We start from the raw sequence: 54,847 nt of genomic DNA, 5'->3' as shown, positions 1-54,847 counted from the left end.
TCGAGACAGGCTCCGGGACAGTGCTGCCGGCGCTTTGGAAGAAGGTCTCGATCAAGCCAAGCAGGTCGTAGCCGACGCCTATGACACGGTAAAGGATGAAGCAGACCTGCAACGTTCGAATGAAAATACGTTGGTCGGTCAGGTTGGCGAACTGGTTAGAGCGACCACTGACGAGACCGAGCGGGCCATTCGCGACCGGCTTTCCGACTCGGAGCCGTCTAAGGACGTGCCTGACCACGGTTGAAGCCGCGTCTTTCATATCCAGTCGTGCCCACGCCGCGATGCTGTAACGTCTCTAGCCGCAAGAGAAGGATTGGCTAGAGCGTCGGCCTGATCGCGGTCAGGTTCTGCGCCATCTAATGCTCAACAGGTTCTCTGGGAGATTGTACCGATGAAAGCACGGCCCCGATAATAGCGGTTCCGCGCGTCGCGACCGGCAACGCGAGGCCGGCGGTCTCATGACACCAGCTCCAGACAAATGGCAAATCGATTGAGAAAGGCGCTACGGTGGCGATTTGGGCTGCGACCCCAAGTGGCGGGGAAGAACGAATGGTGCTTGGCCACGACCCGCGGAGCGTATTGACAAGACAGTCGCGGAAGGCATCAACGAGTTAGACCTAAACGATGCTTAGGGTGACGCCGAGCTGTCGTGCTTTGGCCACACCGGCCGCCAATTCTCTTTGTCCCGCGACTTCGACGTTTCGTCCACGGCAACACGCTGGTAGCATTTGCAATGTGAGGGGTAACAGCCGGGTAGGGCGTCCAGAAAAAGCCGACCGAGTGATGTCGGCGTCGCGCTGCCGATCAAAAAAGGGGGAGAGAACAGGTATGGTCAAGATGAGTCGCAAAGAATTGCATATGCTGGTCTGGTTGAAGCCGATGACCAACATCGCTCGCGAAATCGGCGTTCGCGACCAGCATATTGCGCAGGCGTGCGATGCTTATGACATCGCGCGACCGCGCCCGGGTCATTGGCAACGCGTCCAGTATGGCAAGGTGGCAAACGGGACGTTACTCAGCAGTAAGAAATATCCTTTTGAGGAGATGGTCCTCATAGGTCCGGTGAACAGCAGGGATCACCGGACAAAAACTTTGCAAGCAAGTTCAATGTCGCTGCGGCAGGCCTAGCAGAGCCCGCGCTTCCCGAGACAGCTCTGCCGGCCTGGCCCGCAGAGCCATATATCGCCTGCAACGATGAAATGCTTCCATGCCGGCCTTTGGAAAGTGAATTGATCCGTCCGCTCCGAGGCGTCGAAGCAATTGCAAGGATGCGAGCGTCAAGATCTTCTAGTTGATGCGGTCGATATGTCAGGTGGAACCTCGCGCCGATTGACTGCGACCAGCATAGGCGCTCCAATTGCTCAAATGTCGCATCTGTATATAGCCGCTACATCCACTGTGGCGGCGATATGGAAATGTCGCACGCTCTGCAAAGTAGAAATGTCGCATTCGCGGTTCCAAGGGGGGCAGCAAGTTAGAAATGCGACAGTGGTGCCTGCCGGCGCCGACATAAGCGCCCGATCCGGCGTAAGCTGGCCGGGTTTGCGCAGCCCGGTCCTGCCCGTTCCAGCTTGGCTCTCTGGCTTTAGCTTTGAAAGCCGTCTCACTCGGCAGCGGCCAATCTCGCTGCGATGACAGCAGGGTCGTTGATGAAATCCGTTCTGCGGCCTGGCTTCGACCTCCCTCGCTCGCCGACGAGCAGGGCGCATTCCTACTTTGCGGAATCAAAACATTTCTATTTTGCGGTGTGAGTTCCAGCTGAAGTGCGACAAGCAGCGAGTCAGGTTAGCGCGTTCACCGATTGGCCAACAGTATCTTCTGACGGATGACTTCGGCCGGTGTTCTGAAGCCGAGGCATTTGCGGGGCGTCGAATTGAGATGGGCGCACACCTGGTGCAGGTCTCGATGCTCTATCGACAAGGGATCGATGTCTCGCGGAAGCCATTTGCGAGTGCGGCGGTTGGTGTTTTCCACCGTGCCTGTCTGCCAAGGCGCCTGCGGGTCGCAGAACCATGTCTGACCGCCGAGACCGGCCGGAAGGTAGGGCCAGTCTTTGAACTCGGTGCCGCGGTCGAAGCTGATCGATCGGCGGGCCGAATGGGGAAGTGGACCAAGCACGTCGATCAAGCCATCCATGATCGCGCGCGACTGTCGGTCGTTGTTGCGCAGGAAGACCGTGAAGCGGCTCACCCGTTCCACCAGCGAAGTGACGTTCGCTTTGCCGAATTTCTTGCGAACTGGATCAGATCGCGTGTCCGAGCTGCTTTCTGTCGCGGACGATGTTCGGACGATGCAAAATGCTCAATTCCGGGCTAAATCGACGGCCATGACGCCGCCTTACGTGCCTCGGCCGGCGTCGGGCGCGGCTCTCCGGAACTTATTCCGCGCGATCTGCGGAAAATCGTCGAACGGTGGCGGCCGAGTTTCTCAGCAATCGCATCGACACTGACGCCAGCATGGCGCCAGCGCTCGATCTTGCGGCGTTCATCCAAATCGATCGGGGAGTAGGTGCGTTTTGCGGCAATATCCACAAGTCGCAGAATCTATCTTATGGAACTGGTGGAAATCTCTTTAAAAGCAGAGGCTTAGTTGAGATGCTGGAGCTGATACGTCTCTCTGAGAAAACTGCGATTAGGAACGTTCCTGTTCAAATTCCAGCCAAGGTGTCATGACGCAAGCTGATTAATTATCTGGGGTCCTGACGCAGTAACTGATTGTGAATGTCGCTAGCGGCGACCGCGGCATGGCCGAAGCCGACCGCAATCTGATTCAGCGCCTTCACCACATCTCCAATGGCGGAGACACCTTCCGCGCTTGTGCGCTGATGCGCGTCAACTCGAACATAGCCGTCTTCTGAGCAGTCGGCCCCCAGGTATGTAGCTAGTTCGGATCGTACGACACAGCCCATCGCGATATAGATCACTTCGAAGAGTTGTTTGCGGCCGTTCTCCAGAAGTACCTCGTATCCACTGTCCATTGGAAGGAGGCTATTTGCATTGTCCAAAATTCCTGCCTTGAAAGCAGCCGCTCGCCTCCGCGCATTGGCAGATAGACCTTCGGGACGGCTAGCCAGGACCGTGACGTTGGGCGTGTATTGCTTCAGGAATAACGCCTCCCTCATCGCGCTCTCCTCGGGGCCCATCACGGCAACGGCCTTGTCTATCACCTCATAACCGTCGCACACCGGGCACAGGCGAATGGTGCCCTTGGCGATTCCTTCGCGTATATGTGGTACATCGGGCGTGATGTCGGTAACTCCTGTCGCAAGTATTACCTGGCGTGTCGGGTACGCTTCATTCGCAGCATAAACGACGAACCCGGCTTCGACTGGGTTAATCGCCACTACCCGCTCCCGCCTCAGAACAGCGCCGTACATAGCAGCTTGCGCGGTGAGGCGCCGCAGGAGATCCTCGCCTCCAATTCCGTCGGGAAAACCCGGACAGTTGTGAGTTTTCACAATCAATTTCGCGCGGCCGTCATCCGCGTCGAATACTACGACGCTGCGGCGAAACCTTCCCAGGTAAACAGCCGCCGCCAACCCAGCCGGACCACCGCCGACGATCGCGACGTCAAAAGGCTCGTTCGACTTTAAAGCGGACATTCGCCCCCAACGACGCAACTGGTTCAATGTTCCCCGACAAAAGCCGGCTCGATCTACCTTGTGCGCGGAGGCGCCCTGATATTTCGTCAGAGCGGAAGGAATATTCTTGTTGGCGGTCCGTCGGTCTCCAATGGAGACAGCAAGGAATGTTTTATACTGACCAGAGATTGCATTCCCTGTGCGCGCCGAAACAAAGGGCCCGATCCTCCACGTGCCCTGCCGTCGCACGCGGCGTTGGGATTCTGCCTGCACCGGCGGCAATAAATAGCAACCCGCATCTGGGAACGTGTCGGTATCTCCACCGTTGATCGAAAATCAATTGAGACGCCGCCATGTACCTCTTCCAGATCTTGCTGCCCCGCGCGGACAATTCCGGAGAGCCGTTTCCCAAACAGGATTTTGACCGCATAAAGGAAGATCTGGCTTGCCGATTTGACGGCGTGACGGCCTACCTGCAGGCGCCTGCCGAGGGGCTGTGGCGGCAGGGCGAACATTCCAGGGACGACGACATCGTAGTATTCGAGGTGATGACCGGAAAAATCGATCTACAAGAATGGCGCAACTGCCGAGCCGAACTCGAGCGGCGCTTCCGCCAGCATCAAGTTGTCATTCGATATATGTTGATGGAGCTCGTCTAGGTCTCGTCATGCCATCCTTCTCGATACACAATCGTCTACGACCCGGCCGCAGAACCCTTCAGTCCGGTTCGTGTCCAGCGGGAGACGCTACGAATTCGAGGACGTGCCAACCGAGGCGTTTGCCGCATTCCGGACTGCCTTCGCCAAGGCTCGCTTCTCCCGGCATGCAACTCAGGCGCCGCGTCACCGGCTTATTGCGAACCCTGGAAACGGGATCCTTCACGTCATCTCTCCCTCGCCGAGATAGAGCAGGATCAACAGGGCTTATCGTTCCTCATCGCGGAGAGAAGTTCGCGACCACGATTAGTTGGCAACGGAAAGGACGGGGGTGCTTGGAAACCGCCCTGGAACCCCGCGGCTGCGGATTAGTGCGGATAGCCTTGTTCAGAAAAGGCGTTTTCTGAAGTACGTCAAGTTGTAGCCGCCCACGAGCAGCCTTGCCCTCCAGGCTTGTCGACGCCGCAGGCTGGCTGCGCCTCTTCGCCGACTTACGACCGGGGCTGGTCGCCCCAAGATCGGTGCCGTTTGTCTATCCGCGCCGCTTTGCAAATGAGCGCTCGGGTGTTGCTCGGCCCACGCCCGTCGAACGGAGAGGCTTGCAGCGACCGCGTGACGCGGCAAGCCTCTGGCCTTCGATTCTAGCTCTGGCGGTTGTACCAGTCGTCAACGTCCTGGCGAACGCGATCTCTTTCGATGCCGTAGCGCTCTTGTATGACGCCTTCCAGCTGATCGCGTTTTCCTGCGATTCGATCAAGGTCGTCATAGGTGAGTTTGCCCCATTGATCCTTCACCTTGCCCTTGAATTGCTTCCAGTTTCCTTCGACGCGATTCCAGTCCATGGTGACTGTCCTGTCGTGGTTGGCGAGCATCAAGAACGACAAGAGGGTACGAAGGCTCCTGCCCTGAATTATGAAGAAACGCGCTCGGTCGGTTACTTCATGACCGCCCATTCGGCAAAAGCGGGCGTGCCGCGCCGGCGCGATGCTTGGGCCATCATTGGTACCGCCGACGGCGACCAAGCACGCGTAAGAGCGTTGCTATCGGGGCTCCTTGCGAAGATTGAGGTAAGTGTCATCGAACTCGGCGGCTCGAGCCAAGCGGTCCCAGTTCGTGATAGTCACTACCTTGCGTTCCCAGGTGATGAGGTCCGCGCGGCGCAATTCCATCAGCGTTCGATTGAGATGGACGATAGAGAGGCCGATAGTATCGGCCAGCATGCTCTGAGTGACCGGAAATTCGAACGACCAGCCGCGGGTCATTCCGACAACCTCCATGCGCAGGAACATCTCACAAATGAGATGCGCCAGATGGGCCCCCGCGGACCGGCGCCCGAGGCAGGCGATCCACACCCTCTGAATGGCGGCGTCCACCGCCAATACGGTCGACAGCACGCGGAACAGGTGCTGATGGCTGTCGGTGATCCGACGAAGCGTATCATGTCCGATGAACGCCATGCGTGCCGGCGCAAGTGCAACTACATTGTGGTCCATCACGTGCAACAGGAATGCGTGCAGATCCACGAAGTCGCCAGGAATATGGAGAGCCGTTATCTGGCGGCGGCCGTCGGCAAAGGTGACGGTTCGTCCGGTGATCCCCGCGACAATAACGCAACTCTCCTTGGGCTCGGAGTGCTCCGCGACGATCTCGTCGCCGACCTCGTAGTCACGTGTCCGCCAGGGACCGTCCTCAAGTATTGCTCGATCTCCGGGTGTGATATCGTCTCGCCGCTCCAGCACTTTGAACAAGGCGGAAATGTCGGTAACTGATCTGGTCGGCAGTGTCGTCTTACCGGGCAAGCAAAACCTCCTCAATGGCGAGAGCCGCTCAGAAAAGATCAGGTCTGGCCGAACCGGGTGCAACTACCTCGTATTCAGGGATTGATCACTTCCGACATCCGTAGAGCGTCGGGCCTCATAAATCTCGTTCCTGGTGAGCTTTGTGGTAAACCCACGACCAAGCGGTATGTTCCGCGACTGTCTCGATTGGCGGCAATTCATATGCAAACCACTCGCCATAGCTCATATGCAAGGCGTTGGCGGCGTGCTGGCTAACAATCCGGAGAACATGATCCGCTGGATACGGTCAGCAAGGGACATCAATCCGCACACCGCCATGCCCTCCACCGGCATCACCGAGCAGCAAGCGCGTGACATCGCCGCCTATTTATATCCACTGCGATGATCTAGCCCTCGCCGCGCCGTGACCACAGGCCGCGCCCCCGGATCTTATCCATGACGGCCGCCAGGAAGAAGAACACGGCCAGGCAGAAGCGAACGATCAGGACGCAAATTGGTCGAACCGCAGAGAGAGCGCCGGCGATGCTCGCGATCAGACCCGTGATCCTTCATTGTCGATCGACCGATTGTAGGACTCGTCCAAGCTTAGCTCGGTGGTATGCAGCCACTCGACGCTCGGCGGTTTCTCGATGCGCGGCCGGAACCCGATCTTACGCTCGCCCCCGCGCCTTCTTCCCTTCCCGCTTTGCTCTTCGTGCCGAACTGGGCGTCCTTGCCAGGACCGATGGTGGCTATCGGCAATGCCGCCTCTGGCCCCAAAACCCATCGATCAGTTGCGGGACTTCGTCCGGTGAGTGCGACCAGAGTTGGCTCTGATGCTCAATCCCCACGTCGCCCAGATGCACCCGTGCGGTGCTAACCGGTGTGACGATGGGAAAAAATGCCGTTGAATGCCATCGCCGGACATCTGGATCCGCATCCAATCCAGGGTCGAGGACCCGTCCTTGAGTGGCAGGAAGTTTGTTGGAGTATCATGCTACGTCTCCTGAAAGGCTCGCGAGCGCCGTGCTTGCGAGCGGTCAGGGACGTTCCTTCCGAACGCGCAATCTGGATGGCTTGGACTGCCTCCGGTCTAGAGGCGAAGCGGGCGATTCGATCGACATCACTCGTCGGGGCAAGCCGGTCGCGCGGCTCATCGCCGTCGCCAAGCCGCGCAAGCCGATCGATGCCGCGCTGCTTCAATCGCTGACGGCAGCGATGCCGCCCCAGCCTCAGAGTGCCCGATCTCGTGCGGTCGATGCGGGATGGCGATCGCTATTGATTCTCTATCTCGACACGTCGCTGCTCGTCGCGGCGCTCTCCAACGAAGCGATGACGCTGCGGGTTCAGGCCTGGCTTGCGGAGCAGGACCCGCGCAGCTTCTGATCAGCGACTGGACGGTCACGGTGATGTCGTCGGCCATAGCGATCAAGCTGCGGACCGGACAGATCAGCCTGGAGCCACGCGCGGCGGCGCTCGCCATGTTCAACAAGCTCGTCGCCGAGAGCTGTGGATCGGCTCACCCCCGACGCACAGCAACGCGCCGCCGCCCAAAGAACTTGAGCAGATGACCGCCATCGCCCGGAAGTACGAAGTGGCTGAGCGTGATGCCCGCAATCGGGCTCTGGGCCGTGCTGGCCAGGAGCGCGTCGTAGCGCATGAGCGTGCCCGTCTGCTTGCCGCCGGCCGAACCGTTCTCGCCGAGCGCACCCGCTGGGTGGTGTCGCACCTGGATGATGACGGTGCCGGTTATGACATTCTGAGCTTCGCCACCAACGGCAGCAATCGGCTGATTGAGGTGAAGACGACTAATGGATGGGAGCGGACGCTGTTTCACATCACGCGCAATGAGCTGGCCGTTGCGGAGGAGCGGCGCAGTGATTGGCCGCTAGTGCGGTGGTGGAATTTTGCGCGGGAGCCGAAGGCGTTCGAATTACTGCCGCCGCTGGAGGCAAATGTGTCGCTGATGGCGACCAGCTATCAGGCGAACTTCATACAGTGGGCCGTGAGCCGTCTGTCGGCTTTCGGGGCGAAGACGTGGTAGCTGCTGTAACCACACAGGCGGGCGCGGAGGCGGTGTGAGCGGGTTGCACTGTTGGGTTGGATGACCGGTTGCGCACGCAGGCCGGCAGGGGAAAGGATCCCCTGCGGGGAGACCCCGCAACGTCCCCTTCGGCTTGGCCAGACGACGCAGACGTTCCTGTCTCGTGGCGGGGCCGACAGTGACAGCGCCAAACGATGATGATCGTACGGAATATTTGCAGATGGCCGAGAAGAAAGGCCATCTCCGCCGCCAGACCGGACGCTTTCAGGGCCGGTCAACCACCTGTTCCCCGTGCGCTTGCTGCCGTGGGATAGTTCTGCCGCGCAAGGACGGAGGAACCTGCCCGATGGCAGGATAGGCTCGCATACTTCGACGGGCTCTATGTGGAACAAAGCTGGCCAGCTGCGGTTTCGTACAGAAGCCGGCGCAGTGCAAGTTAACGCGCCGTGCTGCTGGGTCGCAGGGCCCAGCCAAGAGCCCGCTCCTCCTTCCTCCCTCAGGGGCGGGCTCTTTTCCTCAAGGCAACCGCCCGATCCTCAGTACGCGGAGGGCCACATGAAACAACTTCTCTCAGATCTGAGCGCAATGGCCGAACCCGGTTTCTGGATAGCCTTGTGTCTTTTGGTACTGCCTTACGCCGTTGGAGTATTCTTCCTGATTAAGACATGCCATTGCCTTTGATCGCCCGGCCCTGGCCACCCCCAAGCTGATCTGAATAACAACTTGATAATTCCTCGGGGGCCCACCGCCACTGGGCGGCTTGGGTCCAGCCAAGGCGTTGCGCTCACGCAAAAAAGACGGAGGCTAAATTGCATCGGCCGATGAACTTGCGCGCGAATATTTGGCCGGGCGTTTGGCTTTACACGGCTGCTCCCATTTCCGGGGAACCATAGCATGTTAGCCATTCGATAGCCGCGGCAGGCCCCGACTAGGCGGCGCTCGCCCTCAGCACCTTCCACAAAGCACTAAAGTTGCGAGTGCAGCCTGCTGGCCAGCCAGTCCGTTACCTTTTCTGCGAGGGGACGCGCTTCCCATTCGCTCAAACTGATCTGCCTTGATCGCGCAAGATCCTGGTTGAACAGGTCGATTTGCGTTTTGGCAAAATCCTGGCCGTAGACGTTTAGCGTGGCTTCATCGTTCAGGCGCAAAGAGCGCTCGTCCAGGTTGGCAGAACCAAAGCTCGTCCAGACGTCGTCAACGATCAGGAGTTTGGGATGATACATCGTTGGCTGAAACTCGAAGATCCGAACCCCGGCTTTGAGTAGGTCGCCCCAGAAGTATCGTGAGCCTTTTCGAACCAGTGGCACGTCCGTGAGGCGATTGGGCACGATCACATCGACTGCCACCCCACGCTTCCTGGCGTCCAAGATCTGCTGCAGGGCAATATCGTCAGGCACGAAATAGGCCATTCCTATGCGAAGATGATCCTTGGCGGCAGCCATCGCCGCCAACATCATCAGTTCCATGTTCTCCGAGCCGTTTGGCTGCGAAGAAAGGATCAGCTGAGCACCAAGCGCTCCTGCTGGCTCGGGTGGCGGGTAGAACTTTTCACCCTGCAATGTCTCACCGGCCGTCTCCAACCAGTTTTCCGCAAATGCCGCCTGGAAGGCAGACACTGCGGGTCCTTTGACTTGGTAGTGCGTGTCGCGCCACTCATCTGGGTTGCGGGCGTCTCCAAGCCAGTTATCGGCAATACCGACGCCGCCGGTAAACGCGACCAGTCCGTCAACGATGAGCAGCTTGCGATGGGTCCGATTGTTTATACGATCCAACGTATACCAATGGATAGGTCTATAGCGCTGAAACCGCACGCCGGCGCTTGTCATGATCTCGATCAGGTCTTCATCGAACGGCAGGCTGCCGACCCAGTCAACGAGCACACGGACCTCGACACCGTCTCGGGCTTTGGCTGCCAAGGCGGTCGCGAAATCATAACCGACGACGCCCGACCAATAGATATAGGTCTCGAAATCGATTGTAGAGCGAGCCGCATGGATCGCCTGCAGCATTGAAGGAAAGATCTCATCTCCGTTGACAAGGGTTTGTACCGAGTTTGAATCGAACAGCTGTCCTTGCGAATAACTGCTCATGCTCCTTACAAATTCGGGATCCGACGCGTCGAAACGGTGCGGGACAAGCGTTCGCAAGATGCGTGGCTCAGGCGCTAAGTTTATGGCCAGCACGGTGATCAGACTGGCGATAAGCGCGGCGGCTGCGTATCTGAGGTACGGCAATAGACGGTCCAGCTTTTGGCCAAACCTTACCGGCTTGGCGCCAGCCAGGAACGCCACGAAATCGGAAAGGCTCACCTCAATCGCCTTGCTGTTTATGGTTGCGATGGTTTTCGATTTCCTCAGGTTCTTCCTTGTCAATTCGCGTGATGTTCGACGCCGAGCTATTTGCTCGCAACATCTCATCCAGTTTGGCATGGATCGCTTGAGTGTCGCGGTGCTCTGCTCTTTGAATGAACAGCGTCATAGCCAAGTGAAGAGGGTAGCCGCCCCGTGCCAATTCAAACTTTCCCGATCGAAAACCAGCCAAAGGGCCGCGTAAGCTAGCAGCACCAGGAATGCCGCGGGGCGAGAGGGTCAGCGTGCCGATTGAGGTGAGCACACTCGTGATCGGGTGATTTGCCATCACGCAAGAACTTTCGAGCCTGACGCCGGTTCCCCCTCTGGCAAGCACTGCAACGCATGCGGGCGAGCCCAGCGCGGGCCCTCGCCCCCGCAGTGGCCGCACCGGATGTTCCATCGACGCGGCGTCGTATCATCATTTAACACTGCCTGGGCGCCTTCCCATCTTACCGTGTCGGAAGCAACAAACGACCGCTTTTCAAATCGACCAAGCAAGCCGGTCGGGCGATGGCCTGAACCAGCCGCGTTTCGACAAAGCGTTGCATCCTTCGTGCGAAATCCGCGTTGAGAGATGGATCATTGAAGGTGGTGCTCCCATGGACTCCAAACCGGCCGTTCCTCACGCCGAAACGGCTACAGCGCAAGACGCTGAAATCCTCGTGAACAAAACGGCACATTTCGTCGAGGAATGGATCGAGGAGCACAAGGTCGAAGTGCCCGCCGCAGTGCCAACCGAAATAGCTGCCGAGAGGATGGCGGATCAATGTATCTCCGATGCCGAAGGCGAAGGGATACTGGCCGACGAGATCAACGACGAAGTCGGCGACCTTAAGGAGTACATCGCCGAGACCGTGCTCGGGGAAGATGGCTCAGACAAAGATAGTCGTGAGGAACCGGCTGTCACGACGTCCTCCGAATCAGACCGTGGAGATACGAATGCCGAAATTCCGCTTTGAATTCATAGAGATCATGGCGCAACCCGCAATTCAGGCGAGATGGAAAACCTTGCTGCCGCCCAGGCGGAGGCGAAAAGAGCGGCGCAGGAAGCGATGCTCGACGGGATTGCCGCAGGTATGGATCCGATATGCTGGGTGACCAAGATCTATGATGAAGCCGGCTATCTGGTTTCTGACGATCGGGTTTCAGGATCTGGTGTCCACGCCAGCAGCCGATGGTCAGCCGGTCGACGACGAACCTGGTGTAATGCGGTCAGGCTGAGAGAGCCTCAGCCGCCGTAGCGCCCACCGAGTTTCGCTGTTGCCGTCAATGCAGCTCGGCCCAGTTGGTGCGTAATCACTCGGCTTTTTCTAAGCCGGACTGCGAGATCAACACCGGCACCGCGGAGGTTGTTGGAGAGTGAGGGGTGACAACAAGGTGATCCATCCGCAGGCGTGAGCTGCGATTGTAGCCGCCCCTAAAGGAAAAGTTCCAATAGGCATAAACGCCTTTCTCTGGATGGATCCGTCGCACAGAGTCAATCCAGCCATTCACAAGCATCTCGGCATAGGCCTGTCGACTTCTGGAAAGTAGATTGCGTATCCCAGCCAACGCGCCGGAACCACGGCATCGATCGGGCTCGAGCCGACATTGTAGTCGCTGCACAGACGGCATTCGGCTCCGTCTTGGAGCAGTGAATGACTATGGCCGATCAGCCGTTCGAACCAGCGGATCTTGCGTGCCAATTTCGAGCCGCGCAGATAAAAATGGCGGGCTGGGTCGAAGCGCAGGCCGCCTATAGAACCGGCTTTTATCGCTAGTGTAAGATGTCGACGATCTGATGGGTATCTGGATCGACAAGCACGGTCTGATCATTAATCACCGCTACCCGGTATTTGACGTTAGGAACTTCGCGCAGTTCAACTTTGTCCGGCACTGATGAGCCCAGCTTAAGCTCCACGCCCAGCAGGTTGATCGAGGCCAAGGGCTGCTTTTTCACATATTCGCGGACAACTGTCTCCTGCTCTGGCTGGACAACGACAACGTCCTGCGCAGCGGCAACGCCGATTCCAGCAACCAGCAACAACGCGGCAGTGGCGCCAGTGACATGTATTCTCATGATTTATTTCCTCTTTGTGGGCTGAGCGCAGGATGCCTCGACCCTAAGCTGAACGTGAGGAAATCAGAAACGTTCCTCTGACAGGACTTCAGTCTGACACCGGCTGAGAAAGAGCCGCGGCCGATCGGCGTCGAAGCTGAGAGGCACGAGGCCCATCGTCGATCTGAGGAACGGCGCCGGAGTGGAAAGCAGCCCGAACGGCGGGCCGACGTCGCCGGAACTGGAGCCGTCAGCGTTCGCGCGCAATCGCAGCGCAATCGTTGGCGGTTCTGCTGCGTCTGCTGGTAAGAAACCGCACGCGAGAGTCGACGCGCTGCTCTGACAGGAAAGGCTTTGCAGCGCTGCCGCTTGGGATAGATCATTTCTGCGCGACTGGGTCAGAATCCGGCGGCCAACAGTTCGATGCATCCGCTTAATACATTCCCAAGATCCGTCGGATACCGGTACTCTGATCACCAGGCGCCAAAGTGTGTGCGTTTCGGGAACTATTCCGGCTCGCAGGCTACTTCCTCTTGCGAACTACGGCTTCTGCCTGTGCCGGCGCCTTCTGAATGTTGGCGGCGCCGCCCATGTCCCCATTCTTCGTGCGCCCGGCCCCAGGGCCTGCCCCAATATCGGCACCGGTGGTTGGATCGGAAGAGGGATCCGAGAGTGTCCGCTCCGCCATCTTGGCAGCGACTTTCTTGTCTTTGGCATTGAGCTTGACCGTTGCACTCCCGTCTCCGCCATCAATGGGCATGACCTCCTCGAGATCGTCGACGCGGTCCCATTCGTCTCCCGAATTCCAGGGCCCGGTGGCGTCGCCCTCTCCTTGCGAGGTGTTGACGTAAATGCTGGCAAACTTCTCGATGCCCGGGAGCTTGCCCGACGGAAAGTTGTTTTCTATCGCATAGAGCGCTTTCTCAAACGACTTTTGGTGGGCGACCTCACGCGTCATCAGAAAACCGAGGGCTTCCTTGATGCCAGGATCATCCGTGATGTTGATCAGTCGCTCATACACGATCTTGGCGCGCGCCTCAGCCGCTATGTTGGAGCGCAAATCCACCGTGGGTTCGCCGCGGGAATCGATATACGCAGCGGTCCAGGGCACCCCGGCTGAGTCGCATAATGCGGGTGCGCCGCCGAACAAGATCGACTCTTTGGCCGTCGTGCCACTGGCACCCACCATCAAATACAACTCGGCTTCCTTCATCTGGCCCTCGGCAAGCTGTGCCTTCAGGCCTTTGTTGAGCATCGTGACGATCGACCCGACCACTTCGAGATGGCTGAGTTCCTCGGTCGCGATGTCGAGTAACATGTCTTTCCGGCCGACATCGTCCTCACCCAACCCTTGTGTGAAATAGCGCATCGCGGCGGCAAGCTCGCCATCGGCTCCGCCGAACTGCTCCATTATCATGCAAGCGAGTCGCGGGTTCGGCTCTGAAACACGTACGGTATATTGCAGTCGCTTATTGTGCATGAACATGGGGGCCCTCCAGGGTTGGCATCACCCAACCCCCGGCCACCAGGAATGTTCCCTCGTACACGGTGAACGCGATAGACCGCCAACGATTAATCGCGGGGCGCACCTTCACTGCAAGGACGCTGCGGGGAATGGCACCGACAACTACACGGCTAGCGGTGCTGCTACCTCGCCCTCGCAGAATTGCAGCAAGTAGTCCGGCAGGGGAATTGAGCTCAGGCCTAGCACTGTCCGGGCCTGAAGCTTCTCCAGATCCTGCAGCGGAGCGTGTCTAGCTTAATTCACTTCGACCGCGGTTTGGCAGTATGTCCTACGGCTCCGCCAGGTGACTATAGTTTGGATTGGACCTCGATTAGGAGGCGCCTCATCGAGGCTCAGCGTCAGCATCTGCCGACAACTGATTTTTCAAACCTACATCCTGACCGGATCCATGCTGGCCTGACACGACAAGCCGGTCGAAATTCCCGTTGCTCTGTTGATCGTACTCGTTCTCCGCAATTTCGAAGGCAGCAAGCTGAACCATCATCTGCCTCGCACGGGCAATGAGCGCGGCATCGCCCATCCCAGGATCGGAGATGGCCATGGTAACCGCGATCTTTTCGCCGCCTTCACCAAGAAACTCGACCAGGACGCCTTCTGGTCTTGCATGTACCGCCGTTTCGAGAAGCCGCATCTTCGCCTCCTGATTTTGATTAACGAAGGTAAAAGCTGTCCAAGGTGGAAGGTTCCGCCCGAACATGCAGATTCGCTTGCCATACTCGCTGGTGAGCGGCTGCTGTGCGCCCAATGAATTTCCCCGCGATTCCCTTGAGAACGATCCCTTGCCTGCATTAGGTTCAGTGAATTACCAGCCAGCCCGAGGCGACGATGAATCGTGAAGCGAGCAAAACTCTTTCATGCCGCGCCAAGAGCTGGGCGACCACACTCACCGAACACAAAAGCGTCACCGGGAGCGGGGGCGAAGCAGCGTTCGGGCCGTGGCTGGCTGCGGAACTGCGCCGGGACCGTGCCTATCGGCACGCGCAGATTTGGACGATCGAGGTTGGGCCCGGAGACGGCCGCCACTGCGTGGCAATGCTGCTGCGCGGCGCTGGTCGTTCGACGGTCTTGCTGACCGGTCACTATGATACTGTGGCAACAAGCGACTATGGCGAGTTGGAGGATCTGGCCACCCGGCCCGAGCCCTTGACATGCGTGTTGCGCGATAGCCTAGCCGAGAGCATTATCCCCGCTGAAAAGCGTGCGCACGATGACCTGGCGAGTGGCGAGTTCCTCGCTGGACGCGGACTGCTCGATATGAAGCCGGCCTGGCCGCCGGCTTGGCGGTGTGCGCAGAGTTCGCTGAAAGCGTCTATCCAGCGGGAAACCTGCTGTTCATTGCCGTGCCTGACGAGGAGAACAACTCTGCCGGCGCTCGCAGCGCAGCACAGATGCTGCCAGAGATTGCCGCCCAGCACGAGCTTGATCTCGTCGCAGGAATTAACCTCGATGCGATCGCGGATGATGGCGACGGCAGCAAGGGCCGTATCATCGCGCTTGGAACGGTCGGCAAACTGCTTCCAACCGCTTATGTCGTCGGCATGCCCGCGCATAGCGGGTTTCCGATGAATGGCCTCAACGCCGCGGCAATCGCCGCAGCCATCGCCTCGCGCCTGGAATGGGCAGTTGAACTTACGGACGACTGCGGCGCATCGCCGGGCACGCCACCGAGCCTGCTTGGCATCCGGGACGGAAAACTAGGATATGACGTCACCACGCCGGCAGCCGCCTACGTCATCGTGAACGTGCTGACTTATCGCCGCACGCCGGAGGAGGTCCTCAACCGGTTCGACAGACTATGCGCGGGGGCAGCCTCCGTGCTCCTGGCCGAACTCAAGCGTCGCGTCGTTCAACAGCATGGCGCAAGCCACACGGAATTGGACAAGGGCATTCCGCTCTTGCGGTTCGAGGCTTTGGTCGAGCGCCTCGGTCCGCTGGGCAGGGCGCGGCTGGACGCGCTGCAACCTGCGGTCGCCGCGGGTGATCTGCCCTTGCCCGAGCAATGCCGGCTGATCACCCAGAAGGCTTGGGGTCTCAGCCAATTGTCCGGACCTGCAATCGTCACCGGCTTTGGCTCCATGCCCTATTTGCCGACAAATCTATCCGAGAGTGCGGCAGCGGTCCGGCTTCGAGCCGTGGCAATGGAAGTAGCCGAAGGGGCCCCGGCACGCTACGGCACGGCGATCGGCTGCGCGGAACATTTCGCGGGGATTTCGGATATGAGTTTTTTCGGCGAGGCAGCCGAATCCTGTCTCGACGTCGTCGCCCGCAACACACCCGCATGGAAGCACACCATACGCTGGCCGTCGCAACGGGGGTTGGCCAATCTCCCGACCGTCAATATCGGCCCATGGGGCCGCGACTACCATACGCCGCTGGAGAGGCTGCACACCGGCTATGCGTTCGATATCCTGCCTCAACTCATCAGCGACGTCTGCGCCAGGTTGCTCCAGCCCCTTCCCTGACCAGCACCTCTTCAGCAGGAGGATCAACTCGGGTGTCGAGGCGCACGGCAGACACTTCGATCCCCCGCCGTGGTCGGCCGCAAGCAGAACCTTTCTGAGGCAGTTCGACCTCTTCCTCGACTTGCCTTCGCAACGGGTGGCGAAAGGGCCTTGCTTCGTCGGTTGCGCAGCTAACCGATCTTTTCGAGCGAGCTCGCGATCCAAGCTCTCGCTCTCCCCTGCCCTTGCCGACGCGATGCCGGCCCGGATTGGATTGGTAATGCGGCATGGACGTTTCGTTCGTGGACATGGCTTTCTCCTGCCTGCCTCCCTTTTTGCCGTCCCGCCCGTCCTGGCCATTGCACCGGGCGACGATCGCGCCATTTTTTCTTCCTTGACCTTGGCGATGCTGGATCTGGTCGCCGGAAGCTTGGTCGCCCTAGGTTTGTTGCCGGGTGTCTTGGCAACCGGCGGTGGGTTGAATTAGGAACACCATCAGGAAGGTGATGATAGTCGTTCCGGTGTTGATGATCAGTTGCCATGTTTCCGAGAAGCCAAAAGTCGGCCCCGAGGTAGCCCATGCAACTAAGGACTTCGCGCAAAGCGCAAAAGCCCAAGGGCGTCCGATTGCACGCGCGACGGCATTGGCCATCGCGTCGAATGTCTTTCCCATTACGTGGCCCTAAAATAATAGCCCCGGCAGTCTGCCGGAGCTATCGAATATAAGTTCGCTCAGGCAGCCTCAGCCATAGCCCGTTCGTTGACTCCGCCCTCGCCAAGTGCGTTCAGCGCCTCGTTGGTGGCAGTCTCTTCTTTCAGCGTTGCCTGAAGAAGCTTTACAGCGTCTGCCATGCCAAGCTGTTCCGCCCAAGCGACAAGGGTCCCATATCGGGCAATCTCGTAGTGCTCAACAGCTTGTGCAGCAGCCACCAGCCCGGCGTCGATCGCCGGCGCACCTTTATATTCTTCCAGGATTTCGGAGCCCTCTTCGAGAATGCCATCGATGGCCGGACACGTCTTCCCGCGCGCTGGCTTATCGAGAAGTTCGAACACTTGCTCAAGTCGCTTCACTTGACCTTCGGTTTCCATGCGGTGCTTCTCGAAAGCAGCCGAGACTTCTTCGGATTCTGCCCCCTTCGCCATTTTCGGCAATGCTTTGAGGATTTTCTTTTCAGCGTAATAAATGTCCTTCAGACCGTCGAGGAATAGATCTTCGAGGCCGTTCGCGGATACCTTCGCACTCCTATTGGTCGTCGCCATTGCTGTCTCCGTTAGATTGAGGTGCCTCATGCAGGAGGCGTGCCGATAACAAAACAGATGGCTTGAGGTTCCGATTAAGCTTCGATGTCAATTCGTCAAGCTGGCAACACAGGCAGTTCTGCTGAGGATCCATCGGGCGTGGTTCAGCTTGTCTTTGCGGCTACCCGAGCACTAGCCGCAATGACTGCGTTCATCATGCACGAAAAGGCCTTCGCTTTGACTAACTGGGAGCGGTCGTTCCCGCCGACGACCTAAGCGGCGGCATCTTACAAATTCAGTTCTTCCAATCGCGGAATTTGGTATCGGTGTTTCAAGTCCACACGGATTGGCCAATGGCCGGTCGTGGGCCAGCGAGGGTCTCTCTTTCACGAAAACCAGGCAACATCCTGTTGCCGCGTGTCAACAATTGCGGCCCGCCGCCATGTCTCTATCATGGTCTCAGAATCTATGCGGCGGTTCAGTGAGTTTTTCCGGTCGGCGCATCGGTCCACTTTCCCAGCATACGGATGGCCTTTTCCCCTGTCGAAGTATGACGTACTAAGGACCGGGACCAGCGATGGACGATCGTCAGGCTTCTCCAGTGATCGCCCAGATGTCAGTTCTTGAATTTCATCATCCCGCCGGGCAATTCGGCTTTCCAGATTGGCAATGCGCTCAGCGAGGAAATAGCGCCCGACCACAAAACCTCCGCTTCCAAATAGAACTGCGAAGCTGGCGAATGCTGTGGGGTTGCTGATGACCAGAGCTCCATTGGTCTGGAAGAAATCGATCAGGCCATCCATTTGGCAATGCTCCTAGTTGCGAGGTAATTAGTGTATTTCGAGTCGTACGGGCCACCCGTGTCGCATCTCGTGCAGAAAACCGCTCTCTCGACCGAACTGGACAAGCCACCTTTACCGTAGTGTCGGATAAATCGGCCGCCCTTCACTCGGCATGATGTGAGCAGTCTTGCACCAGGCCCGTAACATGTGCATTCGCCGAGAGCACCAAGCGAAACGTCAAGTCGTCTCAAGTGCGGTTTCTCATCCCAGTCCCAGACCTCGATCCGGAAGCTGCCGTCGCCAGTGTCCATTACCGCCCTTCCTCGCCAAGCGTGAGAAGCCATTCGACACTGCCATCCGGGATGGTGCCAATTAGCGTTCTGGCGCATGTTTGCGCTTTCCATAACCGTTCCTGCTCAGATCTCCTAAAATAGGGAATATATTCCTATCAAGTCAAGAGCTGATTGACACCCGGGCTCTCATTTTGTCCCAACACCAGCTAGCAGCGAACAGCACGAGACCGCCATGAAGAATGGACGCGACTGCGGCCGGTCATAGTTCGCAATAGCTGCTTGTCGCCCCAGGTTCCAGCGTCTCCTGTCGTGCGACCAAGCCCCTGCCGTTCATACAAACGATGTGCATTTTGGACAGTAAGCCGAACAGCAAACGGCCTCGACGGGCGTAAACCCGGTCCGGATGCCGTCGTGGTCGTTTCGCTCCTTACGTTCCACCCCGACACCGTATGTCGGTGAACGGTCACCTACGTTGCGGTTGCGGAAGTTGGAATGGCGGCAATTGCCGGCCGATCATGGAAGCGGACATTACGATGTTAGTGGTAGGACAATTTTGCCGTATCCCTAGATCGTCGAACGCAGTTCAAGCTGGTCATCGACTGCGCCGCCGCGCCTTTCGAGCCGTGCAATTCTGATTGGCGCTCCGCCACGCCCGGCTTCTCGTCAACAGCCGCTGGATAGTGTCCCTCAAAAGGATTGTACTAAAAACGAGCTCCGATCGAGCCAGCCCGAAGAAGCCTCGAAGGCCTGTGGAGGCTATGTCAGCCGATCTAGATTGCATATCCGCATGCTAACGCTTGCGCAACAAAGCCGGCACAACGTGGTGGAAGGCGATTCCCTGATTGCGGTGTTCACCCCCGGTAGTCGCTGCAAACCATGCGGCTGCAGCGCCAAGTGCGGAGCCCGCGGCCGTCGCGAAGCTGAATATGGCCCTTATGTTGGCTGAAAGGCGCACGGTCGTTTCGTTGAGTTGCGCGTCAGCGGGATTGACCACTGCATCCGCGCCTTTTCCGGCAATCATCGCAAAGAAAAACGCCGCTCCGAGTGTCGCTAGAGCCCAGACCGCGATGCCATGTATGCCATCGCGGAATTCGCTCTCATTTGCGTCGCTGTCCTCCCAGCGCGTGCGCATGCGTCCCGCTACATAACCGCCGGCTGCGGAACTTGCTACGGCCACGACGACTACCCATAGCCCGGCCGCCAGCACGTTCCAAGAAGCGCCGCCGTTGGGAAGAGTAGGAGAACCCAGCGCCAAGCCGGCACTTGATCCGAATTGCAAAAGAACCACTGAGATGGCGCAAGCGATGATCCCGCCGCCAAATATGCCCCCCCAACCAAGATAGGACGGTGCAGCCACCACCCTTGGGCTAACTGCAGGGCTTTCGGGGACTGTCTCGGCCATGATCTTACCGTAGTCCAAGGAATGACAGAACGAACAGAACGATCACGACGAGGCCTACGAGATATATTATTCCGTTCACGACGTTCTCCCCTGATTGCGAATAGACGAACAACGTGTCCAAGATGTTTTGGTTGCAAGAGAGCTGTCCCGGAAATCTGAAGGTCTGTGACAAGTGCAAAGTGTGCTGAGATCGGCACCCCCGACCACCTCTACAACCCTCGGCGTTCGACGCTGGGCTATCTGAGCCCCGTCGAATTCGAGGAGAAAGCAATGCTAGCTTAACGGCGTGGCCGAAAAACCCGCAGCAGGCCAAATAGCATGTGCTGGAAGCCCTGTCCGCTCCTACAAATCTGGTCGGCACAAACGGGACGGTTGATGAAGGGAAGGAACCGACTTCGACGCAGGCAACGAGATCTGTCTCGTTTCACGATGTTGAGCTGTGGCGGATCAGGAAATGCTATCGACCGATCGATCCACTCTGATGCGACCTGACGTCCGCTTCAATCTCATTGACTGGTCTAAGTTTGACGAAGCCACGCCCGTTGCTGAAAAGCCAGCATGCACGGGCGAGAATTCTCCTGCTGCGCAGGCGCAGCAGATCGGCATCATAAAAGATATCCAGCACCTCCTGCTTGATCTTCCGCTCCTTTTCAGGATTGCGATAGCAGCATCAAGTGGCTCACCGCCGATCGCATCGTGTAAATCCCTGTAGTCCAGCGGGAGCTGAGTGGTGGCATATTTGATCTCGCTCTCATCGCTGACGATATTGAACCACAGCGTCGGATCGAGTTCGTTGACGACGAACGACGATTCGAAGTCGCGCGATAAGTTCAGGATCTCGAACGCCTGAACGTCAACGTCGCGTTCAACCAAAAGAATCTCGGCGACCTGCTTGGCGAGCTCCGGTCCGTGCGCGCCGACGGCATTGTTCTTTCCCCCGAGTTTCGGATCGATGTGGGCCCGCCGTCATCGAGCAGCGTGTCGAATTCACCAAGGGTGGGCAAGGATCACTTCCAGGTGACCTCGCGCGTAGGCACTCGCAGCCCCCTCAACTGGACCGCCTCCGGCCGCATGCTGGTCGGCCACTTGCCGGAAGAGGAACGCCGCGCCATTTTTGCGCGCTCGGCAACGGCGTCCCCGACCGGCCGGGCCGAAACGGATGAGGAGGTGCTGGCGAGCGCGGCGGCTGCGGCGCTCGAACAACGCCTCTCGATTCAGGCCGGTGAATCCGACTTCTCGGTGGCCTGCATCGCCGCTCCCATATGCGACGGCGAGGGGGCTTGCAGGGCGACGATTTCTATCGTGGTTCCCGATATCAAGCTGAAGCAGAAGAATCCGGATCTGGTCGACCTGGTCAAAGCCAGCGCCAGGCGCATCAAATCCCGGTTGGGCTGGCGCAGCGCAAGGTGACCAACAACGGCGCCCGATCGGCATCCCACCGGCGTCCATAGTTGCTGGCAGCCGCGCCTCGACCTGGACTATACGGCAAGAAAGCGCTGCAGCAGGTCCGACTGAGCCCTGAGCTCGGCAGCGGCGGCCTCGTGGACGACATGGCAGTTGCTTAGAATATAGACGCGGCTCGCGAGCGCGAGAGTCAGCAAGGTTCTGCTCGACCAGCACGGTGGTCTGCCCTGCCAGCGCCAGTTCGCGGCAGGCGCGCACCATGAAAGGCCGGCGCGCCCTTTGCTCGAGATCCATGCACGCCTTTTAGAGGACATGCACAAGAGGCAAGCTTCGCAGGGAAATCATGGCCGACGTCCTCGAATTGAGCGTGCCACATCTTATCGCGTCTTGCAGAAGCTGCGGCGCCCAGCAGCTCATCACCAGCAATGCGCACCTCATCGAATTGACGGATCTGGCGGGCCTGCGAAGGTTAGCGCAGGACCGGCCGCTGGTGCTCGCCCCGATCCCTTTGCCGCGGCGCTAGGATTGATCCGGGCGGAGCAACCCGGATAACCGGGTTCGACGAATTAAGCTCGGTCACCGAAAATAACAGTTGCTGCCAAGTGCGAAGCGGTTGCCGATCAGCGTTCCGCAGCGTGCGCCAGCGCCGGCGAGCGGGCTCATGCCAAGCGTCGCTTGGTCGCCAGGGTCGAGTGCGGCGCCGTTGGCAGCGATCACCGCCGCCAGTCCGCCCGGACCCTCCACCGCGACTTCCATCGCTGCCACGGACCAACAGGCGAGCTGGCCCGTGCGCCCAGGGCGCAACGGCTCATTCAGCTTGCTCTTCTGAGAAGGTTGGTCACGGCAATTCGGCTAAGCGAGGCACAAAATATTCAGCGGCCGGTTTTCTGTCCTCAGGCATGCGCTTCTGAACAAGCGGCAATGGCTTGCTCCTGGACCAGCTGCCGTGATACACCCCGAGCGCTGCGGTGCCGTGCACTACGGGTTTCGCAGCGCTCCCATGAGGTAGGATTGTCGATGAAAAAGTCCGCGATTGTCGTCGCTGCAAACGACAACCGTACCGCACAGCCATCCGCTTCCCGGCGCAAATTCGTCGAAGCGGATGCAGCGCCGGCGGATTTACAGGCAGGAAGCGAAGAGCCGACAGAAGCCCGCACCCTGACAGCGTTGCAAATGTTTTGCCGCGTGGCGGGCGTCTAGATCGTCTCTGAGCCGGCTGCTTCATCCAGCCGGCATGGAACAGGCTCTAAATTGCCGACCCGCTGTATCTGGCCGCTTCCTTCCACAATGCGAGCGCAAGGGCAGGAGTCCGTCCTTTCACCGTATATTCGCGATCCCGGTAGCTTCCCGCCGCGATCCATACAGTTTTCGAACGTTGGTAGATCGTAATGCCCCGTGCGTTCGCCCGCGCGAACAGATCTGCGTCATTTCGATACATTGGTTCCAACCCCCGTGACCCCTCAAGGGGTAAGGTGCAACGAACATGCCAAAGTTTACGCGTAGCTAATATTACACATCACCGAGCTGCCAGATGCGCCATGGAAGTGCACTGCCAGCCTCAGCGCTAAGGTGTCCCGTGGGTGTTTCCGCTGTATTGCACGTGGACTGGCGCCAGGTAACAGAATAGCGCGATCCGGAAACATTTGCTTAAAATTGTATTTCTTGGCCATCGGTGCCGGCGAACCCTCATGGCGGTTCGTCGCGCCAGATCACCCGACGCTCCCAACGGATCTCGACCAGCCTGCGAAAGCGGATCGTCTGCAATTCCTGGCCGACAGGGTGGAACAGCTCGGCGTTCATTGAACGCTTCTCGCCGCATGTCTGGCAACGGACCTTGGCGCGCACCTCGTCTATGGTGATGTTCCCAACGACCTCGCGCAATTCAGCCGGCTTGTAGAAGCGCTTGATATTGCAGTGGCCACAGCGGAGGCGCACCACCTGCCCTGCGTTATGGGCATTCAATAGTTTCCAAGGCACGCCGCGCGGCCATCGTTCGGGTTGTTCCGGCATAGCCTGAAATGAGGAACATATTCCTCCAAGGTCAAGGGGCGCTTTGACATTTTCGTTCCTATTTTGTTCACCCCTTGCAGGATAACCACAGCACGGCGCAGACGGCGATCGGTATCTGAGGGTCCGACCATGTATTGCCTGGCCAGAAAAAGCCGAAGCTGATCTTTGTCGTTGTGTTTGACCGTGACGACGAAGGCGATCTCTGTAGCGCATACGGGCCGACGGATCAGCAAAGCGAGGAACGGGCAGTTCGTACGTTCAAGGCGCTGGCTTCCAAACATATCGGCGTCATTGCATGGAGCCGCGATGCCGACCCGGCGCTTGGCGACTACGGGCCGCCCACAACGCTATTTGTCAGCGGCGACGTACCCGACATGGAATAGCCGCAAGGTTCGATGCGCCCTACGAGCTTTCGGGGCGCACCGTCTCCACAGCGAGCGATCCGGTCGGAAGCGGTCGCAGAAGCTCGGCCTCGGGCTTCGTCAGGTTAATCCAGGCTCCCCAATTCTCCGGTTGGAGGACTACGACCTGCCGATTGTGATACGGCGCGACATCCGGCCCAGGCTCGGTCGTCAACATGGTGAAGGTCGGCGGCTTGTTGCCGACAGCGTCACGCCAGAGTCCCGCGATGGCCATGAACGGAGAGCCGTTGAGCGTAAAGCGATGTTTTGCCTTTGGATATTTTGTGCCGGTGAATTCGAAGAAGGCGGAAGCCGGGATGAGGCAGCGTTTACTGCCGCCGAACTGACGCCCTTCCGAGCGGAAGTTGAACACAGGCCCGCCCTTCGGACCGGATGGTGGAAATCCGAATGTCATCGAAGCGAGCTCGATGGCGTCGTCAGCGGCGGCGCGCATTATCGGTGCCGGGTCGTTAATATGAATATCATCCGCCTGCGGCAGATCGAGCTCGGTTTGGTGGGTCGGGATTTCAAGCGCGAGCGATGCCATCATCCGGCAATATTCGGCCCAGAGTACATGCTGCTCGTAGTCGTTGCACATGAAAGAGGCTCCTTGCTCATCCGAAAGTAATTCCGGTGAGGATTTTTTAGCGCCCACAAAGGCCTACCTTGTCCACACCTATTAACAAAGGTTAATTCCAATGGTTCCGGCGCGTTTTGCTTGTATATTTCTTTGGCGGAGCTCGCGGCATGGGGTTATCCAGCGTTCAGCCGCAGGCATCCAGCCTCCGGCAACGGACCCACGCACGTCATTTGTGCTCATCGATGTTGACAGTGCCCGCAACCAGCCGCGTGTCGGGCCCGACAATACCGCGCGGAGGCGCGCAACGAAGAGGCCTATCCGCATCCATCCCGGCGCTTGCCGGCGGCGGTCGCGCCCTCGCCGACATCAGCCGAAATCAAAAATCCCCATAGCCATCGACTGTGGCCCGCGGGTTCCTTCCTCGGGGACTTTCGTACGCCTGCCGGCGCCCGAAACTCTTCACGAGAGTGGACCGGCAGCTTCGGGCCGCGAATATTAAAGAGCGGACATTCAGGTTGGTGTGAGCGTCGTCGTGACCTGACCTTTCGAGACCTTTCGGAGTCGAATTGATTCTTGGAAGCCGACATTGGCCGGCATTCCTGACCCTAAGGTGACCTTCGCTAGCGGTTCCGCGGCACGACTCTGCCTAGCCCGACAGTACAGCAGTACCGAGGACAGCTTGTCCGGTGCCTTTGAGTAGACCAACAAGCCAGGCTAGGCCCGCATCCATCATAGCGACCTTTGGCACGATGCTGTTCATCTTGAAGTTGCCGAGCGCGATCGGCGCATCGATACCCACCACGCCGAAACGGCTGGCGTGCATGGCGACGAAGCGGCGCGGGTAGGCTGAGATCAGATCCGATTCGGCGAGCACCGCCAATCCGAACATGAAGTTCGGAACGGCAGCGCGACCCGCCGCGACAGCGCTCGCTCCGACAGCACCTTGTCGACAAAACCCTTTGGATCGCCCGCGCTCGACACGACCAGGTGCTGCATGGCGCAATAATTTTCGAGGCTCGGATCGCTGGCGAAAGAGTGGCCCGCACGCATAGCGATGACGAAATCTTCCTCATAGATCGTGTCAACCACAAAACGCATCGGGAAGTCGTCGAACGGAACGACGGCAAGATCCATTGTGCGTGATTCAAGCTCGACGATGGCGTCGCGCCAGGCCAGAACCGGCGATGGCTCACCGTGCCGGGGCAGCAATTGCCGGATGCTGATGTCGATGCCAGGCGCTTCCCGGCCCACTTGGGCGAGTAGCGGCGGCAGGAACACGGACGAGGCCCCGTCCGGCGCGCCGATGACGAAGCGGCGCGTGGAGCGGGAGGCGTCGAATGGCTCGGCGCTCGAAATCACCGACCGTACCCGCGCCAGAATCTCGGCCACGGGTGCCGCCAGTTCCGTGGCCCGGTCGGTGGGAACAACGCCGCGCGGCGTCTTCAGGAACAGGGGATCGCCCAGCAAGGAGCGCAGCCGTCCAAGCCCGTGGCTGACGGCCGATGGCGACAGGCTCAGCCGCTCCGCCGAGCGACCGACATGGCGCTCTTCCATGACGGTCTCGAACAAGACCAGCAGATTTAGATCGGCGCGGGCTAGATCAATTTGGTTCAGCATATTCCTGAAATCATATCACTGGATTCAACAGAGTAAAGTTGCGAATTGGCTGGTCGCAGCGGAGGCGGTCCTGCCGGGCTCCGCAAGATACCATCCACCGAGGAGCAAACTCATGCCTGACTTCCCCCGTTCAATTCTGGTCACCTGCGCCGGCGGCGCCCAGGGATCAGCCATCGTGCAAGCCTGCCGGGCCGCAGGCGCCACCGTGCGCGTCCTTCTACGCAAAGGCTCGCCCGACCCGTTTGGCGACGGCGTCAACATTGTGCGCGGCGACCTCGCTGACGCCCGCCGCCTCGGCCTCGCCTGCCTTGGCGCCGATGCCGTGGCGCTGACGCTGCCGCTCAATGCCGGCCCCGAGGAAATTCTCAGCTACGGCCGCAACATGGTCGACGCGGCACTGGAGGCGGACGTCAAGCTGATGGTATTCAACACCAGTGGCCATGTCTCCAGGCACTCCAGCACGGCGCTGATGGACGCCAAGATGGCACTCATCGACACCATCAAGGCTTCCGGCCTGCCGTCGATCATCCTCAAGCCGACGCTCTATATGAGCAATGTCGCCGCACCATGGAGCGCGCCTGCGATCATGCACCACGGCATATTCGCCTATCCGCTTCTGGCGGACTTCCAGACATCGTGGATCTCCTGGGGAGACATGGCGGCTTATGTCGTCGAGGCGATGCGGCGGCCAGAGCTCGCGGGCGCAAGCTTCGACATCGGAGGACCCGAGGCTCTGACCGGGCCACAGATGGCCGATATCCTGTCAGACATTCTCGGCCGCGACATCGAGTACTATCCGGTTCCACTGGGGGACTTTGCCACCGGCCTGACGGCGATGCTCGGCAAAAAATCGGCCGATCAGGTCGTCGCCCACTATGCCTGGCTTCACCGGCAGCGCTCGACGCTTCTGGCTGTCGATCTGCGTGAGACGATCAGCGTGCTGCCCATCAAGCCGACGCCGTTCGCAGACTGGGCCAAGGCTCAGGACTGGCCGGCACTGGCCAGCACCGTGAAGGCGGCATGATCATGCAGGCGATCAAGAACCAGAACCGGAAGAATTCGTCCGGGTTCGACAATGTGCCCCACGATGCCGCCGAAGTCATCGACTTCTGGTGGCTGGTGGGCCCCACAATGTGGTTCGCCAAGGACGCGGCTTTCGATCGCGTCTTTCGCGAGCGCTTCCTGCCGCTGCACGAAGCTGCGGCGCGCGGCGACTGCGACGACTGGGCGGCGACGCCATATGGCGCATTGGCGCTGCTGGTGCTGCTGGATCAGTTCCCGCGCAATGCGTTTCGTGGCACGCCGCGCATGTATGCGACGGACAAGAAGGCTCGCCGTATCGCGGCGGAGGCCGTCGATGCCGGATTCCAGCACGAGGTGCACCCATCGTGGCGGCTGTTCTTCGCGCTGCCCTTCGCGCATTCCGAAAACCTGGCCGACCAGGACCGTTCCGTGGCACTGTCACGCGAGATCGGACCCGCCGACACGATACGCGCCGAACACCACCGCGATATCGTACGCGGGTTTGGACGGTTCCCGCACCGCAACGCGATCCTCGGGCGCCAAATGCGGCCGGAGGAGCAGCGCTTTCTCGATGACGGCGGGTTCGCCGGCTGACCAAGGCTGGCCGGCTTCACTCAACCGAGGAGACATGATCATGATCTGGACCGAGGCGATCGGCTTCCTCGGAAGCTTCTTCACCATTCTCACCTATTCGATGAAAGCCATGCTGTGGCTACGCATCCCGGCGGTGCTGAGCTGTCCGTGCTTTGTCATCTACGGCACCCCCATCGGCAGCCTGCCACTTATCCTGATGGAACTGGCTCTGCTGTCGATCAATGCTGACGCCTGGTCGAACTTTTCCGTCAAACTCAGACGGGCCGGACTCACAAGAGGCTCTGAAAAATGCCAACACCTCCTCTCTGGCGGCCGCTCCGGTCGGCGCTTTCGAGAAGCCCCCGGCCCGAGTCATCTGGGACGACTGTGGAGTCTCACCTGCGGCGGGATCAAAAGCCCGCCATTCTAGTGGGGAGCAGCGCGAATGGCGCTTTCGATGATAGGGGCAGGTCAGGTATTCCCACGCTAATGGCGGCATCGACCGCCTCTTATGCACCGATGCTCCCCTCACACGCTTCCGTTCCAACGGCGATCGCGTTCGCGGCCTTCACCGAACCGCAGGCCGGCGACCTCATCAACATGGTGGGAACTGACCGGTCGTCGTTGCTGCGGGAGGCCCGGACCCTGAAAGCGAAACATTGAGCCGCCACCTAAGCTGCTGCTCAAACACACCCGACAAGGATGGCCGGACTTTCCAGGAACAAGCCCCGGAGTCACAGGTTGTAGCCGGATGCTACCATGGGCGACGACAAGGACGACCGTAAGCGTGTGGCCATGAATGAACCCCTGGCACGGTCCACTGTCCGGGAAACAGGCATTACCGAGGACCAGGCGCGCGAGCTTATCCGCCTGATCGGCACCGATCGCAATTCCCTGCACGGTGAGGCGCGGCTGCTGCTCCGGCAACGCTTGCGCTAAGCTTATCCGGTCATCTTCTGTTGTCGCCCGGCGGTCATCCCCTTGAAGCTGAGGCACTTCTGCCGGCTCGGTTGGCTTCAACAGCGTAACTCCACGAGAAAAGGCTTCGTGCATGTCGTCGGCGCCCAAGCCGGTATAGACCACGAATGGTACGCCGTGGTCCCAGCGGTTTCGCTGCCTCATGGCACTCGCCATCCGGGAGCCTGACGTCCACGACTGCGGCGGAGGGCGTGTGGCCCTTGAGAAACCGATTTGCCTCGGAACAAGAAGTCGCCAGTGCGACCGTGAAGCCTGCCTTGGCAAGGGCACACGTTCGCGGCCGGGCACCAGGTGGATGTCAGGTAACGGCGTCTGCTGCGAAATAGAGTTCGGACAGGCAACGAACGCTCGCCGACCGACCCCTCAATGCCGCGGCCTGCGGGATGTCACGCAAACCCGTAGTGCAGGCGCACGCACCCCTGGCCAATGTCCTTGGCGGAGATCAGGGTGGGCGAGGCCTTGAAGCCCGTCGGCGGGAAAAGCGTGACGCCTCCGCCGATGATCTCGGGAATGATGTAGATCTCGATCTCGTCGAGGGCGCCACGCTCCATGAAGGTCATCTGCAGTCTGCCGCCGCCTAGCATCCAGACGTCGCCGTCGTCGAGCGCACGCAGTTCCTTGATGAGCGCGTTTACGTCGCTCCGCGTTTCGAGCAGACCCTTGGGATTTTTGATCTGGCGCGAAGTCACCACGATCACCCGCTGGTTACCATAGGTCCACTCGCTCGGATCCCTGGCGATCCAGTCATAGGTGGCGCGCCCCATCACCACCGTGCGGATGCGCTTGGTGAAGAAGCGGTAGTGGTGCTCGCCACCGAACTCGGGGTCGTCATATTTGAACAGCCAGTCTAGACTGCCTTCCTCCGTAGCGATGAAACCGTCGAGGCTTACGGCGATGTATCCGACAATTCTGGCCATGAAGAGTCTCCGCGTGTAGGATGGGCTTGATACATAAATGAATGTTCGTTTACAATGGGGGGAGGCCATCGATTGTCACGGCATAAAACGGTCACTGACGAGGCCATCCTTGACGCGGCCCTAGCGGTGATGACGCGCGGGGGGCCGGGTGCGGTGACGTTCGCGTCAGTGGGCAACGAGGTAGGGCTTTCAGCCGCGACCCTGGTTCAGCGCTATCCGACCAAGGCCGAGTTTCTGCGTGCCTCTCTACTGCGGGCATGGGACAAGCTTGATGCGCAGACTGGCGAGCTCGACGCAACGGCCGAAGTCAACCCCGATGGAGCGGTGGCAATGCTTCTCGCCATGTTTCCGGCAGGCGAGGACGCAGCTACCTATGGAGAGAGTCTGCTGATCCTGCGCGAAGACATGCGCGATCCGCTCCTGCGGGCGCGGGGTTTGCACTGGGGCAAGGTGCTGGCCCTGGCATTGGGCCGCCGGTTGACGGACGATCCTGCATGCCAACAGGTCCTCGGGCGGCTGATGGCGAGCCAGTGGCAGGGAGCGCAGCTCTGGTGGGCTTTTTCGCGAGAGGGAGATCCCGCAAGCGTCATCGGACGCGAACTGCGCGAATGGTGCGAGGTGATGCTTACACGCGAGACGCAGGTCTAGAACGTCGCGCCGGAATCCGCAGCGCTGTTTCGTAGCAAGCGATCTCTGTTGTTTCGGCCCACCTGTAGTCCGAAGGGATGCGCCAAGGACGTCAGCTTTTGGCAATTTGCATCGCCGATCTCAACGTCTGAAGTGCGGCGCATAGCAGCCATATCGGCAAGGGACCGAATGCGGACAGGCGGGTTCTGGCGTAAAATGTCGATGTCCGGTGGTTCAGACCGCAAGGCTTATAGCTGAAACCGGTCCAACGTCGGGCATGCGTAAGGACCAACCGTGCAGTGGTTGAATGTTGGCCGGCGCTTCTTGTCGACCATGTAGGAACAACGAACTATCCGAGGGTTTGACTTGCTAAGGCATAGGTCCTTGGCTTAGCCGAGCCGCCGGAGGGAAGCCAGCCGTACGAGCCACTTCCTCACTGGTCGTTTGGAGCGTAGCCGCGATCTTTCGAGGAGCGAAAAGTCCGTGTCGGAATATTGCCTGAGTCCCATTGCCATCTCCTGAAGCAATATCTCGCCGCCTCTATTCGAGCTCCCATGGGCCTTGCTCATGCGTTCTCCTCCTCACCAACATCGGGGTCGTCAGGGACGACTTCATCAAAGATGAGCGACCAATCGCGTTCCCTCTTGTCGTCGCCGTTCTCGACAGCTTTGGTCGTCAATCCCTTCAGTCTTTGCGCCGCAGCGGCGAAACGAGCCTCTATCGCCGGCTTGGAGGCGAGTAGTATCTCACTTGGCTTTGCAGCCTTGGACGAGGCTGTCGTCTGCGGTGCGCCGAAACCTGCGGTGACGTGAACCTCCGACATCTCGACCTTCGAATCGATGCCCTGGGTCGCCGGGACACCCATTCGGGGGAGGAACTCGACCGCCGGTACATAGGGGAGGTTGGATCTGGAGAACCTTTCCATCTTTGCGAACGGTGCAGTTGCAAAGAACCGCAGCTTATCGGCCAGAATTGGCCTCTGCCCTTCCACCAGCACAATCATCTTGCCGGCAGGCATTTGCCTTACCTCCTGTGGCATCATCAGGTCACGTTCTCGCACTTGCTCGACCTTGGTCCGGCGATGAAGGCCCATGAGCTCGATGCTGTGCGATTCGGTCCTGTAGCGAACCGTTCTTCTGCCAAGCGCCTTTGAAACATATTCGGCAGTGACCTGATCGTTGGCGCCAAGGACAAGCTGATAGCCGCAGTTTCCCATTAAGGAGTGACGCGAGGTCTCGCCGTAGATTTCGTCGAGGTTCTTGATGTCCTGGATGATGAACGCCATTTTTATGTTATAGCCGGCCACGTAGGGCAGTTTGCTCGTGATCTCGGTAACCTTTCTCAGCTGCCGAAACTCGTCCAACAGGAAATAGATCGGCAAGGATTTCGGATCCTGCGCCAGCAGAAGCGTGTCGAGGGTCTGCTGAACGAAGAGTGACAGCAGCGGCTTCAGCATGGCGACGTCGGTGATGTTGGGGGCAAGATAGATCGAGATCGGGCGGTGCTTCAGAGCGCGAAGGTCCATGTCGGTGACCGTGGTGGCGGCGACAACGCGCTCGTTGCGGAAGGGCCGCAGCGCCTTCTGGATGTCCAGCAGGGCGGACGCGGCAGCGCGCTCCGAGAGCGCGATATAGGCATTGAAGCTTTCGACCGTGAACCGCGACAGATTGCCTTCCTTTTCCTTGATGAAGACCATCAAGGCCTGGAGATTGACGCCGCTGTTGAAGAAGGATGTCACCTCGCCAAGGTTGCGCCGGTCGCGGTAGACGTCGCTCTCTGTCACGTAACTGATCGCGCCCGCCAGCACCAATTGGGCGGTGGCCTGCCAGATCGCGTTCTCCGATTCCACGCTCTCGGGAACAAGAATGCTGGCGATGTTGAGGATGTCGGTCGTCCGGTCGCCGCGGTCGGGCCTGATGAAGTCGAGCGGATTGTAGCGATGTGTTCTGTCGCTGCCTGGCGCAAACAGGAACACTTGGTTCCCCTTTGCCTTTCGGTAGCCGGCCGTGGAGCGGAAGATCTCGCCTTTCAGGTCGGTGACGATCATCGACCCTTGGTGGGCGAGTGCATTTGGAATGACGTAGCATGTTCCCTTGCCCGAGCGGGTCGGTCCGATGACCAGATGATGACGCTCATCTTGGACGCGAAGGATATAGCGACCGTAGCGTCCAAGAATGTATCCGCTACCTCGGAACCACTTGCGGCGCCGAAGCGAGAAGGTGTGTTGGAAGCCAGCATCGCCAAGCGGTTCAGAGACAGATCGCAACCCCAGAGCGGCAATCGATCCGGCGGCGATGAGCGAAACAAGGCCTGCTCCCAGGCCAATACGCCGCAACACCAGATTCTCGGGATAGCGGGACAGTTGCTGGAGCGCGGCCAGCGGATTGGATGTCACCGTTGCTTTGAGGATGCGGCCGTCGCCATATTGGATCTGGAGTGCCAAACCGTAGGCCAGCAGCCAGATGACACAGCCAATCGCGAGGCAGAAGATGACGTAGGCGATGCGCAAGGAGCCCGTCATGATCGGCTCATTCTGGAAAAATATAGTTCCGATACACCGCGTCGACCGCCATCGCGTCGAAGCTGGATGACGATTGGAATAACGCTACGGATGTAGGAGATCAGATCAGCCTTCGGGTAGGCCGCGGACAGGCCTGATTGCATCACCATCATGGCAAGCTGTTCATAGGCACCGCGGGGCGTGTCGGCATGGACGGTCGACATCGAGCCTGGATGGCCCGTGTTGATCGCGCGCAGGAACGAAAACGCCTCCGCTCCCCTCACCTCTCCGACAAAAAGGCGGTCCGGCCGCATGCGCAGTGAGGCCTCGAGCAGGTTCTGGATGGTCACGGCGGCTGTGCCCTGGTCGCCTTTGGATGAAAGCAGATGAACCGTGTTTGGCTGAGGCGGAGACAGCTCGCGCGTATCTTCCAGCGTGATCAAGCGCTCGCGCCGGTCCACGGCTTTCAGGCAGGCATTCAAAAATGTGGTCTTGCCGCTTGACGTTCCGCCACTGATCAGAATGGAGACACGGCTCGCGATTGCCGCACGGATAAAGCCATAAATGTCGTCCCTGCACAGAAGCTCGATCATGGCGCGATCGGCGCTGCTCCTGCCAGCGATCGCCACCGAAACCTGACCGAACGCGCCCTCGTCGCGGTAGTCCTCGAGCGTGAAGTCGCCTACGACCTGCTTGCGGATTGAAACCGCGCCGCCATCGGGAGCCGCTGGCGGCAACACGAACTGGATGCGTTCTCCCGACGGAAGCGCGGCGCCCAAAATCGGGTTGGCGGAGCTGATGAATTGGTTCGTCGCAGCCGCGACCCGTTCGCCCATATTGACGATGTCACCGGTGGTGAGGCTTGGAATGTCGTGGAATTCCATGTGGCGGGCACCTAGCCGCTCGACATAGACATGGCCGGGCTTGTTGATCGAGATCTCAACCACGCTCGGGTCGGCCAGCAGGTGCTTCAACGGTTCGAGAGACCGGTAGAGAAAGTAGTGTTGGTCATTGTTGGCAGGCTCAGTTGAAGCCACGCTCATGACGAATTTCCTTCAACGCTTCTGAGACCGGGTCGTCGTAGAGGGCTGAAAAATCGAGGTCCTGGCGCACGAACACGAATATGCGCTCGCCTTGCGGCACGCTGATCGTCGGTGGAATTTTCAGGCTCTCGCCAAGCGTCTGATTGGCCATGTCGGAGAACGTCTGGGCAATAGTGGCGCGGGCAAGATCTTCGGCGCGGGGCCCATCGTCGCTTCCGCTCGTAGCTGCCTGGCTGCCATAGCCGGCCAGATAGCTTGCGCCCCCGCCTACGATCGACAGCAGAATGGCTGCGCCAAAGCGTTCACGAAATTTGGTGTCGACGCGGCCGGTAAGGCCCGAGCGGCCAACACTGTCGGCGCCCATCGAGTTCAACCGAATACTGACACCGTCATCGCGAAGCAATCGCGTCCAGATGACGAAAATGCGCTTTTGACCGCGGATGACTTCCGACTGATATTCGCCGATGAGGCGCGTGCCAAGGGGAATGAGGATACGCCTGCCATCGAACGAATAGACATTGTCGGCGACGATGGCGCGGATTTGACCTGGCAGATCGCTGACGATCGCCGTTTCCAGAATACCTGGGATGAGGGAGCCTTCCGCCACCAGCGCGTCGATGCGGGGAATTTTCCTGGCCCTTGCCGACCGATCACCGATGCTGGCGGCGGCCGCCAGGAACTTGCTGTTGCGGTCCTCACCGGCGACCACGGGTCTCTGCCCCATCTCGGCTGTTGAACTTTCTTGATCGCGGCCTGAGCCTTCGTCGTCAAAGACGACCATGTTGGATCGAAAGCGTTTCGGAAACTCATCTTGAGGCGCGGCGGCCTCGGCTGGGGAGACCGCAGGCGATGGCGGCGGAACAGTGAACTGCATTGTCGAGGACTCTGGCTCTGTCGGCGGCGGGGGTGGCGGGGGTGGCGGCAACTGAATCACTTCGGGCGCGGCCGGCTTGGCTGGCTGGTCATGCTCGCGCATGAAAGAAGGAGGCCGAAAGCCCATTGTGGAGAATTGCTCGTCGTCGGCGACCACGCTGCGCTGAGCAGGCCCGCGGCCGGCCAGGACAAAGTAGGCCGCAAACAGACCAAAGAGCATCAAGACGAGACCGCCGGCAAGCTGCTTGCGCCGCACCGAGGCGTCGCCAACAGCGGGATCGTCTGCGCCGGCCAAAGCCTCCAGTTCGGGACTGCGCTGGATCAATTGCCGCTCCCCCTGCGGATCGTGGCCTCACCATCCTGCGCGGGGCCGAGGACATCCGGATCGGCGGCGCCGAAATCGGGCTTTCCCAGGTTGAAGATGCAGATCCACTGATTGCCGTCGCGCAGCGTGAATTGGGTGGCCACGCCGTCGACCACGATATACTCGCCCTCCTTGCGGAAATTCCTCAGCGTCTCGGAGAAATCGGAGTTGACCGCGAAGATCGCCGGAGCACGCCCGCCAAAACGGAAGAAGGTCTTTTTCCCGTCATCGAAGACCAACGATGGTTTCAGCCGCGCATCGCCTGAAAATGAGTAGTCGATATTGACGTTGGCCTTGTCGATGGCCGCGATGCTGGGCCAGGCGGCGCGCTGCTCGGCTTCCTGCCTCAGCGCCGCGTTCAGCTTCTTGTCCGGATAAGTGAAACGGATGGCGAAGACCTGCCTGCCCTTGTCTGGAGCGCTGTCATGCAGTTCCAGAAAGTAGATGCGTTTGCTGGTGACGACGTTCATGTTCGTCGTCACGTTCCGGGCGATCGGCTTCAGGAAGAGGATGTTGCCCTTCTCGGCCGGCACCACCTGCCAGCTTTCGGTATCGCCGAGCGATATGGTCTCGAATTTCTCGTCCTCGTCGAACACGATCATGGTCGATATGCCGTAGGTGGCAAACACCTGGACGACGTTGTTTTCCTGATAGGTGACGCTGGTGACACGCGCGTCCAGCCGGCCGCCCTTCGGCGTCTGCGCCCCCAGCGCGGGAGCGGTCAGCCCGGCCAGGATCAGCGATGCGAAGGCGACAACATTGCTCGCCATCATTCGACGCCCGATGTCACCGTTTCCTGGTCTCGACGGTAGCTGTAGACCTGGAAGCCTAGCGGGTTTTCAAAGCGCCATTCGTTCTTCAGCGGCGTCTCGGTATAGCGAAACCTCACCACTGAGATCCAATGCCTGTCGATGGATTCCGTCTCGCTCTTTTGGGTCGTCGAGAAGCGCACGATGGCCGTGCTGGCATTGGGGAAGCTGACGGATTTGATGTCGACCATAACCCGCTGCAACCGGCCATAGAGCTTTGCCGGATTTTGCGGGTTGGCGGCGCTGAACTGCGTTTGCAGGTCGTGGGCCGCTTCGCCCGTCGACAAGAGGGCTGCGATCCCGAAATATTCGTCAATGGCAAAGGGATCATAACCCTCGCGGTTGCGGATGTAGCGCACCACATTGGCCTGCGTGACCGCCTCCTGATCGGTGAGATTCGAGACCCGCGTCAGTCCCGACTTCACTTCGATGTAGCCGGTGTTCTTGTCCACCTCCACCAGATACGGTTCGAAGCTCTTCAGCGGCAGCATCAGCACCAGCGCCAGCAGGGCAAGGGCTGTGATGGCGGCAAACATCAGCGCGATGGTCCACGCGATGCAGCTGGAGCGTTTGGCGCGCTTGACGATCTCGTGCTCCCAGATAGCCCCATCCTGGAAGTAGGATCGCAACTTTTCGTCGGTGGTTCGGGCCATGGTTTCTGTCGCAACCTTGGTGAGATGTCTGTCGCCGCGTCGGTCGCTATCGCGTCTGCGCGTTAGCGGTGATGGCGCGTTGCATGGCCTCGCGGGGCAGCGTTTGAGTGCTGTGCAGCCTTGCCTGCACGCGATGATTGGCGGCCTGCATTTGCCGGGCCGAACTGGCGATCGCCACGCGTCCCGCCAGCACCCCGCTGGCGGTCAGCGCGCGTGAGCGTTGACCGATGGGCATCGCAAGTCCGCCGACAATGCCTTGCGCCAGCGATTGTATCTGGAAAAGGACAAAGCTGCCGGCCAGGCACAACATCACAAAGGCTCCAAGGTCGCTCAGTGTCAGTTCGCGAGTGCCGGAGGACTGATTGATCTTTGTGAGTTCCGGCGCCATGGCCGCGATCAGGAAGGCGGCGATCACATAGACGAACAACGGGATGAGCGCATAAAGCAGCGACTGGTTCAGCCACCCGATCGCGTAATGGCGCGTCACATCGAAGAACATGCAGGCGATGAACACCGGTGCCGTCCCAAGCAGGACCCAAAGGATCACTTTTGCCAGCACCAGGATTCCCAGGGCGACGGAGACGAACAGCCCTGCGAAGGCCATGATGATCATCCCGATCAACGCAGGCAGCACCGAGAAATAGCCGGCCTGTTCGGAAAATGTCGAAGCGGCCACATTGGCGGTCTGCCAGATTTCCGATAGCCCATTGCTCGGTTCCGTCACCCCCGTGCCGGACGCGGCCAGAATGGCGCGTCCCGCTGCCTCCGGGACCTTCGTGATCCAGTCATAGACCAGCGTCTGGAAATTCGACCAGGTGCTTGCCAGGACCAGGATCAGCATGACACGGACGATGCGGCCGACGACTTCCGCGGCGCTAAGCTTCGCTGTGCCGAGAACCAGTTGAGCCCCGTAAAAGAGGACGACCAGCACGAAGAGCAGACGAAGCAGCGGCTCGATGTCTCTGCTTAGCGCATCGAACGCGCGCTCGGAGAAATTCTCGCCGGAGGCATCGATGCGCTGGAGAAGTTCGCCAATGAAATTGTCCACGGTTTTCCCCTATTGCGGTCGAGCAGGAAGATCGCGGATCAATGCCCAGGCCGCGCCTTCGTCGCCATTGACCGCCTGCACCGGCCCGCATTCAAGACCTGCAGCGGGCGCCGCGTAGCTCATGAGACTGGCCGGCCGTTTGCAGGGCGCGGTTTTCTCCTTGGCCGTGCCGCATCCTGCAAGCAGCATGATCCCGCACATGGCGATCAGTCCCTGTCGAACCGTCTTCATTCGTAGGTCAGCGCCTTCTTGGTGTTGGAGATGTCGGTCAGCTTGCGCTGGTTCTCGGCCTGCAGCGACTGGACGGCACTGTTCAGTACACCGATCATCTCGTTGAGCGTCAGGCCGGTCTGGACTTGCAACTGCGTATTCTGGTCGATCGAGCCCTTGATGTCCCGCGCCTGGCCAATCCCTTGCCCCGCGCGTTCGAGCGCGGCGCGGCGCGTCTCGATCGCCTGTCGCGAGCCTGCAATCAGGGCCGACACGCCCAGCACCGTCTTGACCAGTTCCTCATAGGATCTGTCGCTGGCGAGCGAACTGCCCTGCTTGCCCGAAAGCGATTTCACCAGTTGCATGCCATTGATGAACACCGTCGCGGCCTTCGCGATCTCCGGTCCCATGGCGCCGAAATCGGGCACACCGTTCTGGAGCAGTCTGTCGAAGGAGGGTACCGAAGAGACGCTGAAGCCGTTGCCGATCGCAAGGTCCTTGAGCGGACCGGCATCGCCGCCACGATCCCCTGTCACGGCCTGCAACGTCTTTTCGACGGTGGTCAGGATATCCCTGTTGGTGTCGAGGATTCTTGCCGTCTTCTCCGCGGTGTCCCTGGCAACGGCATAGTTCGTCTTGTCGATGACCGGAATGTCGGCCTTGGCTGAAGTGACGGCGATCGCCGTCGTGACCAGAAGCAGAAGAGCACGCATTGAAACCTCCATTATTGCGCATTGAGCAGCAAGTCGTCGTCCTGTTCGCGCTTTTGCACGCAGCCCTGAGCTTCGCCGCTCCAAGTCAGACCCGGGCGCACGTCGCACAAGCCGGCGCTCGTAGGCCGCCGATTAGCGTGTTTCGCGTAGTCTGCCGAACGGCTCGCACCCGACAGGTCGCTCAGCGTCACCGCGTTGTTGGAGTTGACGAGATCGGCGAGGCTCGCGCCCAATTGGATCAGGCGGTTCAACATCTCGAGATTGGCATTGCGGGCGCCGGAATTGTGATCCCAACTGTCTTGGAGTGTGCCGGATTCGACCGCCCCAAACTGCTGGAACCATGATGCGACATCGCCCAACCCATCGCCGGCGGCGCTGGTCGCCGCCATGGCGTTCAACGTCGCCATGCGCATGCCTTCATAGGCCCCGCCAGTGCCGCCATAGTTCAATGGAATGCCTGATTTGTCGGAGCCGCCGAAGGCTGGGAGCCACTTTTGCGTAATGGCCGCGACATAGGTCTGCGTCTCACGGAAGGGCGGAATGCCGCCGTACTTTTCAACATTGCCGGCACCGGCATTGTAAGCCGCCAGCGCCAAGGAGACGTTTCCGTTGAAGCGCCTGAGCTGTTGCTTGAAGTAGCGCGCCCCGCCACGCAGGTTCTGCTCGACGCTGTAGGCGTTGACGCCCAGGTCCGCTGCGGTGCCTGGCATCAGCTGTGCCAGCCCGATGGCGCCAACGCCGGATCTTGCACACGGGTTGAACCTGCTTTCCTGGTAGACCAGGGCCAGGAACTGGTTCTCGTCGACGCCCTCCTCCCGCGCCACGCGCCGGACAAGGCCCGCTATGGACGGATTGGCATTGGCGGCCGCGACGGGATCGTCCTTTCGACCGGGCCGGTACATCGAGCACGTGATGCTCTCATTGATGCCGTAGCGGTCGCGATCGGCCTTTTCGATGGCGGCGACGTTGCCGTTGCGATCCTTTCGTCTTTCGAGCACCGCCTGGTCGATGGTCGCGACATCAGCGGCCGAGGGCGAGGCAAGGAGCATCAACAGCAGGGGAAGACGCCGGATCATCGGGATTGCTCCCAGCCACAGAATTCCGGCAGCCACAGCGCCGGATCGTCGCCCAGGCGCTCGCGCAACGCCGCACATGCCTCGACGGTGTCCTTGCGGCCTGAAAGGATCTTGAGGATATCGGGCATGGCCGAGAGATCGAGGCGGGCAATGACGGAATCGTTGCCATGCTTGATCAAGAACGTTCGCCGCTCGGGCGGCGTATTCCTGACGAAGGCGAACTCCTTTGCGGTCAGGCCGAAGCGGCCGACATAGCTCTCTTCATCGGCGCGCGGATTGGGAAAATGCAGGTTTGTCGATGACTGCTCGATGAGGGTGTGCGCCTGCGGCGCCCTGGCAATGTCGGCTGCCGACTGCGTGCCGAATCCGACGATGCCGTTCAGCTTGCGGATCGTCTTCATCTTGTCGACGATGTAGCGCGAAAAGGTCGGGTCTTGCAACAGCTTCCAGCCCTCATCCATGAAGATCAGGACGGGATCGCCGGTGAGCAGTTCATCGAGCCGATGGTAAAGGTACATCAACGCCGGCGTGCGCACCTCCGCATTGTCGAGGACGTGCGTCATGTCGAAACCGAAAACGCGGCTGCCCGAGAACGAGAGCACGTCGCGCGGCGCGTTGAACAACCAACCCTTCTCGCCCTCGAACCAGGGCCTGAGACGCGACTGGAGGTCATTGGCATCGGAGCGCGCTCGCCCCATCAGCAGGCCGGACAGATTGGCCAAGGTGCGTCGTTGCGCGGGCTCCTGGCAGATCCGGCCGATCGCTGCTTCAAGCGTGTACTCTTCCTCCTGCGAGAAGCCGCGGCCGTCGGCGGGTTGCAGCATCGCCTTCAAAAGCCGCAGCAGGAATTCGCGGTTGGTTGGCGTGTTCTCCATCTGCAGAGGATTGAATCCGGTGGCGACCCCGGGCTCCAACACCTCGTAATTGCCGCCTACCGCGCGAATGAAGATCTCGGCGCCGCGATCCTTATCGAAAAACACCGCGCGCGGCTCGGGCGAGATACGAAGCGCCTGTGCCAGCAGGAAACTGAGCACCACGGTCTTGCCCGACCCGGTTGGGCCGGTGACCAGGAAGTGGCCGATGTCGCGCTGGTGGAAATTGAACCAGTACGGCGTCTGCGACGTCGTCTCCAGGATCGAGATCGGCAAGCCCCAGTGATTGCCCGTCGCCCTGCCGGTTGCGAAATTGTGCATGGACGAAAAGCCGGCGAAATTGGCGCTCGACAACATCGAGGCGCGGGCGATGTAGCTATGGTTGCCTGGCAGCTGCGCCCAAAACGAGGCCTCCATGTTGAGGTCCTCGCGCAGCCAGTTGATGTTCATGTCGGTCAGGCAGGCACCAAGTTCCGACACGGATTTGTCGACACCGGCCAGATCACGCGCCAGGCACATCAGGCTGAAATGGTGATAGCCGAACACGGCTTCCTGGTTCACCAGGCTGTTGAAGGCGAAATCGATGTCGGTTTCGACCGTGCTGCCCGCTTCGTCGGACGCCTGGATCTGCCGCTGCAATCTTGCGATCCGCTCCTGCGCGATCGGCTTGTCGGCAATGGTGAAGGATTGGGTCAGGATGAACTCATGATTGACCTGCAGCAGCCCATCCAGCATTCCCGGTCCCGAAAAAGGCGGGTACTCCTTAATCGACAGGATGGCGCCGAAGCGGCTGTCAGCCGCGCTTGGCCCCTGCGCCTGCAGGGTTCTCCTGGAAAAGTGCAGCCGTGACGTGCCCACATAGTTGCGGATGGCCATGCGGGGCAGGCGCATCGGCCTGCATGCGCCGCAGGTCAGAAGCGCGTTGAAGAAGGCGCAGGGTTCCGAATAGGGCTGGCCGTCGCGGTAGGCGATACCAAGCGGACGGGCTCCGTATTTCAGCAGCTCGCGCGTCATGTTGGAGACGACTTCCTCCAGCTCGTTGACACGCTCGCGAGCCCGCCGTGCCTCCCTCTCCTTGTCCGACGGCCGGTTGAACAGGCCAGACAGAGTGTCGGCCACCCCCAACGCCCCGCGCATACGTGCGCGCACGACGCTTAGGTAAAGCTCGTTGGTGAACATGCGCCTCTGTTTGAGCTCGGCCATGTAGCGACTGTTGATAAGCTCGCAAAACGGGTCCGAGAACGAACCGCCGATTGTGGGAACGACTTGCCTGCGGATGACCGTCGACCAGAGCGAAAACCGGCTCGATCCAAGCGCCCGGATCATGGTGTTGTGGACGCTGGCGCGCATGTTGAGCTCTGCCTGGTCCTCGGTCTGGAAGAACAGGCCGTCGAGCTTGATCACGCTGAGCAGGGCTCCACTTTCGAGACCGATCACCATGTCGGAGAGGTGGCGCATGTAGGGCACGTGCATGGCCATTGGTCTGTCGCGACGCCGTTGACGTCCAAAGCCCAATTCTTCTGCGACGATGTTGAGCATGATCATGGACCGTATGAATTGGTTTGCCAGAACGGCCTGTTTGGTGTGCGCGGTGTCCGGCGGCCTGCGGTCTGGGCAAGATCGAGGATGCGGACGTCGCGGCTGCAGAGCGCAAACAGGGACAGGTAGGTGACGGGCGCGATTGCCGCCGCCCAGAAACTGCTGGTCACCAGGAATGCGATCAGCGTCATGCCGACGATGATGTAGAAGGCGTTGAGCGGCACGCCCCACATCATGGGCGGCCGGGTGAGCCCGATGACCAGGGGTGTCAGTTGCGGCCTATCCTCGGAACGGTCAGGCATCGCTCAGTTCCCGACAGCCGATATCATCTGATCGACGATTGCCGGCGCGCCGAACACCAGCCCGATGCCAATCACCACCGCGCCTGCGGTGAACCACGACAGGCGCCCGGCAAAGGCCAGGAAGCCAAGGCCGATGACAGCGATGATGGCGAGCAACCGTCCGAATGGGCCGGTTATGAAATCGACGATCATCTGCACCGCCGTCTCGAGCGGCGCGAAAGCGCCGGAGGTCTGGGCAAATGCCGGATCGGCAACGGCACACAAGGACAGGCCCACGACAATGGCGACCCTGACAGTTCGCGTCGTTGAAGTCGAGCGCGTGCTCGAGAGACCTTGCTTCATGTCTTCCTCCGCTAGAATTGCAGGACGCCGCCAACCCATTGCCGCGGCTTGCCCGTAGAGTTCATTCCGATGAAAGCGGTAGCCTTGCCGACCATGCCAGGATCGGCGGCATCGCCGCCGGTCTCCCGCTTGAGGCCTGGCAGCTTTAGCTGCCGGTTGATGACCTCGGCCACGAACCGGACCGTCTCCGGGAATGGTGGAACCCCGCCATGTTCGTGAACACTCGCCTCGCCGGCGTTGTAGGCGGCCGCGACGATCAGCGGATTGCGGTAGGTGGCAAACAGGTCGCGCAAAAGCCGCACGCCGCCATCGATGTTGTCGGCCGGATCGCAGATGTCGCTGACGCCGAGGCGGGCCGCGGTCGCCGGCATCAGCTGCATTGGACCACGTGCCCCTTTGGGAGAATTTCTGGCCCGGTCGAGGCGGCTTTCGGCCGAGGCGACCGCGAGCGCGAAATCCACATCGACGCCGTGTCTCGAGGCAGCTTGCGCCACCAGCCTTGCGACCTCATCCGAGCTCAGCCGAGACGGTGCGCATTCGCTGATATCTGGAGTCGCGGCTTCGGTTGGAACAAAGTCAAACCGACTATGCCTGGCCGCGTGTGAGATGGCCGCCGTCGGCCCCGGTTCCGCAACGCCGAAACCGCGGTTGTGTGGAGTCCTGGGTTGACGAACGCTGCCGTCCGGGTCGAGCACATACTCCCTCGCCGCGTTGGGCCAGCGGGTGCCGAAAATCGCATCGATCGCAGCGTTGTCCTGCACTGGCGATCCGGACGCATGATCGGTACGAGGTTGGGCGCGCTGACGGCTTTCGGCTAAGCAGGTCGACGGCTGCGTCCAGGATAAGGTCAGGATGGCCGAGGTCAGCAGGGCAACCAGGCGACGGTTCGCCGATCTGGACAAGCGATGAGCCATGTTGGGTCTCTTGCTGCCGGGTGGTCGATTTCGACAAATCGGTAACCGACGGAAAAAAGAATGTCAAATCGATATTGTTTTTTGTTGCGCGACGGACCGGAAATGGGCAAATTGCGATGAGAAAGACGCGCTATTTGGGAGAGCGTTCGGCATGAAGGGCACTGTATGCAGCAGCTTCGTTCTTTGCCTGGCTTCAATGTTGCCGGCCATGGCGGCCGAACCGATTGACCAGGGCTATGTGAGGTCCCTTGCGGCACCGGGCAAAACAGTGCTGGTCGTGGAATACCATGACGGCCAGGGCGGCATTGCCGAACGCAAAGGCTTCGCATCCACCAGTGGCTTCAGGGCCATCTCGCCAACCGACTTCCGCATCGATGCCGAGACGGTCATCCACCTTTACGGCATCGAGCCCTGCGAGGGAGATCTGGTCAACCGCCGCGACGACTTCTCAGGCAGCTGTGCCGACTATGCCAGAAAGGGCCTCGAAACTCTGTTGCAGTCGCCCAGGGTGATCTTCTGCCGGGCCTTCGTCAGTGAAGCGAACGCCCCGGTCCAGGACGCGACCTGCTACGGCTACTACAATTATCCTGGCAGTCTTGACACGATCGACATGTTTGAGGAGCAACTGGTCTCGATCGGCACTCACCGGATCGCCAGAAAGCGCGATGGCACGCCGGCGCGCAAGGATCTGGCGGACGCAGAAAAGATCGGCCGCGGCGGTTACGGCATGTGGGTCGATCCGAGAATCAAGGCGCAATCGCGATGAGGACCGCCGCTATCCTCCTGGTCTTCGCACTGGTCGCAAGTCCGGCGACGGCGGCGCCGCCCGGCTATTTCGAGCTGCGTCCAGGCGTGACGCTGGAGAGCGGCGACAGCTGGATCGAAGCGGGCACGAAATATCATCTTTATGGTGTCCAGGCTTGTCTTCGCGGGACTTTCTACACCGGCGGCAACGGCCGCCGTGCCGATTGCGGCGAAGCTTCACTCGCCATGTTTGGCGCCTACATCGCCGATGCCAGGCCCAAATGCGCGCCCGTGGCGAGGGTGAGCGACACGTTGCACGTTGCCTGTTTCGTCACGATCGGGCGCGACCGGGTCGATCTTGGCAACCTGATGATCACAACCGGCTTTGCCTTCGCTGCCTTGCGTGCCGACGGATTGCCTTACCATCCCGGCTACGCTGTCGCGGAGCAGGCCGCGCGCGACAGACACGCCGGCCTGTGGCAATTCAAAGATGTCCAGCATCCAGCCATCTTGCTTGGCCAGGCTGCCAGGGTGGAGGCGTCACGGCCATGAGCGCTCGCCATGTCGCGCGGGCACTGGCGGCGCTGATCTGTGCTTGCCTTCCCCCTCCGTCGTCGGCTGCCGACCTTGCCAACGGGCCCGATGGACCGCAGGTTCAGTGGCCGGGGTCGAAGGACTTTAGCGAAGTTGCCGACACCATCGTCGGGCGTGCCAGCGTGATCGATGGTCGTACCTTGTGGTTTCCTCGATTGGCCCTGAAGGTTCGCCTCGCGGGCATTGACACTTGCGAATTGCCGCAATGGGCCTTCGATCCGCAGCGCCACGGCGAAAGCCCTTTTCTCAAGCCGGTCCCATGTGGGCCGTTGGCTAAAGCCTGGCTCAGGCGGGTGGTCGGCGGCAGCCTGATCGTCTGTTCTGGCACGTTTGATGATCATGACGGTTCGCTGACAGGCAGGTGTTTCGCGCATGAACGCGACCTCGCCATCGAGATGCTGCGCACGGGCTGGGCACGCGTCGAAACGCGCTCCCCTGCCCGCCCGGAGTACTGGCAGTGGCAACGCCAGGCCATGTCCGCGCGCTACGGGATGTGGGCGACATACGTTCTCGACATGGACGAATGGCGGGCCAAGGCCGCCGATGGCAGCCTGATGCGAAAGCCGATCGCCGATCTCAATCTGCTCGCCGAGCGCCAACATGAGATCACGCCGCCTTTCCTGGATGCCAGAAGACGCTCAATTCATTCGGATCGGTAGCGTTCTTGGGACGAAGCTCAAGAGCAGTTTTGAGCTTTGTCTCGAAGCGAGTGCCAGTTGCGAAATTTTGCAGGCTTCAGCTCTGCTTTCCGAGCTCTTCGAGGCCATTCCAAATAGCTTCAACAACAGCTTCTACCGAGTAGGGCTTCTGCATCCACCCGAGCGGCCTTGCCGCTTCGGCTCGAAGCCTCACCTCACGGTCGCTATGCGCGGTCGTGAAAATACATCGTATGCCGTGTTCACGATACAGTTCCAACGCAGCGTCGACGCCGTCGCGTTGGCCAAGCAGGCGGATATCCATCAGGGCAAGCACCGGCTTGGTCGCGAGCGCGATGCGGATCGCCTCATCGGCGCTGCTTGCTGTTCCCGCCAGCGAGAAGCCCGCCGCGGTCAGACCGTCCTCTATGTCGAGCGCGATCAGATAATCGTCTTCGACGATGAGTATCAAAGGGCCCTTTGGGATTTCGGGGGGGCCACTGACCATGTCGTCTCTTGAGAAAGCCACTTGCGGGCGAAATGCTCGTTCAAGCCCCCCGGCTTGGCCTACCTCAGGCCTCCATTCGTCTGGTCGCATCGCCAACCCCCTCCGATGTATGAGAAAATGTCACCATGCATCGGCAGGGATCCCGCTGTGCTTCGAAGGTGCCGCCAATCTGTCGCGCCAAGCCCTCGACCAGCCGTAAGCCCGAAGATGACTGGCGTACCGAGCTCAGGTCGAAACCTGGGCCTTCATCCTCGACCACCAGCACATTGCCGGCACCATTCCTTCGGATGTCTACGTGGATGGTTCCGCTTGTGTTGCCGTTCAGGCCATATTTTACGGCATTGATCAAAAGCTCGTTGACAATGAGGGCAAGAGGCATCGCAACGTCGTTCGGCAATTGGATAGGATCCGCCTCGCAAACCAGCTTAATATCCGGCGGGAACATTTGCTTGGCGGTTTCGCAAACGGCGCCCAGGAAAGGCTGCGCGCTGAAGTTGGTGGCGTCGCCCGTATCATAGAGAACCCGCTGCGCGGCAGCCATGGTCGCCACGCGCTTGCTTGCCTCGTCGAGTGTGCGGCGAGCCTCCGGGCTTCGACTCGTTCTTGCCGACACTGAAAGCAGGGACTTCAGCATCATCATGTTGTTCTTGACGCGATGGTTAAGCTCGTCGAGCAGGATCCGCTGTTGGGTTTCAGCCTGCTTCCGTTCGCTCACGTCGACCAGCATGTTTATGCCGCCGATGACTTTCCCATCCGCATCCCGCATGGGCGTCGGATAAGGAATGAACGGGACCCGCGTTCCGTCCGGTCGCTCGGCAACCGCTTCATATCCTCGGACCGGCCGGCCCTCTCGCAAGGAAACAGCCATTGGGCACTGGTCGTGAGGAAGCGGCGTTCCATCCGGCCAGTAAAGCTTCCAGGTTACGCACCATTCGTCACTGCCGATCACCGGCCTGCGGCCGGCGAGTTCCACCGCGGCTTCATTGAAATAAGTAATCTTGCCTTGCTGATCGGTTGTGTAGATCGCGGCGGGAATGGCTGCGAGCAGGTCCTGAAGGTGGCGCTCGCTGTCGCGCAGCTTCGCTTGCGCCTGCTTTTGTTCGGTTATGTCGCGGGCGATCTTGGAGGCGCCGATGATACGGCCCTTTCCGTCTCGCACAGGCGATATTGTCAAGGAAATGTCAACCAAAGTTCCGTCCTTGCGCTGACGGACCGTCTCGAAGTGGTCGACGAGTTCTCCATTGCGGATGCGACGCAATATCAACGGCTCCTCGTCCAGCCGATCTGCCGGAATAATGACGGTAATGGACTTGCCGATCACCTCTGCGGCCGAATAGCCGAACACGCGTTCGGCACCTCGATTCCAGGTCGAGATGATGCCGTTGAGATCCTTGCTCACAATCGCGTCCTGGGAAGATTCTACGATGGCCGCGAGGTGGTGGGCTGCATTCTCGGCCTTCAGATGCTCGATGCCGAACCCAAGCTGGCGGGCGATGGTCCGAGCCACTTCGATCTGCTCTACAGAGCAACTGTGCGGCTGGTTGAAGTAGGCCATGAACTTGCCCAGCAGCCGCCCGGATTCCATGATCGGAATGAACCAGACCCCGCCAATGCCCTCGGTTCGGATCGCCTCCTTCAATGTTGCAGGAAGATCGGCTTTCTGCGCATCCTCCAAACAGATCGGCCGCGGATCCAGGCTGTCTGCCGACCAGGGCGAATGGCCTTCTACCGCGGCGCGATAAGCTTGCGACAGGTTGCGCCAGGCAACGAACTTCATGAGACCGTCTTTGTCCAGCAGCAGGATCGAAGCGCGCTGGCAGCCCAGCGCACGCTGGATTGCGTCGAGCGCCGGCTCGTAGACATCTTTCTGCGCGCGGGCATGCTGGAGCCTTTCGGTGAAGTGGTGCAACGCCGCCTGCTCTTCCGCCCTTTGAGCGAGCACCGCCTCGATCTGCTTGCGCTCACTGATGTCGTGCTGCACCCGCACCGCATAGCAAAACTGGCCGCTGCTGTCGTAGACGCTGGAGGAGGTCATATCAGTCCAAAAAGCCGACCCGTCCTTTCGAACGAACCGCTTTTCCATCGTGTAGCTCTTGATCTCACCTGCAACCTGCCGCCGGTATTGCTCGCGGTCCGCTTCGACGTCGGCGGGAAAAGTCTGATCGAAAATCGATCGTCCGACCAGTTCCTCCGATGTATAGCCTAAAAGATTGCACACATGCGCGTTCACCCGCAGGAGCCGGCCTTCGGCATCCGTTTCCACAATGCCTGTACCGGCGCTGTCATAGGTGAGCGCAAGTCTCTGCTCCTGTTCGAGCAGCAACTCTTCCGTTTTGACCTTTTCCGTTACGTCGATGGTGATGCAACGCGTATTGATGAACCGCCCGCCAATGGCGCGCACATTGGACGTTATCTCGGCCCAACGGACGGAGCCGTCCTTGGCTCGTAGCCTGGCGCGGTAATGTTGAAGTCGCTCATGCCGAGACAGGCGGCTCAGAATATCCTCGATTACCATGGGATCGGCGTGAAATTCCCGGATATTTCGGCCAATATATTCGTCGGCCGAATAACCCAGCATGTCCAGTTCCGCGCGATTGGCACGTAGAATGGTCCCATCATTTGCCACAAGATGGAGCCCGACCGCCGCATTCTCGAAGAAATCGTCCAGTTCGCTGGTGAGCACGAGGTCCGGAATTTCCGCTTCGCACCTCGTCTCATCGGTTCGGGAGCCCGCTACGCAGGTTCCAGCTGGCAAAACTCGTTGTTCCATGCTGCGGTCCCGAATCCCCTTTAACCCACGCAAATTCCCGGACGGAGGAAAGGTTCCACCCAAGAGCCGAACTTTTTTGCCGGCCCCTGGGTCCGACGAACCGAACGCGCCTTCAGCAGCCCGGGAACGAGCCTGTGAAACAATGCGCGGCAGGTACTTGGTGGAGGCCCCCCTGAGGGGCTATCAGCTCCAGGGCGGTAAGCGAGACTGAAGCGCTGCATCTTTGCGCCGCAACACGGGCGATCCCACAACAAGCATTTTGTCGTTCAGCCATCCAGCCTCCCGGGCGGCCTGATCGAGCCCGCCTTTGCGAGCCCACAGACAGGCCAGTGCGCTAAGGCCTCGCGCACGTAACGTCAGCACTCTGGAATGGTACTATCAAGTTTGATGGCGATCAGTATTCTGGGTGTGACGCCGGCCACTGATGTGTTCACCCATAGCGACTGAACAGTGTCATGACTGCTGGCGGATAGCTGGGCCCAGGCCTTGTACGGCGACCGATGCCACCGGTTCCATCCCATGAATTACTTCGGAACTCAGGTGTGATGTTTCCGCAAAAAAGCAGCAATGTCGGGCCGGAACGCCTCGACACTGGCCTCGACCTCCGCGACGTCCGCAGGCAGCAACTCCGTCTTCCGCGCCAGGGTTGCGGCGACCAGGTAGAGAACCTTCTGGTTGGCATCACAGCCGTCAACGGCCTCAAGCTCGATCAATCGCCGCCGCGCCGCTCGCTCGAGAAGACGGCTTACAGCCAGGCCCAACCTGAAAGCAACCCATCGCGCGGCCAAGCGATTGGCGCTCCGGTTACAGGAGAATTTGTCGACCGCGGCAAGGAGGCGCCGATGCCGATAGATGCTGCGCGCCATGGCGGTGGGCGAATTTGCAGGCCTGGCGCGGTGGCAGCCGCTATCGTCCCGGCGCGCCGTCATTAATATGTTAGAGCGTTTGGACCGGCGCGCAGCCCCATCAAGTCTTTGGCCAATCGCCACCCGATGGTGCCAGTGAACCTTTGTCCAGTCACTCTTCCAGGAGCGAAAGAAGTGGGCTCCACAAGGCCAAGATCCCGAAAAAGGACGCTCCCGGGAGGGGTATCTTCGCATGCCGCGGAGATCGTTTTGGCGTCCATCTGAGAAACAGCTTCTCCTCGAAACGGGTGTGCGAGGAAGAATAACCCAATCGCCTCCGGGAGCCGTACTAAAGTTAAATGAAATGATGTTATGGGGCTAAAATATATTGTTCGCACATTGAAGGGCTTCGGCCCCTTTTCGATCGCCTTGCAAGCGTAGCGCAACTTCGGGAACGACTTCCCCGGTGAATGGAACCTGTTGTGGACGGGAATGTTCGTCTTTAGAGACGGCTGAAGCCCGATTGGGCTAAGCCTGCAGCTTTTTGCCGAGTTTCGAGAAAACCGCACACCAGAAGCGATAGTCCTCTTCGCGTCCGTCGAAATTCGCGGTCAACGCGCACCATGCCGCGGCGGTTGCCGCGTCTGACCCATATAGCTGGATCGCAGCCTTTACCGCCGCTGCTGGATCCGCGAAATCCCAGAGCGTCAACTTCCCATAGCCGGTCTCAGAATGGATGGAGAGAGTTTTTGGCACGCCGAGGCCTCCCGCGGGTAGGTCCGGCGAGGGGCAGCGATGTGCTGCGAGGCCGGACGTTGGGAACCCACGGGAAGTGAGCCACGATCCTGAGGCGTTACGCCCAGGACATTCTTCGTGTCGTCCCTGGCCTTCTACAGCTTCGGAAGAAGCTGACGCAGACGCGAATTATTGCAGAGGTCACGCGCCAAGACAACCGGTGCGGTGACCTGCAGGCCATCGTCGGAGGATCACAAAAGCGCTGCCGCCTGAGCGCCATCGGGGGCATAAGTTAGGTGGCGGGTTTTATGCGGGCTCGGGTAGAAGGCAGACATACGCGAACCTGTACCGACGGGTAATGCGCGCTCGCGCAGATCGATATCCGCATCACGGCGCAGAGGGTGGCTGACAACATGGACGAGCTAGCCGGCCAGCCCCGGTCAACAGCAACGCTTGATCCAAAGACAACCACGCCACTGCACTATAATGCGACAGACGCAGTGGCACACAATCAGGAGCTAACGCATGACGCCGTTCGAATTCAAGATCACGGCCGACGAATTCGGAAATGACAGGCGCCAGGAAACGCACGACGCTCATGCTGGAATGAAGGCGCAGCGTGCCTTGCGGCGTCGCCTGCAGAGCCCCTGCGATCTGGTCCGCCTCCTCAAGCTCGGTGAGGACGTGCAAGGAACGCTCGTAGTAGTCCTGCCCGATCTCGGTCAGGCTAACCTTTCGTGTGGTGCGATTGAGAAGCCGCACGCCCAGCCTATCCCGCTTGGACAGCGCTTCCGGTTCGGTCCATACCGGGCGAACCGTTGCTGATGCCAAAGTCGTCGAGGGGCACAGGAGACGAAAGCCGTGGACAGACGAAGCCGGTTCTCCTCGCGGGTCTGGAGCGGCCTCTCCGGGCGGGTGTGCTTCCCGGCATCGTCCGAGACTGCTTCGTTGAAGACGCCTGGGCGCCATTAAGTCCAATTTACCACGTGACACAAACTTGGAGTCCGTGCCGCTCGATGACCTGCGCTCTGAGGGGCGAGCGCTGCTGTGAGAACCGTCAGCCTGTGTCACATCTTATTTTTCGGGTGGCACCATATCGTGGAATTGGCGCCCGCCGAATATGTGAACGTGAAGGTGCGGCACTTCTTGGTGGCCATGCTGGCCCACATTGACAAGCAGGCGATAACCGTTCGCAACGAGGCCGGCTTGTCGGGCGACCTCACCAACGGCACGCATGAAGCCAGCGACTTCCGCGTCAGGCGCCTTAGCCGTGAAGTCATCCCACGATACGTAAGGTCCACGCGGAACGACAAGTATATGGACAGGCGCTTGTGGATTGATGTCGTGAAACGCGACCGCGAACTCGTCTTCATAGACGAGCGCTGACGGTATTTCTCCACGCAGGATGCGAGCGAATATGTTGGATTGGTCGTAAGCCAGGGAGAGGTCAATGGGCATTGGATTTACCTCAAGAATCGAGTCGAAGCCGTCAGGCCTGCCTGCAAGACCCGCCGCAGGGCTGCTTTTGGCAATAACGCCGTCCCCGATATCGAGAGGCATGCCTATGCCCGCCGTAGAGATCGGCTTTGCCTGGCCGAGGAAATCAGACGCAGTTCAGTGAAATCGCAAGCTGCACGACCACCCTCTTCCCCTGGCCATGTGGCCACGTTTCAGATTATCGACACAGGTCAAAGATCGAGGCAAACAGCGCCTTGCGGGCGGCTGCAACAGGCCAGGACAAAGCCCGCTGACTTTTCTTCGGACGTGAGTCCGCCAAGATCATGCATCGCGACTTCGCCGGAGAGCTTGGCTATCCGGCACGTGCCGCAAATTCCCTGCTGGCAGCCGGTGGGAATATAGATACCACAGTTGCGCGCCGCATCCAGCAGGGTCTCTCCGGGCGCGCAGCGATGCTCCAATCCGGAACGGGCGAACTGGACCGAGGACGAAACGGCAGATGCAAGATCCGGAGCAACACCGCTCAGGCTGCCTCCGAAGCTCTCCTCATGGTAGCCGCGTGGATCAACGCCTGCCTCGCCAAGGCCCTCTCGCAGCGCCTTCATGTACTGTTCGGGGCCGCAGGCGTAGACGGTGCGCTCGCCAAGATCCGGGACGAGGCGCAGGAGCATGGGGCCGTCTATGCGGCCAGTCGGCCCTGCCCAGGAGGGATCTTTCCTGGAACAGACGCAGGTCACACCCAGATTGGGGAACCGTGCAGCGAGCGCATCGAGTTCCGACCTGAAGATGATATCTCGCGGCGACCGCGCGCTGTAGATCAGACGCTGGTCCAGATCGGATGCCCTGTCTGTCAACGTACGCAGCATCGACATTAGAGGCGTGATTCCGCTGCCGCCGGCAAGAAACAGAGGCTTTTCACTGTGCAAGCCGTCGAGTTTGAACGAGCCCAGCGGGCCTTCAATCTTGATTTCGTCGCCCGCCCGCAGATTCTCGTGAAGCCAATTGGAAACGAGCCCGCCTGGTGTCCGTTTGACCGTGATGTGCAAGTCGAGCGGTCGTGTAGGTGGCGACGAAACGGAATAGGACCGGGCCACCGCCGCGCCATTGATCGTGAGGTGAAGGACCACGTATTGCCCCGCATTGAAGCAGAACATGCGGTCTGAGGCAGCCGAGAAGACAAATGTCTTCACGTCGTGCGTCTCGTCAATGACCGCACGGCAGAGCATGGCCTGTGGCGATGCCTCGGCCCATTGCCGCTGCCGCATCGTTGCGAAAAAATCGGAAGCCGGAAACGAAGTGTGCGCGTTCATGTTTGGCTCTTCAATGACGCGCCAACATGGCAGCCGGAGGCTTTCCGCAACAGTGGCTTGAGCCCTGCTTTTTAATCGGGAATTTCGATCTCACGTCTCGAGCGACATCACCGCCAGCTGCAGCGCACGAAGCCCTTTGCGGATGATCGGCTCATGCTTGCGCCGGGCGAGCATGGCCGTATGGACGGGCTGGTAGAGCGTCGGTGCGCCCTCCACCAGAAACGACGGGCACTCGGCCGTAAACCTGCGGGCATCGTCGTTGCGCATGTAACAACTCCCCCCCGTTCGCCGCAGCATCGCTTCGGCCAGGCTCTCGGATCCCATGGAAAGACGCGAAATTGCCAAAGAAGGGATCAGCTCCGAATGGGTTTTCTCGAGTACCACGGTGTAACCCGGCCGAATGTAGCTGTCAGGATCGACCTCCGACATCGTCCTCGCAAAGGTCGAGACCATCACATATTCCTCGACCATGAGGTGCTCATAAGTAATTTCGGGAAGATAGCGGGGTGCGTAGAGCACGGCTATGTCGAGATTTCCCATGCTGAGATCGCTCACCATCTGGTTGGAATAGTCCGACTCTACATGGATCGAGGCTTTGGGAAGGGCCTGACAGAGCGCCTCCACCCACCCAGGCAGCACTGAGCGTGTCATGCCAACCTGCGCGGCCACGCGCAGGGTTCCTTCGAACCGATTGAACGCGCGCACATCATGGCGCGCCTGTGACCAGGTCGAGAGCATCGCGCGCGCATAGGCTTCGAAACGTCGCCCCGCCGCGGTCGGTTCGGCGCCGGCGCGACCCCGATGGAAAAGCTCCGACCCTACCGCGCTTTCGAGGCTCTTGATCCGACTGCTGACCGTCGACTGCGTAATGTTGAGCCGGTCGGCAGTCCGGTTGAAGTTCCGCGATTCGATGATGTCGAGGAAGGTCTCAATGTGGTCCAGCTGCACGCGCGCCCCACCCTAATCGAAAAAGCCGATCGTTACGCGGAGATCATTGGCTTGATCAGGCAATTGTCAAGGCGGAAGCTGGAGGAGCTAAACGGCAAGCAACGCCGCGGTCTGGAGAGGGAGCGAAAGCCAAGTGTTTATCGTCGACTGCGATTGTCACAATTACTGGTCCAGCGCCACGGTGTTGGAGCCGTATCTTTCGGGCATCTGGAAGGACATGTTCATCGAGGGCGAGAAGACCGGCCCCAGGGGATCCTTCCCGCACGGCCATCGCCCTTGGTTCCATCCGCAGGACTTCTCCCGGAAAGATGTGCGGCCCGAGACCGAAGCCGACAACTACCGGATCATGAAGGAAAAACATCTCGACAAATACAATGTCGGCGTGGCGATCCTGACCGGGGACGAGCCGATAGAAGCCTCGACTCTCGCAAACCCCTATTACGCCAGTGCGCTGGTCAGCGCCTACAATGACTATCAGGTCGCCGAGTGGTTACCGAAGGACAACCGCTTCATGGGTTCGATCATTATTGCGCCTCAGGATCCGAAGCTGGCGGCCGCCGAGATCCGTCGGCTCGGCAGTCACCCCCGCATGGTCCAGGTTCTAGCCTCCCAAGGCTCCGTGAAGCCCTATGGCGACCCCTTCTACCACCCGATCTACGAAGCCTGTGCGGAGATGGGATTGCCGTTCGCCATTCACCTCGGCGGTCACGGTGGCGTCAACTGGAACGCCGTCGCTCCTGCCCCCACGACCTTCTTCTGGGAAACGCACGCCATCCTGCACAT

59 protein-coding genes and 5 pseudogenes (2 of these 64 only partly in view) are annotated in these 54,847 nt (G+C 59.9%); 23 read left to right on the top strand and 41 right to left on the bottom strand.

From position 1 onward, the window contains the following. Both LB532_RS25200 and LB532_RS25195 read left to right on the top strand, forming a co-directional pair. Positions 1-244: the 3' portion of a hypothetical protein gene (locus tag LB532_RS25200; protein WP_140642182.1), read on the top strand. Its footprint begins 620 nt before the window's first position; only the last 244 of its 864 coding nucleotides appear in the window; its start codon lies beyond the left edge, outside the window; it ends in the stop codon at positions 242-244. 584 nt (positions 245-828) lie between these two features. Further along, positions 829-1,128 (top strand): hypothetical protein, encoded by a 300-nt coding sequence (locus LB532_RS25195; RefSeq protein ID WP_140642180.1) that lies wholly within the window; start codon positions 829-831, stop codon positions 1,126-1,128. Positions 1,129-1,794: 666 nt separating this feature from the next. On the opposite strand, the gene LB532_RS30370 is transcribed toward LB532_RS25195, so the two are convergent. The 3 genes from LB532_RS30370 to LB532_RS25185 all read right to left on the bottom strand — a co-directional run bounded on the left by LB532_RS30370 (position 1,795) and on the right by LB532_RS25185 (position 3,601). Continuing rightward, entirely contained in the window at positions 1,795-2,190 is a 396-nt protein-coding gene (locus tag LB532_RS30370; protein WP_411908898.1) for an IS30 family transposase, read from the bottom strand. Between the two features lie 122 nt (positions 2,191-2,312). After that, the gene (locus LB532_RS30365) at positions 2,313-2,531 is read right to left on the bottom strand and encodes a helix-turn-helix domain-containing protein (RefSeq protein ID WP_411908897.1); all 219 of its coding nucleotides are present in this window, start codon (positions 2,529-2,531) and stop codon (positions 2,313-2,315) included. 155 nt (positions 2,532-2,686) lie between these two features. After that, positions 2,687-3,601 (bottom strand): NAD(P)/FAD-dependent oxidoreductase, encoded by a 915-nt coding sequence (locus tag LB532_RS25185; protein WP_140642178.1) that lies wholly within the window; start codon positions 3,599-3,601, stop codon positions 2,687-2,689. A gap of 332 nt (positions 3,602-3,933) precedes the next feature. Between LB532_RS25185 and LB532_RS25180 the strand changes: the two genes are divergently transcribed. Beyond that, positions 3,934-4,239, top strand: a complete 306-nt coding sequence (locus LB532_RS25180; RefSeq protein ID WP_140642176.1) for a hypothetical protein — start codon at positions 3,934-3,936, stop codon at positions 4,237-4,239. A 638-nt stretch (positions 4,240-4,877) separates the two neighbouring features. On the opposite strand, the gene LB532_RS25170 is transcribed toward LB532_RS25180, so the two are convergent. Together LB532_RS25170 and LB532_RS25165 are read right to left on the bottom strand one after the other, a co-directional pair. Further along, entirely contained in the window at positions 4,878-5,078 is a 201-nt protein-coding gene (locus LB532_RS25170) for a CsbD family protein (protein WP_140642174.1), read from the bottom strand. A gap of 198 nt (positions 5,079-5,276) precedes the next feature. Continuing rightward, positions 5,277-6,035 (bottom strand): Crp/Fnr family transcriptional regulator, encoded by a 759-nt coding sequence (locus tag LB532_RS25165; RefSeq protein ID WP_224557377.1) that lies wholly within the window; start codon positions 6,033-6,035, stop codon positions 5,277-5,279. 166 nt (positions 6,036-6,201) lie between these two features. On the opposite strand from LB532_RS25165, the gene LB532_RS25160 reads away from it, so the two are divergent. The 4 genes and pseudogenes from LB532_RS25160 to LB532_RS25145 all read left to right on the top strand — a co-directional run bounded on the left by LB532_RS25160 (position 6,202) and on the right by LB532_RS25145 (position 8,058). Then, positions 6,202-6,420 carry a c-type cytochrome gene (locus LB532_RS25160; RefSeq protein WP_224557375.1) on the top strand — a complete coding sequence of 73 codons (219 nt, stop codon included), beginning with the start codon at positions 6,202-6,204 and terminating at the stop codon, positions 6,418-6,420. A gap of 662 nt (positions 6,421-7,082) precedes the next feature. Beyond that, positions 7,083-7,296 (top strand): annotated as a pseudogene (locus LB532_RS25155) (type II toxin-antitoxin system Phd/YefM family antitoxin). Next, positions 7,296-7,522 (top strand): annotated as a pseudogene (locus tag LB532_RS25150) (type II toxin-antitoxin system VapC family toxin); the annotation flags it as partial. The pseudogenes LB532_RS25155 and LB532_RS25150, both read left to right, overlap by 1 nt. Before the next feature lie 59 nt (positions 7,523-7,581). Further along, positions 7,582-8,058 carry a DUF3883 domain-containing protein gene (locus LB532_RS25145; protein ID WP_140642171.1) on the top strand — a complete coding sequence of 159 codons (477 nt, stop codon included), beginning with the start codon at positions 7,582-7,584 and terminating at the stop codon, positions 8,056-8,058. A gap of 965 nt (positions 8,059-9,023) precedes the next feature. Here the strand turns inward: LB532_RS25145 and LB532_RS25140 are convergent. Continuing rightward, positions 9,024-10,367, bottom strand: coding sequence for a phospholipase D-like domain-containing protein (locus LB532_RS25140; RefSeq protein WP_224557373.1), 1,344 nt, complete (start codon positions 10,365-10,367; stop codon positions 9,024-9,026). Between the two features lies 1 nt (position 10,368). Beyond that, complete coding sequence (locus LB532_RS25135; protein ID WP_224557370.1) at positions 10,369-10,695, bottom strand: low affinity iron permease family protein; 327 nt, start codon at positions 10,693-10,695, stop codon at positions 10,369-10,371. Positions 10,696-11,008: 313 nt separating this feature from the next. On the opposite strand from LB532_RS25135, the gene LB532_RS25130 reads away from it, so the two are divergent. Next, positions 11,009-11,368 (top strand): DUF768 domain-containing protein, encoded by a 360-nt coding sequence (locus LB532_RS25130; RefSeq protein ID WP_140642170.1) that lies wholly within the window; start codon positions 11,009-11,011, stop codon positions 11,366-11,368. A gap of 39 nt (positions 11,369-11,407) precedes the next feature. Next, positions 11,408-11,650 (top strand): DUF6894 family protein, encoded by a 243-nt coding sequence (locus tag LB532_RS30360; protein WP_411908896.1) that lies wholly within the window; start codon positions 11,408-11,410, stop codon positions 11,648-11,650. A 515-nt stretch (positions 11,651-12,165) separates the two neighbouring features. Here the strand turns inward: LB532_RS30360 and LB532_RS25125 are convergent. From LB532_RS25125 to LB532_RS25115, 3 genes are all read right to left on the bottom strand, one after another. After that, positions 12,166-12,468: a DUF1236 domain-containing protein gene (locus LB532_RS25125; RefSeq protein ID WP_140642168.1), complete on the bottom strand. Its 303-nt coding sequence runs from the start codon at positions 12,466-12,468 to the stop codon at positions 12,166-12,168. Between the two features lie 502 nt (positions 12,469-12,970). Then, positions 12,971-13,933 carry a manganese catalase family protein gene (locus tag LB532_RS25120; protein WP_140642166.1) on the bottom strand — a complete coding sequence of 321 codons (963 nt, stop codon included), beginning with the start codon at positions 13,931-13,933 and terminating at the stop codon, positions 12,971-12,973. Positions 13,934-14,294: 361 nt separating this feature from the next. Then, a complete protein-coding gene (locus LB532_RS25115) occupies positions 14,295-14,717 on the bottom strand; it encodes a hypothetical protein (protein ID WP_140642162.1) in 423 nt (140 codons plus the stop codon). 520 nt (positions 14,718-15,237) lie between these two features. Between LB532_RS25115 and LB532_RS25110 the strand changes: the two genes are divergently transcribed. Then, a complete protein-coding gene (locus LB532_RS25110) occupies positions 15,238-16,434 on the top strand; it encodes a hypothetical protein (protein WP_348641699.1) in 1,197 nt (398 codons plus the stop codon). Between the two features lie 418 nt (positions 16,435-16,852). Here the strand turns inward: LB532_RS25110 and LB532_RS25105 are convergent, their stop codons facing one another. From LB532_RS25105 to LB532_RS25085, 5 genes are all read right to left on the bottom strand, one after another. Next, positions 16,853-17,086, bottom strand: a complete 234-nt coding sequence (locus tag LB532_RS25105; RefSeq protein WP_140642158.1) for a low affinity iron permease family protein — start codon at positions 17,084-17,086, stop codon at positions 16,853-16,855. Positions 17,087-17,145: 59 nt separating this feature from the next. Beyond that, entirely contained in the window at positions 17,146-17,673 is a 528-nt protein-coding gene (locus tag LB532_RS25100; protein WP_140642156.1) for a ferritin-like domain-containing protein, read from the bottom strand. A 365-nt stretch (positions 17,674-18,038) separates the two neighbouring features. Further along, a complete protein-coding gene (locus LB532_RS25095) occupies positions 18,039-18,455 on the bottom strand; it encodes a hypothetical protein (RefSeq protein WP_140642154.1) in 417 nt (138 codons plus the stop codon). A gap of 1,062 nt (positions 18,456-19,517) precedes the next feature. Continuing rightward, the gene (locus LB532_RS25090) at positions 19,518-20,129 is read right to left on the bottom strand and encodes a hypothetical protein (RefSeq protein ID WP_140642153.1); all 612 of its coding nucleotides are present in this window, start codon (positions 20,127-20,129) and stop codon (positions 19,518-19,520) included. Between the two features lie 447 nt (positions 20,130-20,576). Beyond that, complete coding sequence (locus LB532_RS25085; protein ID WP_224557368.1) at positions 20,577-21,002, bottom strand: hypothetical protein; 426 nt, start codon at positions 21,000-21,002, stop codon at positions 20,577-20,579. Positions 21,003-21,128: 126 nt separating this feature from the next. On the opposite strand from LB532_RS25085, the pseudogene LB532_RS25080 reads away from it, so the two are divergent. Beyond that, a pseudogene (locus LB532_RS25080) lies at positions 21,129-21,539 on the top strand (IclR family transcriptional regulator C-terminal domain-containing protein); the annotation flags it as partial. A 337-nt stretch (positions 21,540-21,876) separates the two neighbouring features. Beyond that, on the top strand, positions 21,877-22,056 hold the full coding sequence (locus LB532_RS25075) for a hypothetical protein (protein WP_140642152.1): 180 nt from the start codon (positions 21,877-21,879) through the stop codon (positions 22,054-22,056). A gap of 53 nt (positions 22,057-22,109) precedes the next feature. On the opposite strand, the gene LB532_RS25070 is transcribed toward LB532_RS25075, so the two are convergent. Continuing rightward, positions 22,110-22,289 carry a hypothetical protein gene (locus LB532_RS25070; RefSeq protein WP_140642150.1) on the bottom strand — a complete coding sequence of 60 codons (180 nt, stop codon included), beginning with the start codon at positions 22,287-22,289 and terminating at the stop codon, positions 22,110-22,112. 261 nt (positions 22,290-22,550) lie between these two features. Here LB532_RS25070 and LB532_RS25065 point away from each other — a divergent pair, with 261 nt between their 5' ends. Further along, positions 22,551-22,733 (top strand): hypothetical protein, encoded by a 183-nt coding sequence (locus LB532_RS25065; RefSeq protein WP_140642149.1) that lies wholly within the window; start codon positions 22,551-22,553, stop codon positions 22,731-22,733. A 486-nt stretch (positions 22,734-23,219) separates the two neighbouring features. Here LB532_RS25065 and LB532_RS25060 read toward each other — a convergent pair whose 3' ends face one another. Further along, the gene (locus LB532_RS25060) at positions 23,220-23,468 is read right to left on the bottom strand and encodes a hypothetical protein (RefSeq protein WP_224557365.1); all 249 of its coding nucleotides are present in this window, start codon (positions 23,466-23,468) and stop codon (positions 23,220-23,222) included. 209 nt (positions 23,469-23,677) lie between these two features. Between LB532_RS25060 and LB532_RS25055 the strand changes: the two genes are divergently transcribed. Next, on the top strand, positions 23,678-23,926 hold the full coding sequence (locus LB532_RS25055) for a hypothetical protein (RefSeq protein ID WP_140642145.1): 249 nt from the start codon (positions 23,678-23,680) through the stop codon (positions 23,924-23,926). A gap of 19 nt (positions 23,927-23,945) precedes the next feature. Here the strand turns inward: LB532_RS25055 and LB532_RS25050 are convergent, their stop codons facing one another. Continuing rightward, a complete protein-coding gene (locus LB532_RS25050; RefSeq protein WP_140553992.1) occupies positions 23,946-24,542 on the bottom strand; it encodes an SOS response-associated peptidase in 597 nt (198 codons plus the stop codon). Between the two features lie 628 nt (positions 24,543-25,170). Then, positions 25,171-26,141: pseudogene (locus LB532_RS25045) on the bottom strand (LysR family transcriptional regulator). Positions 26,142-26,253: 112 nt separating this feature from the next. On the opposite strand from LB532_RS25045, the gene LB532_RS25040 reads away from it, so the two are divergent. From LB532_RS25040 to LB532_RS25025, 4 genes are all read left to right on the top strand, one after another. Further along, positions 26,254-27,165, top strand: coding sequence for an SDR family oxidoreductase (locus tag LB532_RS25040; RefSeq protein ID WP_140642143.1), 912 nt, complete (start codon positions 26,254-26,256; stop codon positions 27,163-27,165). Continuing rightward, positions 27,162-27,758: a DUF924 family protein gene (locus tag LB532_RS25035; protein ID WP_140642141.1), complete on the top strand. Its 597-nt coding sequence runs from the start codon at positions 27,162-27,164 to the stop codon at positions 27,756-27,758. The genes LB532_RS25040 and LB532_RS25035 overlap by 4 nt, the downstream gene beginning before the upstream one ends. A 40-nt stretch (positions 27,759-27,798) precedes the next feature. Beyond that, a complete protein-coding gene (locus tag LB532_RS25030; protein ID WP_181169451.1) occupies positions 27,799-28,167 on the top strand; it encodes a hypothetical protein in 369 nt (122 codons plus the stop codon). Between the two features lie 329 nt (positions 28,168-28,496). Beyond that, positions 28,497-28,676: a hypothetical protein gene (locus tag LB532_RS25025; RefSeq protein WP_140642139.1), complete on the top strand. Its 180-nt coding sequence runs from the start codon at positions 28,497-28,499 to the stop codon at positions 28,674-28,676. A 425-nt stretch (positions 28,677-29,101) separates the two neighbouring features. Here LB532_RS25025 and LB532_RS25020 read toward each other — a convergent pair whose 3' ends face one another. Further along, positions 29,102-29,632 (bottom strand): dihydrofolate reductase family protein, encoded by a 531-nt coding sequence (locus tag LB532_RS25020; protein ID WP_140642137.1) that lies wholly within the window; start codon positions 29,630-29,632, stop codon positions 29,102-29,104. Positions 29,633-29,704: 72 nt separating this feature from the next. On the opposite strand from LB532_RS25020, the gene LB532_RS25015 reads away from it, so the two are divergent. Then, positions 29,705-30,280 (top strand): TetR/AcrR family transcriptional regulator, encoded by a 576-nt coding sequence (locus LB532_RS25015; protein WP_140642135.1) that lies wholly within the window; start codon positions 29,705-29,707, stop codon positions 30,278-30,280. Between the two features lie 544 nt (positions 30,281-30,824). On the opposite strand, the gene LB532_RS25010 is transcribed toward LB532_RS25015, so the two are convergent. Genes LB532_RS25010 through LB532_RS24950 form a run of 13 tightly spaced genes read right to left on the bottom strand, consistent with a single transcriptional unit; the run spans position 30,825 to position 43,517 of the window. After that, the gene (locus LB532_RS25010) at positions 30,825-32,780 is read right to left on the bottom strand and encodes a type IV secretory system conjugative DNA transfer family protein (protein WP_140642133.1); all 1,956 of its coding nucleotides are present in this window, start codon (positions 32,778-32,780) and stop codon (positions 30,825-30,827) included. Beyond that, the gene (virB11, locus tag LB532_RS25005; RefSeq protein WP_140642131.1) at positions 32,777-33,802 is read right to left on the bottom strand and encodes a P-type DNA transfer ATPase VirB11; all 1,026 of its coding nucleotides are present in this window, start codon (positions 33,800-33,802) and stop codon (positions 32,777-32,779) included. Before virB11 ends, LB532_RS25010 begins: the two co-directional genes overlap by 4 nt. Further along, positions 33,783-34,997 (bottom strand): type IV secretion system protein VirB10, encoded by a 1,215-nt coding sequence (gene virB10 / locus LB532_RS25000; RefSeq protein WP_224557421.1) that lies wholly within the window; start codon positions 34,995-34,997, stop codon positions 33,783-33,785. Before virB10 ends, virB11 begins: the two co-directional genes overlap by 20 nt. Beyond that, positions 34,997-35,809, bottom strand: coding sequence for a P-type conjugative transfer protein VirB9 (gene virB9, locus LB532_RS24995; RefSeq protein WP_140644064.1), 813 nt, complete (start codon positions 35,807-35,809; stop codon positions 34,997-34,999). The genes virB10 and virB9 overlap by 1 nt, the downstream gene beginning before the upstream one ends. Further along, on the bottom strand, positions 35,809-36,501 hold the full coding sequence (locus LB532_RS24990) for a virB8 family protein (RefSeq protein WP_140644066.1): 693 nt from the start codon (positions 36,499-36,501) through the stop codon (positions 35,809-35,811). The genes virB9 and LB532_RS24990 overlap by 1 nt, the downstream gene beginning before the upstream one ends. A 46-nt stretch (positions 36,502-36,547) precedes the next feature. Beyond that, positions 36,548-37,549: a type IV secretion system protein gene (locus LB532_RS24985; RefSeq protein ID WP_140644068.1), complete on the bottom strand. Its 1,002-nt coding sequence runs from the start codon at positions 37,547-37,549 to the stop codon at positions 36,548-36,550. A 9-nt stretch (positions 37,550-37,558) separates the two neighbouring features. Next, positions 37,559-37,780: a hypothetical protein gene (locus LB532_RS24980; protein WP_140644069.1), complete on the bottom strand. Its 222-nt coding sequence runs from the start codon at positions 37,778-37,780 to the stop codon at positions 37,559-37,561. Then, entirely contained in the window at positions 37,777-38,472 is a 696-nt protein-coding gene (locus tag LB532_RS24975) for a type IV secretion system protein (protein WP_140644070.1), read from the bottom strand. The genes LB532_RS24980 and LB532_RS24975 overlap by 4 nt, the downstream gene beginning before the upstream one ends. A gap of 11 nt (positions 38,473-38,483) precedes the next feature. Beyond that, positions 38,484-39,548 carry a lytic transglycosylase domain-containing protein gene (locus LB532_RS24970; protein WP_140644072.1) on the bottom strand — a complete coding sequence of 355 codons (1,065 nt, stop codon included), beginning with the start codon at positions 39,546-39,548 and terminating at the stop codon, positions 38,484-38,486. Beyond that, positions 39,545-41,959: a VirB4 family type IV secretion system protein gene (locus LB532_RS24965; RefSeq protein ID WP_140644073.1), complete on the bottom strand. Its 2,415-nt coding sequence runs from the start codon at positions 41,957-41,959 to the stop codon at positions 39,545-39,547. The genes LB532_RS24970 and LB532_RS24965 overlap by 4 nt, the downstream gene beginning before the upstream one ends. A 2-nt stretch (positions 41,960-41,961) precedes the next feature. Then, on the bottom strand, positions 41,962-42,261 hold the full coding sequence (locus LB532_RS24960) for a type IV secretion system protein VirB3 (RefSeq protein WP_140644074.1): 300 nt from the start codon (positions 42,259-42,261) through the stop codon (positions 41,962-41,964). Positions 42,262-42,264: 3 nt separating this feature from the next. Next, entirely contained in the window at positions 42,265-42,603 is a 339-nt protein-coding gene (locus LB532_RS24955) for a TrbC/VirB2 family protein (RefSeq protein ID WP_140644075.1), read from the bottom strand. An 11-nt stretch (positions 42,604-42,614) separates the two neighbouring features. Further along, the gene (locus LB532_RS24950) at positions 42,615-43,517 is read right to left on the bottom strand and encodes a lytic transglycosylase domain-containing protein (RefSeq protein ID WP_140644076.1); all 903 of its coding nucleotides are present in this window, start codon (positions 43,515-43,517) and stop codon (positions 42,615-42,617) included. A 151-nt stretch (positions 43,518-43,668) separates the two neighbouring features. Between LB532_RS24950 and LB532_RS24945 the strand changes: the two genes are divergently transcribed. The 3 genes from LB532_RS24945 to LB532_RS24935 are packed head-to-tail and all read left to right on the top strand — an operon-like array spanning position 43,669 to position 45,514. Continuing rightward, a complete protein-coding gene (locus LB532_RS24945; protein WP_140644162.1) occupies positions 43,669-44,283 on the top strand; it encodes a hypothetical protein in 615 nt (204 codons plus the stop codon). Next, positions 44,280-44,813, top strand: a complete 534-nt coding sequence (locus tag LB532_RS24940) for a thermonuclease family protein (protein WP_140644077.1) — start codon at positions 44,280-44,282, stop codon at positions 44,811-44,813. Before LB532_RS24945 ends, LB532_RS24940 begins: the two co-directional genes overlap by 4 nt. After that, a complete protein-coding gene (locus tag LB532_RS24935) occupies positions 44,810-45,514 on the top strand; it encodes a thermonuclease family protein (protein ID WP_140644079.1) in 705 nt (234 codons plus the stop codon). The genes LB532_RS24940 and LB532_RS24935 overlap by 4 nt, the downstream gene beginning before the upstream one ends. Before the next feature lie 76 nt (positions 45,515-45,590). Here LB532_RS24935 and LB532_RS24930 read toward each other — a convergent pair whose 3' ends face one another. From LB532_RS24930 to LB532_RS24895, 8 genes and pseudogenes are all read right to left on the bottom strand, one after another. Beyond that, positions 45,591-45,962: a response regulator gene (locus LB532_RS24930; RefSeq protein WP_224557363.1), complete on the bottom strand. Its 372-nt coding sequence runs from the start codon at positions 45,960-45,962 to the stop codon at positions 45,591-45,593. A gap of 100 nt (positions 45,963-46,062) precedes the next feature. After that, complete coding sequence (locus LB532_RS24925; protein ID WP_224557361.1) at positions 46,063-48,681, bottom strand: PAS domain S-box protein; 2,619 nt, start codon at positions 48,679-48,681, stop codon at positions 46,063-46,065. Positions 48,682-49,304: 623 nt separating this feature from the next. Beyond that, the gene (locus LB532_RS24920) at positions 49,305-49,634 is read right to left on the bottom strand and encodes a hypothetical protein (RefSeq protein ID WP_140644084.1); all 330 of its coding nucleotides are present in this window, start codon (positions 49,632-49,634) and stop codon (positions 49,305-49,307) included. A 507-nt stretch (positions 49,635-50,141) separates the two neighbouring features. Beyond that, positions 50,142-50,369: a hypothetical protein gene (locus tag LB532_RS24915; RefSeq protein ID WP_140644086.1), complete on the bottom strand. Its 228-nt coding sequence runs from the start codon at positions 50,367-50,369 to the stop codon at positions 50,142-50,144. A gap of 534 nt (positions 50,370-50,903) precedes the next feature. Beyond that, positions 50,904-51,179 (bottom strand): annotated as a pseudogene (locus LB532_RS24910) (hypothetical protein); the annotation flags it as partial. 243 nt (positions 51,180-51,422) lie between these two features. Further along, positions 51,423-51,908 carry a histidine triad nucleotide-binding protein gene (locus tag LB532_RS24905; RefSeq protein ID WP_224557359.1) on the bottom strand — a complete coding sequence of 162 codons (486 nt, stop codon included), beginning with the start codon at positions 51,906-51,908 and terminating at the stop codon, positions 51,423-51,425. Between the two features lie 128 nt (positions 51,909-52,036). Further along, positions 52,037-53,116, bottom strand: a complete 1,080-nt coding sequence (locus LB532_RS24900; RefSeq protein ID WP_140644088.1) for a hybrid-cluster NAD(P)-dependent oxidoreductase — start codon at positions 53,114-53,116, stop codon at positions 52,037-52,039. 90 nt (positions 53,117-53,206) lie between these two features. Continuing rightward, entirely contained in the window at positions 53,207-54,064 is an 858-nt protein-coding gene (locus tag LB532_RS24895) for a LysR family transcriptional regulator (RefSeq protein WP_140644090.1), read from the bottom strand. 133 nt (positions 54,065-54,197) lie between these two features. On the opposite strand from LB532_RS24895, the gene LB532_RS24890 reads away from it, so the two are divergent. Further along, positions 54,198-54,847 carry the 5' portion of an amidohydrolase family protein gene (locus tag LB532_RS24890; protein WP_140644091.1) on the top strand. Its footprint extends 433 nt past the window's final position, so only the first 650 of its 1,083 coding nucleotides appear in the window; its start codon is at positions 54,198-54,200; the stop codon falls past the right edge of the window.

It is taken from the genome of Mesorhizobium sp. ESP-6-2, from assembly GCF_020164675.1.
GTDB lineage: Bacteria > Pseudomonadota > Alphaproteobacteria > Rhizobiales > Rhizobiaceae > Mesorhizobium.
The sequence above is the reverse complement of the archived record's forward strand: the minus strand, read 5'-3'. Positions and strand labels throughout refer to the sequence as shown.

Excerpts from the sequence above, each read along its gene's own strand:
- LB532_RS25195 (WP_140642180.1), top strand. The coding sequence starts at position 829 with ATGGTCAAGATGAGTCGCAAAGAATTGCATATGCTGGTCTGGTTGAAG.
- LB532_RS25185 (WP_140642178.1), bottom strand. The coding sequence starts at position 3,601 with ATGTCCGCTTTAAAGTCGAACGAGCCTTTTGACGTCGCGATCGTCGGC.
- LB532_RS25180 (WP_140642176.1), top strand. The coding sequence starts at position 3,934 with ATGTACCTCTTCCAGATCTTGCTGCCCCGCGCGGACAATTCCGGAGAG.
- LB532_RS25170 (WP_140642174.1), bottom strand. The coding sequence starts at position 5,078 with ATGGACTGGAATCGCGTCGAAGGAAACTGGAAGCAATTCAAGGGCAAG.
- LB532_RS25160 (WP_224557375.1), top strand. The coding sequence starts at position 6,202 with ATGTTCCGCGACTGTCTCGATTGGCGGCAATTCATATGCAAACCACTC.
- LB532_RS25145 (WP_140642171.1), top strand. The coding sequence starts at position 7,582 with ATGACCGCCATCGCCCGGAAGTACGAAGTGGCTGAGCGTGATGCCCGC.
- LB532_RS25135 (WP_224557370.1), bottom strand. The coding sequence starts at position 10,695 with ATGGCAAATCACCCGATCACGAGTGTGCTCACCTCAATCGGCACGCTG.
- LB532_RS25130 (WP_140642170.1), top strand. The coding sequence starts at position 11,009 with ATGGACTCCAAACCGGCCGTTCCTCACGCCGAAACGGCTACAGCGCAA.
- LB532_RS30360 (WP_411908896.1), top strand. The coding sequence starts at position 11,408 with ATGGAAAACCTTGCTGCCGCCCAGGCGGAGGCGAAAAGAGCGGCGCAG.
- LB532_RS25125 (WP_140642168.1), bottom strand. The coding sequence starts at position 12,468 with ATGAGAATACATGTCACTGGCGCCACTGCCGCGTTGTTGCTGGTTGCT.
- LB532_RS25120 (WP_140642166.1), bottom strand. The coding sequence starts at position 13,933 with ATGTTCATGCACAATAAGCGACTGCAATATACCGTACGTGTTTCAGAG.
- LB532_RS25105 (WP_140642158.1), bottom strand. The coding sequence starts at position 17,086 with ATGGGAAAGACATTCGACGCGATGGCCAATGCCGTCGCGCGTGCAATC.
- LB532_RS25100 (WP_140642156.1), bottom strand. The coding sequence starts at position 17,673 with ATGGCGACGACCAATAGGAGTGCGAAGGTATCCGCGAACGGCCTCGAA.
- LB532_RS25095 (WP_140642154.1), bottom strand. The coding sequence starts at position 18,455 with ATGGATGGCCTGATCGATTTCTTCCAGACCAATGGAGCTCTGGTCATC.
- LB532_RS25090 (WP_140642153.1), bottom strand. The coding sequence starts at position 20,129 with ATGGCCGAGACAGTCCCCGAAAGCCCTGCAGTTAGCCCAAGGGTGGTG.
- LB532_RS25075 (WP_140642152.1), top strand. The coding sequence starts at position 21,877 with ATGGCCGACGTCCTCGAATTGAGCGTGCCACATCTTATCGCGTCTTGC.
- LB532_RS25070 (WP_140642150.1), bottom strand. The coding sequence starts at position 22,289 with ATGGAAGTCGCGGTGGAGGGTCCGGGCGGACTGGCGGCGGTGATCGCT.
- LB532_RS25065 (WP_140642149.1), top strand. The coding sequence starts at position 22,551 with ATGAAAAAGTCCGCGATTGTCGTCGCTGCAAACGACAACCGTACCGCA.
- LB532_RS25050 (WP_140553992.1), bottom strand. The coding sequence starts at position 24,542 with ATGTGCAACGACTACGAGCAGCATGTACTCTGGGCCGAATATTGCCGG.
- LB532_RS25040 (WP_140642143.1), top strand. The coding sequence starts at position 26,254 with ATGCCTGACTTCCCCCGTTCAATTCTGGTCACCTGCGCCGGCGGCGCC.
- LB532_RS25035 (WP_140642141.1), top strand. The coding sequence starts at position 27,162 with ATGATCATGCAGGCGATCAAGAACCAGAACCGGAAGAATTCGTCCGGG.
- LB532_RS25030 (WP_181169451.1), top strand. The coding sequence starts at position 27,799 with ATGATCTGGACCGAGGCGATCGGCTTCCTCGGAAGCTTCTTCACCATT.
- LB532_RS25025 (WP_140642139.1), top strand. The coding sequence starts at position 28,497 with ATGGGCGACGACAAGGACGACCGTAAGCGTGTGGCCATGAATGAACCC.
- LB532_RS25020 (WP_140642137.1), bottom strand. The coding sequence starts at position 29,632 with ATGGCCAGAATTGTCGGATACATCGCCGTAAGCCTCGACGGTTTCATC.
- LB532_RS25010 (WP_140642133.1), bottom strand. The coding sequence starts at position 32,780 with ATGACGGGCTCCTTGCGCATCGCCTACGTCATCTTCTGCCTCGCGATT.
- virB11 (WP_140642131.1), bottom strand. The coding sequence starts at position 33,802 with ATGAGCGTGGCTTCAACTGAGCCTGCCAACAATGACCAACACTACTTT.
- virB9 (WP_140644064.1), bottom strand. The coding sequence starts at position 35,809 with ATGGCGAGCAATGTTGTCGCCTTCGCATCGCTGATCCTGGCCGGGCTG.
- LB532_RS24990 (WP_140644066.1), bottom strand. The coding sequence starts at position 36,501 with ATGGCCCGAACCACCGACGAAAAGTTGCGATCCTACTTCCAGGATGGG.
- LB532_RS24980 (WP_140644069.1), bottom strand. The coding sequence starts at position 37,780 with ATGAAGACGGTTCGACAGGGACTGATCGCCATGTGCGGGATCATGCTG.
- LB532_RS24975 (WP_140644070.1), bottom strand. The coding sequence starts at position 38,472 with ATGCGTGCTCTTCTGCTTCTGGTCACGACGGCGATCGCCGTCACTTCA.
- LB532_RS24970 (WP_140644072.1), bottom strand. The coding sequence starts at position 39,548 with ATGATCCGGCGTCTTCCCCTGCTGTTGATGCTCCTTGCCTCGCCCTCG.
- LB532_RS24965 (WP_140644073.1), bottom strand. The coding sequence starts at position 41,959 with ATGCTCAACATCGTCGCAGAAGAATTGGGCTTTGGACGTCAACGGCGT.
- LB532_RS24960 (WP_140644074.1), bottom strand. The coding sequence starts at position 42,261 with ATGCCTGACCGTTCCGAGGATAGGCCGCAACTGACACCCCTGGTCATC.
- LB532_RS24955 (WP_140644075.1), bottom strand. The coding sequence starts at position 42,603 with ATGAAGCAAGGTCTCTCGAGCACGCGCTCGACTTCAACGACGCGAACT.
- LB532_RS24950 (WP_140644076.1), bottom strand. The coding sequence starts at position 43,517 with ATGGCTCATCGCTTGTCCAGATCGGCGAACCGTCGCCTGGTTGCCCTG.
- LB532_RS24945 (WP_140644162.1), top strand. The coding sequence starts at position 43,669 with ATGAAGGGCACTGTATGCAGCAGCTTCGTTCTTTGCCTGGCTTCAATG.
- LB532_RS24940 (WP_140644077.1), top strand. The coding sequence starts at position 44,280 with ATGAGGACCGCCGCTATCCTCCTGGTCTTCGCACTGGTCGCAAGTCCG.
- LB532_RS24935 (WP_140644079.1), top strand. The coding sequence starts at position 44,810 with ATGAGCGCTCGCCATGTCGCGCGGGCACTGGCGGCGCTGATCTGTGCT.
- LB532_RS24920 (WP_140644084.1), bottom strand. The coding sequence starts at position 49,634 with ATGGCGCGCAGCATCTATCGGCATCGGCGCCTCCTTGCCGCGGTCGAC.
- LB532_RS24905 (WP_224557359.1), bottom strand. The coding sequence starts at position 51,908 with ATGCCTCTCGATATCGGGGACGGCGTTATTGCCAAAAGCAGCCCTGCG.
- LB532_RS24900 (WP_140644088.1), bottom strand. The coding sequence starts at position 53,116 with ATGAACGCGCACACTTCGTTTCCGGCTTCCGATTTTTTCGCAACGATG.